This window comes from Azotobacter salinestris (assembly GCF_009363155.1).
In the GTDB taxonomy this organism is placed as follows: Bacteria; Pseudomonadota; Gammaproteobacteria; order Pseudomonadales; family Pseudomonadaceae; genus Azotobacter; species Azotobacter salinestris.
Window position 1 is genome coordinate 3,430,761 of the sequence record NZ_CP045302.1, and the last position, 54,717, is coordinate 3,485,477.

Sequence of the window (54,717 nt, forward strand, 5' to 3'; positions counted from 1 at the left end):
CCGCGGCAGTCGGGGCAAGGCTGGCTGCTGAGCAGCTTGGCAAGTTCCTCGCGGACGCTGGCGGATTCGGTTTCTCGATAGCGACGCTCGAGGTTGGAAATGATGCCCTCGAACGGATGGGCGCGGACCACGATGTCACCACGGTCGTTGAGATAGCGGAACTCGATGCTTTCGCGGCCGCTGCCGTGTAGCAGGGTCTTCTGTACAGTGGCAGGCAGGTCCGCGAACGGTTCCTCGAGGCTGAAGCCATAGTGTGCGGCCAGCGAGCCGAGCATCTGGAAGTAGTAGACGTTGCGCCGATCCCAGCCGCGGATCGCGCCTGCGGCGAGGGACAGCTTGCCATCGACCAGTCGGCGCGGATCGAAGTACTGCTTGACGCCCAGGCCGTCGCAGGAGGGGCAGGCCCCGGCCGGGTTGTTGAAGGAGAACAGCTTGGGTTCCAGCTCACCGATCGAGTGCCCGCAGTGGGGGCAGGCGAAGCGTGCGGAGAAGATCAGCTCTTCGCCGGCCTCGCCCTCCATCGGTACCGCCAGGGCGATGCCGTCGGCCAGTTTCAGCGCAGTCTCGAAGGATTCGGCCAGGCGCTGCTGCAGGTCGCCGCGCACCTTGAAGCGGTCCACCACCACGTCGATGCTGTGCTTCTTCTGCTTGTCCAGCTTGGGCAACTCGTCCAGCTCGAAGAGCCGGCCGTCGACTCGCGCGCGGACGAAGCCTTGGGCGCGCAACTCGTCGAACACCAAGAGGTGCTCGCCCTTGCGCTCGCGGACCACAGGAGCCAGCAGCATCAGCTTGCTGCCTTCCGGTAGCGCCAGCACCTGATCGACCATCTGGCTGACGGTCTGCGCCTCCAGCGGCACGTCGTGCTCTGGACAGCGCGGTGTGCCGACGCGGGCGTAGAGCAGGCGCAGGTAGTCGTAGATCTCGGTGATGGTGCCGACGGTGGAGCGCGGGTTGTGCGAGGTGGATTTCTGCTCGATGGAAATCGCCGGCGACAGGCCCTCGATGGCATCGACATCGGGCTTTTCCATCATCGACAGGAATTGCCGGGCGTAGGCCGAGAGGGATTCCACGTAGCGGCGCTGGCCTTCGGCATAGAGGGTGTCGAAGGCCAGCGAGGATTTGCCGGAGCCGGACAGGCCGGTGATGACGATCAGCTTGTCGCGGGGCAGGGTCAGGTCGATGTTCTTCAGGTTGTGGGTGCGCGCCCCACGGATCAGGATCTTGTCCAAAGCGGCCTCGCATGGCGGGCGGAAATCCGCGAGTATACGGCGCACCGCGGGAAGCCGGGAAACGCCCGGCCGGCTGGCATGTGCTGGCCGAACGGCGGCTGGTAGAATCGCGCATTTTCACGAGGACTGGAGCATGCACGATCGCGAGCGCATGAGTGGCAGCGAAATCCGGGCGGGCGGCGGACTGGCGCTGGTATTCGCCTTTCGCATGCTGGGCATGTTCATGGTGCTGCCGGTGCTTGCCACCTATGGCATGGACCTGACGGATGCCACGCCAACTCTGATCGGCCTGGCAATCGGCGCCTACGGCCTGACCCAGGCGGTGCTGCAGATCCCGTTCGGCATCCTTTCCGACCGCATCGGCCGGCGTCCGGTGATCTATGCCGGTCTGGTTATCTTCGCCGCCGGGGCGGTACTGGCGGCCAATGCCGACTCCATCTGGGGCATCGTCGCCGGCCGCGTGCTGCAGGGGGCCGGGGCCATCTCGGCAGCAGTGATGGCGCTGCTCTCCGACCTGACCCGCGAGCAGCATCGCACCAAGGCCATGGCCATGATCGGCATGAGCATCGGCCTGTCGTTCGCCGCCGCCATGGTGATCGGCCCGCTGCTGACCCGTGCCTTCGGCCTGTCCGGGCTGTTCTGGGCGACCGCCGGCATGGCCCTGCTCGGCATCCTGATCATCGCCATGTTGGTACCTGCGGCGCCGCAGGTCCTGCAGCACCGCGAGTCGGGCGTAGCGCGCCAGGCGCTGGGCATCACCCTGCGCCATCCCGACCTGCTGCGCCTGGATTTCGGCATCGGTGCGCTGCATGCGATTCTGATGGCCACCTTCGTCGCCCTGCCGCTGGCTCTGGTGGAGCAGGGCGGCCTGCCCCGGGAGGAGCACTGGTGGGTCTACCTGGTCGCGCTGCTGGTGGGCTTCTTCGGCATGGTTCCGTTCATCTTCTACGCTGAGAAGAAGCGTCGGATGAAGCAGGTGTTCTGCGCGGCAGTAGCGGTCCTGCTGTTCTGCGAGCTGTACTTCTGGCTGCTTGGCGGCAGCCTTATGGCGTTGGTGCTGGGGGCGGTGGCGTTTTTCACCGCCTTCAACCTGCTGGAGGCGTCCCTGCCGTCGCTGGTCAGCAAGGTCGCGCCGGCCGGGGGCAAGGGCACAGCGATGGGCGTGTATGCCACCAGCCAGTTCCTCGGCGCGGCGTTGGGCGGCATCTTCGGTGGCTGGCTGTACCAACAGGGTGGGCTCGGGGCGGTATTCGTCGGCTGTGCGCTGCTCTGCGCCCTGTGGCTGGCGATAGCTGTTACCATGCGCGAACCTCCCTACGTCACCAGCCTGCGCTTGCCGCTGTCGCCTGCGGCCCTGCGCGATGCGGCCCTGCGCGAACGCCTGTTGGCCGTGCCCGGAGTGGCGGATGCCATGGTGGTGGCCGAGGAGGCCGCCCTCTATATCAAAGTGGATAGTCAAAAACTGGACCGCACGTCCCTCGAGCGCCTGATCGATCCGGCGCCGGTACGTGCTGAAGCCTAGGAGAACGTTATGGCCCGTGGGGTTAACAAAGTCATTCTGATCGGCAACGTCGGCGGCGATCCGGAAACCCGGTATCTGCCCAACGGCAATGCGGTCACCAACATCACCCTGGCCACTACCGACAGCTGGAAGGACAAGCAGACCGGTCAGCAGCAGGAGCGTACCGAATGGCACCGCGTGGTGTTCTTCGGCAAGCTCGCCGAGATCGCCGGCGAGTATCTGCGCAAGGGCTCGCAGTGCTACGTCGAGGGCCGTCTGCAGACCCGCAAGTGGCAGGGGCAGGATGGCCAGGATCGCTATACCACCGAGATCGTCGTCGACATGAACGGAACCCTGCAACTGCTCGGCAGCCGCGGCGGCAACTCCGACGACGCGCCGCGCGCTCCGCGCGCCCCGCGCGAGCCGCAACAGCAGGCCCAGGCTCCGCAGTCGCGCCCTGCGCCGCAGCAGGACCGGCAGCCGCCGGCGCCGGACTACGATAGCTTCGACGACGACATTCCGTTCTGACCGGCTTTCCCGCCTGCCGCAGTGCAGGCGGGCCCCATCTCTCCTGGCCCCTGCAGTGGGGCCATGGCGCCCCAGTGGTGGAGCGACCGTGGCATCGAATACCCACTGCTGATGATGTTTCTATCGATCTACATTGCCTTCAGGGGAGCAGGCTGCTATTCGCTCGAGCTTCTCTTCAGAGCAGGGGACTGAAAGAGCGTGCGGCGGTGCGGGATACGTCCTCTGCTCCATCCGTCCTGGATGTATTCGTCGCTATGGATAGAATCATGCTCCGGCGCGCCAGACGGCCGGCGCCATGGCACGGGCAGTAGTGACGTGCACGGGCGAAAGCCGCACAATACCGCCCAATTGCCGGGGATGGCTTGGCCGCCTTGGCACCGATCAGTGCCGATGATGGACCGTTTTCACTCTCTCCATGCTTGCATTCCTTCCGCCAACCCAAGGTAGTCTCATTCCATGCATATGCGTCTGATGCTGCTGGGCGGTGGCAGCGCCTTGGGTCGGGCCCTGATACACCTGGGCGCCGAGGCCGATGTCAGCTTCCTGGCGCCCCGCCCCCCGGAGCAGGGCTGGGATTCGGCCAGCCTGACCCAGCTGCTCGACGAGACCCGTCCCGATGCGCTGTTCAATCTCGCCTACTACCATGACTGGTTCCAGGCCGAGACCCTCGATGCCGACCGCCTGGCCAGCCAGGAGCGCGCGACCGAGCGCCTTGCCGAACTCTGCCGGCATCACCAGATCATTCTGCTGCAACCCTCCAGTTACCGGGTCTTCGACGGTACCCGGGCCACGGCCTACAGCGAGAAGGACGAGCCGATGCCCCTCGGGCTGCGCGGGCAGTCCTTGCTGCGCATCGAGCAGAGTGTGCGGGCGATCTGTCCCCGGCATGTGCTGCTGCGCTTCGGCTGGCTGTATGACGAAAGTCCCGACGGAGTGCTCGGGCGTTTTCTCCTGCGTGCCGAACGGGAAAGCGTACTGGCTCTGGCCGATGACCGCCGCGGCAACCCGACGCTGGTGGACGATGCCGCACGGGTGATGCTCGCCGTGCTCAAGCAACTGGATTGCCGCGCGCCGCTGTGGGGCACCTATCATTACGGCGGCCATGAGGCGACCACCGCCTTGGCATTCGGCCAGGCGGTTCTCGGCGAAGCGCGCGTCTATCGCCGGCTGGCCGTCGAGGATATCCAGGCCCTGCCGCATGGCGCGAGTCCGGATGCGGGCGAGGAACCGCAGCATGCGGTGCTATCCTGCAAGAAGATACTCAACACCTTCGGCATCAAGCCGCGTGCCTGGCGTGCTGGTTTGCCGAGCCTGCTGGATCGTTATTATCGCCATGTCTGACCTGTCCGTTCTGGTAACCGGTGGAGCCGGCTTCATCGGCTCGCACCTGGTCGATACCTTGCTCGCCGGGGGATATTCCGTGCGCGTGCTGGACAACCTGTCCAGCGGCAAGCCGGACAATCTGCCGCTTGGCCATTCCCGACTCGAACTGATCGAAGGGGATGTCGCCGACGCAGCTCGGGTGCGGGAGGTTATGGCCGGTTGTGGAGCCGTGGTCCATCTGGCTGCCGTGGCATCGGTGCAGGCCTCGGTGATCGATCCGGTGGGCACCCACCGCAGCAATTTCATCGGCACCCTGAACGTCTGCGAAGCAATGCGCGAGCATGGCGTCAGGCGCGTGCTGTTCGCCTCCAGCGCGGCCGTCTACGGCAATAACGGTGAAGGCGAGGCGATCGACGAGGACACCCCGAAAGCACCGCTCACCCCTTATGCGGCGGACAAGCTGGCCAGCGAGCATTACCTCGAGTTCTATCGCCGTCAGCATGGGCTGGAGCCGGCGATCTTCCGCTTCTTCAACATCTACGGGCCGCGGCAGGATCCTTCATCACCCTATTCGGGGGTGATCAGCATCTTCACCGAGCGGGCCGCGAAGGGCCTGCCCATCACCCTGTTCGGCGATGGCGAGCAGACCCGCGATTTCGTCTATATCGCCGATCTCGTCGAGGTTCTGCTGCAGGCCCTGGAGGCGCCGCAGATCCTGCCGGGAGCGGTGAACGTCGGCTTGAGCCGCAGCCTCAGCCTGAACCGGCTGCTCGAAGAAATCTCGGCCTTGTTCGGCGGCTTGCCGGAGGTGCGTCGGGAGGCTGCGCGACCGGGCGACATCCGCCATTCGCGGGCGAACAACTGGCGCCTGCGGGAGCGCTATCGACTGTCCGAGCCGACGTCGATGGCTGCCGGCCTGGCGTGTCTGCTGGGGCAGGCGCGGCCCTGACGGCAGTGCGGCCGGAGCCATCCTTGCGCTGCTGCCGGAGGGCAGGCAAAAGAAAAAGGCGCCGAATCGGCTAATGCCAGTCAGTTAAGCTGACTGGCATTTTTATTTCTGGATTGATACTTGGACGGCTTTGGTCTGACCGCACGAGGGTAGCAACGATCTTCCCGCCGATGCGGCAGTACGTAGTGCATGGCTGACGCATGCAGCTCTGCCAGGTATTTGGGGATATTGCCCGGATGCCGCAGGGAAAGGCCATTCAGTAACCCCAAGATCGCCCAGGTGCAGGCGGTGAAGCTCATCTCGCAGGGGTAGATCCCCGGGCAGTGGCGACTCATCTCCAGCATCTGGTAGCGCAGCAGGTTGTAGCCCAGCAGTACTCCCCATCGCTTCTGCTCGATCATCTCCGGCGTCTTGCTACGCAGCGTGTAGCGGCTGGCCAGCATGCTCTGCTTCATCTCCCGGTAGCCCAGCTCGATTTCCCAGCGCTGACTGTACAAATCGACGATCTCCTCTGGAGGGAAGCGCAGGGGATCGGTCATCGAGGTCAGGATCTGGCGCACCTTGCCCTTGACCGTCTTGCTCAGGAGGCGCGCCTGCAGGGTTTCCGGCAGGCCCGGCCATTGCTTTCGCGCTTGCGGCGAGGTCGGCAGACTGACGATGGCATCCTGGCGCCCCAGTCGGTGAATGACTTCATGGCGGGCCCCCTTGCGCAGCGGAATCAGCCAGTGACGCTGGGTGCCGGCCTGCTGTCAATGGAGCAACAAGCCCTGTGAGTAGAAGCCACGGTCGAACAGGGTCAGCGAGTGATCGGGCGTAGTGACGACCAGTTGCTCGGCCAGTTCCATCTCATTGCTGTGGTAACCGGCGAAGCTGCTGCTGACCAATAGGTGACTGGTCAGCTCTATCTGGCACACCATGCGTATCTGTGGAAAACCGGTATCGCCATGCTGGTTGGTGGAGCTGCCGTAGCGCTCACGGTTCTCCTGCGTATCGGGCGTGCGCCAGCCCACCCCATCGACACTGAGCAGGCGTAGCCCCATCCAGGTCGGATGGTTGGCCAAGGCATGCCAGCGCTGCTGCGTCAGCGCGAAGACTTCACGTACAGCCTGGCTACCCAAGCGCTGACGCCCTTGAACCACAGCGCTGGGGGCCACCAGGGGGCGCTGCCCGGGCAGCATGATGTCCATCTGGTTGACGACATCCCAGGCCGACATTCGGCGAAACAGCGGCATGCCGATCACGCACCAGATCATGGACTCCAAAGGCAAGCGGCGCTTGCGCAGGGTAGCTACACCAGCGGTCCCGAAGGCAGATTTGACCAGGTCGGGGTCAAGCAACTCGCCCAGCCCATCGAGTGCATGGGACGTAGCAGCAATATCGTGAGTGATGGCCAGTGCACGCGAGAGCCGCATAAAAAATCCGATGCCTAAAACAGGCATCGGATTTTGCTTTCAGCCCATCAAAGGTCAAGGCGACGGCCTTACTAGCCTTTTTTAAAGTAATGTCATGCTGCTGCATATCGGCAGTCCGGGTGGCGAAAAAACGACTTCACCAACTCCGGTAACTTCTGGATTCTACGCAGCGCACCCAGTGCCAACCTCTTCATCTCTTCCCGGTTCTGCACAAGACGCCTGGACACACTGCGCTTGACGTGCCCCCAGACCTGCTCGTCCGGGTTCAACTGCGGCGAGTACGGCGGCAGATAGAAGAGTTTCAGGCGCCCCGCCTGTTCTTCGACGAACGCCCTGACCAGCCGGGCCTTGTGCGCCGGATGGCCATCGACGATCACGAAGACCGGCTGCTCGGCACCGATCAGCAGGCGCTTGAGAAACTCGCGGAACACGCTGGCCGTCACCGTCCCGTCGTGCAGCATGAAGCGGAACTCGCCGCGCGTCCCGACCGCCGACAGCATGTTCACCGAGAAGCGTCGGCCGGTCACCTCGACCACCGGCGTTTCCCCCTGCGGTGCCCAGGTCGTGCCGGCATGGTAGTCGGAGCGCAGGCCCGACTCGTCCGCGAAGTAGATCCTTGCCCCCGCTGCACGGGCCTCGGCCCGAATCGCCGGCCAGGTCTCGTTTTCCCACTGGCGCACCAGCGCCGCATCCTGCTGCCAGGCGCGATGCAAGGGTTTCTGCGCGGTGAAGCCGAGCAGCTTCATGATCCGGCTCACGGCGGACAGCGACAGCGTCTTGCCGAACTGGCGGCGGATCAATTCGGCGATCAGCGACAAGGTCCACAGGCCGAACTCGAAACGGTATTGCAGCGGCGAGTGGTCCCGAACGGCCTGTGCCAGCCAGCGCATTTCCTCGGCACCGATCCTGGGGGGACGTCCGGGAACCGGCTTGGCGAGCAGGGCGTTCTGTCCGCCATTGGCGAAGTCGGACAGCCAGCGAAAGACGCTGCGGATATTGACGCCGAAGGCGGCCGCCACGCTTTGGACGGTCTGCCCTTCGCGAACGGCCTTGATCGCCTGCTGACGCATGACCTGAAGGGAATGGTGGTCGATTGCTCGACCGTCGGAGTTTCGTTTGCATTTCATCGGAGTATTATCCCTCAATATGACAATACTTTCGATAAAATTAGTAACTGACCGGCATTAGCCGAATCGGCGCCTTTTTCGCTGGAGGGGGAGGCTCAGAACTTGTAGCCCAGGGCGACCATGTAGACCCAGGGGTTGACGTCCACGTCGACGGTGACCTTGCTGTCGTTCAGGTAGGTGGTGGCCTTGGTCTCGATGTCGATGTAGCGCACTTGGGCGTTGAGCATGAGGGTGTCGGTCAGCATGTAGTCGACACCAACCTGCGCGGCCAGGCCGATGGAGTTCTGCATGTCCAGGCCGCTGAAGCCCTTGCCCTCGGCCGCCTTGCCCAGTTTGGTCTCGAAGATGTAGGTGTAGTTGATGCCGACCCCGACGTAGGGCTGGATGGTGGCGTTGGGCGAGAACGGGTAGTAGACCAGGCTGACGGTCGGCGGCAGCTGCTTGAAGTCGCCCAGGCGGCCGTCCAAGTTGGCCGGAAGGCCCTTGCCCTTCACTTCATGGGTGAAGGGGGTGGCGGCCAGGTATTCGATGCCGACGTGGTCGGTCAGCATGTAGAGGTAGTTCAGACCGAGCTGGGTATCACTGTCGAGCGTGGCCTTGGTGCCGGACAGCTTGCCTGCGCCGGCGAGGCGGATGTCCTCGCTGTCCTCGCGCGGGTCGACGGTGACCGCGCCGGCCCGCAGGACGATGTCGCCGCGCTCGTGCGCGGTGGCGTAAGGGGCTGCGAGGGCCAGGGTGACCAGGGAGAGGGCGAACAGTGAGTTGCGCATGGTCTTGCTCCTAAAGGCCCGCGGGTGGTGTCGGCCTTTAATATGTTTGGTTCTTGGAGCTCATATTAGGCTGCTCGTGCCAGGCTGTTTTGATTCAACTCAATAAATAATGGCCATTATGTTCATGCCAACTTTTTGGGTATTGGAAGGGTTGTTTGAGGTTGCTTGATTCGCGTCAAGCGGATGGACTGGTTCTGTCGAGCGGTCTGTTTCGGGGGCTGTTTCTTGACGTGAATCAAGATGAGCCTCGGGCGGATTTCACTGTGCTCCCGGAAAGTTTCGGATGCGCTTGCGTGTAATATTCATCGGAAAACTTGCCTAAAGAGGCGTGTTCTTGATCTGTGTCAATGTGGGCGTGAAGCTGCTTGTTGTGAAGGAGGGTGCCGCAGGCGGCTTGTTGTTGTGCGGATGGGCAGCGCTGGCTGGAGTTGAAAAAGAAAAAGGCGCCGAATCGGCGCCTTTTTCGCTGGAGGGGGAGGCTCAGAACTTGTAGCCCAGGGCGACCATGTAGACCCAGGGGTTGACGTCCACGTCGACGGTGACCTTGCTGTCGTTCAGGTAGGTGGTGGCCTTGGTCTCGATGTCGATGTAGCGCACTTGGGCGTTGAGCATGAGGGTGTCGGTCAGCATGTAGTCGACACCAACCTGCGCGGCCAGGCCGATGGAGTTCTGCATGTCCAGGCCGCTGAAGCCCTTGCCCTCGGCCGCCTTGCCCAGTTTGGTCTCGAAGATGTAGGTGTAGTTGATGCCGACCCCGACGTAGGGCTGGATGGTGGCGTTGGGCGAGAACGGGTAGTAGACCAGGCTGACGGTCGGCGGCAGCTGCTTGAAGTCGCCCAGGCGGCCGTCCAAGTTGGCCGGAAGGCCCTTGCCCTTCACTTCATGGGTGAAGGGGGTGGCGGCCAGGTATTCGATGCCGACGTGGTCGGTCAGCATGTAGAGGTAGTTCAGACCGAGCTGGGTATCACTGTCGAGCGTGGCCTTGGTGCCGGACAGCTTGCCTGCGCCGGCGAGGCGGATGTCCTCGCTGTCCTCGCGCGGGTCGACGGTGACCGCGCCGGCCCGCAGGACGATGTCGCCGCGCTCGTGCGCGGTGGCGTAGGGGGCTGCCAGGGCCATGCCGATCAGGGAAAGGGCGAAAAGGGATTTGAACTTGGCCATGGCGAACTCCCGAAGAAGTATTTGCGTGTTGAGTCGATATTAGTAACTCGGAGGTGGCCGGCCTTGACTTGTCTCAATAAAACTATTGGATTCGGTTTTGCCTGGACGAGTGGATGAAAAGTCTTTGTCCACGACCCAGGGAGCAAGGACTCAAGTCTTGAAGTAAATAATTTTGATAGTCGAGAAAGTTTGCCTGGTAAATAATTCGGGCAACTTTTTGAGAGTGGTTGTCGGTATCGGGAAGTACCGGCAATCAACTGGCAGGAAAGTAGAGGAAGAGATGTGGCTTGCGGGATCGGGCAAGTCGGAGGTCGAGGCTCATATATTCTTTTAATGGTGAAGAAGCATAGTGCTTCCGGCTGCGCCCGTGATTGACTTGGCGCAAGAAAAGTTCCGTAGATTTTTTGTTTTCTGAGAAAATTGTGACGCAGGTCACGGGAGGGGGCGTCCCCCGTTCCAGGCTCAAAGAGCTGCGGCGGTCTGTCGCGGTTTCGGTCGGAGGCCCTTCCCAGAGCCTCGCCAGGGGGCTGCAATGGGTTGCTTTGGGCGGCTCTTTTGCGGATGATAATGTTTCTCTTTTGTGATGTGCCTTGTCGAGGACGCCCCGTATGAATCCCTATCCCCCCCGTCTGCTGATGGCTGCCTTGCTGCTGGCCAGCCTGCCGCTGTCGGCGGCGTCGCTGGAGGCTGCGCTGGATGAGAGCCAGCGTCTGGCCGAGGAGGCGAAGGCCTCGCAAAACCGTATCGAGGCGCTGGACGACGCCAGCCGGGACATGCTCAACGAGTACCGTACCGCCATCCAGCAGGCCGAGGCCTTGAAGGCCTACAACGCCCAGATGCGTGAAATGACTGCCGCCCAGAGCAAGGAGCTGTCCGGCTATCAACGGCAGTTGGACGGCATCGAGCACACCCAGCAGGCAATGGCGCCGCAGATGCAGCGCATGATTCAGGTGCTCGGCGAGTTCATCGCGGCCGATCTGCCGTTCCTCCCCGAGGAGCGCGGTGATCGTCTGGCGCAACTGCAGGAGCTGCTGCCGCAGCCGGATGTCTCCCTGGCCGAGAAATACCGGCGGATCCTCGAGGCCTACCAGATCGAGAGCGACTATGGCCGCACCCTGGAGGCATGGCGTGGCGAGCTGCAGGCGGAGGGCGGCCTGCGCAGCGTCGAATTCTTCCGCCTGGGCCGGGTGATGCTTTATTACCAGACCCTCGACGGCCATGAGAGCGGCTGGTGGAACCCGCAGGCGCGCCGCTGGGAAGTGCTCGATGGCAGTGCCCGTCGCCCGCTCGCCCAGGCCATCGCCATCGCCCGCCAGCAACAGGCCCCTGTTTACCTGCAACTGCCCGTCAAGACCCTGGCCCTGGAGGCCAAGCAATGATTCGTCGTCTCGCTTTCGTCCTTGCCCTGAGTCTGCCGGTCTTCGCCCTGGCGGCGAACACCCTGAGTCCCGATCAGTTGCTCGAGCGCATTCGCAGCGAGCGCGCCGCCGAAGTCAGCGCCATGGCCGAGCGGGAAAAGGCCTTCCTCGCCGGGCGTGGCGAGCAGGCCAGGCTGCTGGCTGCCGCCCGTGCCGAGCTGAATGCGCAGAAGGCCGAAGCCGAGCGCCTGAAGGTCGAATTCGACCGTCAGGCGGCCCAACTGGCCGAGCAGGAAAAACAACTGGCCCAGCGCGTCGGCAGTTTCGGCGAGCTGTTCGCCGTGGTTCGCCAGAGTGCCGGGGATGTCGCCGGGCACTGGCAGGACAGCCTGCTCAATGTGCAGTATCCGGAGCGTCTGGCGCGTCTCAAGGCACTGGCGGAAAGCCGCGCCCTGCCGTCCAGCGAGGATCTGGAGGGCTACTGGATGGCTCTGCTCGAGGATCTCGCGGCCAGCGGCCGGGTCGAGCGGGTGGAGCTGCCGGTGGTCGGCGGCGACGGCCGGCAGGTGACCCAGCCGGTGCTGCGCGTCGGTACCTTCTCCGCCTTCGGCGAAGGTGGCTTCCTGCGCTACGACGCCGATAGCGGCGAGCTGTTGGCGCCGCCACGCCAGCCTGCCGGCGACAGTCTGGTGAAAAGCTATCTGCAGAGTGGCGATGCCCTTGCCGCGTTACCCATCGATCCCTCGCGCGGCTCCCTGCTGGCTCAGCTGCAGCGCGAGCCGGGGCTCTGGGATCGCGTCCAGCACGGCGGTCTGGTCGGCTGGGTGATCCTCGGCCTCGGCGTGCTCGGCCTGTGTCTTGCCGCCTGGCGAATGATCTATCTCTCCGGTGTGTCGCGCAGCATCAAGGTGCAGCTGCAGGATCTGGGTACGCCGCGCGACGACAACCCGCTCGGCCGGGTGATCGGCGTGCTGGGGCCGAAGCCGCAGCTGGCCGATCTGGAAACCCTGGAGCTCAAGCTGGACGAGGCGATCCTTCAGGAGACGCCGCCGCTGGAGCGCGGCCAGGGCCTGCTCAAGCTGTTCAGTGCCGTGGCCCCGCTGCTCGGCCTGCTCGGTACCGTGACCGGCATGATCGTCACCTTCCAGGCCATTACCCAGAGCGGCGGCGGCGATTCGCGGCTGATGGCCGACGGCATCTCCCAAGCCCTGGTGACTACCGTACAGGGGCTGGTGGTGGCCATTCCGCTGCTGTTCCTGCATGCCCTGCTGGCCAGCCGCAGCAAGGCGCTGGTCCAGTTGCTGGAGCAGCAGAGCGCCGGCCTGGTCGCCCTGCACCTGTCGGGAGCGCCGCGCCGTGACTGATCTGCATGCCTACTGGCTGCGCCTGGTCGACAGCGGTCACGCGCTGCTCGACCTCATGGCTGCGGGCGGGATGGTGATGTGGGCCCTGGCCGGGCTCTGCGTGATCTACTGGACGCTGGTGTTCGAGCGCCTGTGGTTCATGCACCGGATCTTTCCCCGCTGGGTGGAGGCGCATCGCCAGGCCTGGGAGCAGTTTGATCATCTTTCCGGCACCTGGCAGCGCTCGGTGCGCACGGCCTGGCTGGCCCAGGCGCAGCATCGGCTGGGCGGTCCCCTGCGCCTGGGCAAGACCCTGGTGGCGCTGTATCCGCTGCTCGGCCTGCTCGGTACCGTCAGCGGCATGATTGCGGTATTCGACGTACTGGCCATGAGCGGCACCGGCAATCCGCGCGGCATGGCCGCCGGTGTCTGGCAGGCGACCCTGCCGACCATGGCCGGCATGGTACTGGCCATCACTGGACTGTTCAGCCTGGCGCGCCTCGAGCGCTCCGCCCGTTTGGCCCTCGAGCAACTGGCCGACCAGTTGCGACACGATTGAGCCCGTTCGTTCTATAGAGAGATTGACGATGAGAATGCGTCGCCATCATTACCAGCAGGATGAAGAAACCGGCATCGACCTGACGCCGATGCTTGATGTGGTCTTCATCATGCTGATCTTCTTCATCGTCACCAGCTCCTTCATCAAGGAGTCCGGCGTCGAGGTCCAGCGTCCGCAGGCGGATACCGCCAGCCCGCAGGACAAGGGCAACATCCTGATCGCGGTGACCGCCGACGGCCAGGTCTGGATCGACAAGAAGGCCGTGGACGTGCGCAGCGTGCGCGCCCATGTCGAGCGCCTGCGTGTCGACCAGCCGGAGGGCGTGGTGGTGGTCCAGGCCGATCGCGACGCACGGACCGGACTGGTCGTGCAGGTGATGGACCAGGCGCGCCAGGCCGGGGTGGCCGACGTGGCGCTGGCTGCCGGTACGGGAGTGCAGTGATGCGCCTGCCGCTGTCCTTTGCCGCAGCCTGCCTGGTAACCCTGGCGCTGTTCCTGCTGATGCTCAGCCTGATCGCTCCGCCGACCAACAAGGTGCCCGAGGATCCGCTTACCGTCGGCCACTTCGTGCGGATGGGGGCGACCGAGCAGAGCAGCGCGAGCGCCAGCCGGCAGCCGGCACCGGACATGCCGCAGCCCAAGACGCAGCCGCAGCCTCCGACCCCGGTGACGCCGACGACTGCCGCGCCTACGCCCAAGCTGCCCACCCTGGACCTGGAGATGCCGACCCTGTCCAGCAAGATCAGCGTCGCCAGTGCGCCTGCGCCGACCCTGGAGGGGCTCGCTGCCGCCCCGGCCGCCCCCAGCTCGGCATCGGCCGCCGCAGCGGCTTCCGGTGCGCCTGCCGGAGCCAGCGGGGCGACCAGCGGGGCCGAGGCCGGCGCCGGCAGTGCCGGCCCGGTCGGCGGTCCGGAGAGCGAGGTCATGCCGCTCAACGACGTCCGCCCGCGCTATCCCCAGATGGCCCTGCGGCGTGGTATCGAGGGGCACGTCAAGCTAGCCTTCACCATCAATCGCGCCGGCGCGGTGGAGAACATCCGCGTGCTGGAGGCTTCGCCGCGCAACGTCTTCGAGCGCGAGGCGCGCAGCGCTGCTGCCCGCTGGCGCTTTGCTCCACGTACCGAGAACGGCCTGGCAGTCAACCGCGAGGCAGTCAAGACCCTGTATTTCAAAATTCAGAAAGGAGATTGAGATGCGTCGCCTGTTCCTTTTGCTGCTCCTGCTGGCTGCTTCGGCGCAGGCTGCGCAGAACGTCGATCCCGCTGTGTTCCAGGCCCTGCAGGAGGCGCAGGCGGCGCAGCAGAAGGGCGACCACGCGGCTGCCCGACGAGCCCTGGAGGGTGTCAAGGCTGCCTCGGGCAGCCTCGAGGAGGCGCTGCTCTGGCGCAGCCGCGGCTATCTGGCCTGGGCCGAAGGCAACAACGGGCGGGCCATCGAACTGCTCTCCAAGGCCCTGGCCAGCGGCAAGCTCGACAAGGAGGTGGCGGCCAACGAGCGCCTCAACCTGGCCAAGCTGAGCGCCGTCGAAGGGCGCCATGCCAAGGTGGTCGAGCTGCTCGCGCCGATTTCCGCCAAGGCCGGCGAGGAGATCCTGCTGATGCTGGCGCAGGCCTATCAGGGGCTGGGGCAGCACGACAAGGCCCTGCCGCTGGCCGAGCGCTACGTACAGGCCAATCCGTCGGCGGCCGACAACTGGCTGCGCTTCCTGGTCGCCGCCAATGCCGATCTCAAGCGCTGGGCCGCCGCCGAGCGCTGGCAGCGCCGGTTGCTGCTGCGCCATCCCGACGAGGCTGGACAATGGCGCCAACTGGCCGCCCTGCAGCAGATGAGCGGTGCCCAGCACAAGGCGCTGGCAACCCTGCGCACGGCCTACGGCAAGGGCCTGCGCTTCAGCGAGAGCGAGCTGGACAACCTGGTGCTGCTGGCCAATGCTGCCGGGCAGCCCTGGCAGGGTGCCAAGCTGCTTGCCGCCCTGATGCAGGATGGCATCCTGGCGCACACCCCGGTCCGCGAGGAGCATCTCGGCCAGCTCTGGTGGCAGGCTCGAGACCGCCAGCGGGCGAGCGAGGTGTTCGGTCGTCTCGCCGCCAGTTCCGGCAATCCCAAGCACTGGCTGAGCCTGGCTCAGCTGGAACTGGAGCAGGGGCACTGGCGTCCGGGGCTGGAAGCATTGACACGCGCCGAGCAGGCCGGCGCGGAACGCAGCCAGGTCCGTGCCTGGCGCGAGTGGGCGGAAGGTGAGCTGGCGTTCGAGCGCGAACGCCAGCTCGCCAGAGTTGACTGAAGAGCAATAGTCTTTCAACCCTTTCGAAGGGGTGCCTCACAGGATGGGCGGGGCAGTCGGCGAACCAGATTCGCCGGCTGCCCCGCCCGTATTCATCTGATTTTGCGCGGGAAACCCCGGACTTCTAGTGCGGGGAGGGATAGCGCGGCGCTCGCAGAGCGCCCCTGTTCCCGCTTCCTCCGTTTCGGTGTGGCCATCTTCACATTGCGGATGGCAAAATGTGATGCATGAACCGTGCGTACAAATACCGTTTCTACCCGACACCTGAGCAGGCGCAATTGCTGGCTCAGACGTTCGGCTGTACGCGCTTTGTCTATAACCATGTCCTGCGCTGGCGAACCGATGCATTCTTCCAGCGGCAGGAGAAGGTCGGGTATCTGGAAGCCAATGCGGAACTCACCAGGCTCAAGCGCTCCGGTGAGTTGCCGTGGCTGAACGAGGTGTCGTGCGTCCCGCTGCAGCAGTGCCTTCGCCATCAGCAGACCGCGTTCAGGAACTTCTTTGCGGGCCGCACGAAGTACCCGGCATTCAAGAGCAAGAAGCATCGCCAGTCCGCCGAGTTCACCCGGTCGGCGTTCAGCTACCGGGACGGCAAGCTGTACCTGGCCAAGTCCAGGACGCCGCTGGATATCCGCTGGAGCCGGCCGCTTCCTGGCGAGCCGTCCACCGTCACCGTTTCCAAAGACTCTGCAGGCCGGTACTTCGTGTCCTGCCTGTGCGAGTTCGAACCTGAGGCCTTGCCCGTCACGCCGCAGATGATCGGCATCGACCTGGGCCTGAAAGACCTGTTCGTCACCAGCGAGGGCGAACGCATCGGCAATCCCCGCCATACGGCCAGATACGCCACCCGGTTGGCCCTGGCGCAGCGCCGGCTGAGCAGGAAAAAGCTCGGCTCGAAGAACCGCGCCAAGGCCCGGCTGAAGGTGGCCCGTATTCACGCCAGAATCTCCGATTGCCGCATGGACCGCTTGCACAAGCTGTCCCGCAGACTGATCAACGAGAACCAAGTGGTCTGCGTCGAATCCCTCGCCGTGAAGAACCTGATCCGCAACCCGAAGCTGAGCAAAGCCATCGCCGATGCCGGCTGGGGCGAGTTCGTTCGCCAGCTGGAGTACAAGGGTGGCTGGGCTGGGAGGCAGGTGGTCGGCATCGACCGCTGGTATCCCAGCTCAAAGCGTTGCTCGTGTTGCGGGCATATCCTTGAGCGGCTGCCTCTGCCGGTCCGCTCCTGGAGCTGCCCGGAGTGCGGAACCGAACACGACCGCGACGTGAATGCCGCGATCAACATTAAAGCCGCCGGGCTGGCGGTGTTAGCCCTTGGAGAGAATGTAAGTGGCATTGGTCAAGTACCGCTGTCCGGTTCTCGGTGAATTGGGAATCCCCTTCCTTCAGGGAGGGGAGCAGTCAATGCTCCAGCTGGTATGGATAGACCTTGCTGGTGGTTATCCGATAACCCGCCGCGGCCAGCTCGCTGCTGATGTGCTCGACCTGCAGCCTGCCCTCCACCCAGTACGGCTGGTACAACACCTCGAGCTGCACACCCGGTTCGTTGCGCACATGCACGATCTGGTTCGACGGCGGCGGCGGCACATGGATGCAGGCGCCGAAGTAGGGCACCAGCAGGAACTCGCGGACACGGCCGTCGCTGTCGGTCTCCAGCGGAACCAGGTAGCCGGGCAGACGAACCAACTGGCCGTCCAGCGCCTTGACGACCGGCGCTGCCGGCGACATCTGGGCTGCCGGGGGCCCGGACTCGTCACCCGGCCCGTCGTTCCCCTGGCTCTCGTGCATCGGCGCCTGGGATTCCGGTGCCGATGGCGCGCCCTCCGGAATCATCTCGGTCCAGGCCAGGTCGCGAGGCTCGGCCGCCCACAGCGGCGTGGCAAGAACGAGTAGCAGGAGAAGCAGAGGGCGTCGCATCGGAATTCCTCACAGACGAATGGACAGGCCGTCGGCCAGCGACTGGCGATAGGCGCGCCAGGCCGGCACACTGCCCAGCGGCAGGGCGGCGAGCAGAATGGCGCCGAGCAGCAGCCATTCGTAGGCGCTCGGCACAGCGAACGGCAGATGGAGCCCGTAGGCCGCCTGCAGTGGCCCCTGGGCCAGCAGGATGCCGAGATAGAGCAGGGCCAGGCCGAGCAGCACGCCGGCCAGGGTCAGTGCGAAGGCTTCCAGCACCAGCAGTCCGGCGATGTGCCAGGGCCGGGCGCCCAGCGAGCGGAGGATCGCCATCTCCCGGCGGCGCTCGTTGAGGCTGGCGAGGATCGCCGTGAGCATGCCGATCAGCCCGGTCAGCACGACGCACAGCGAGACCACGAACAGCGCCTGCTCCGCGGTGCCCATCAGGCTCCACAGCTCCTGCAGGGCGACCCCGGGGAGGATCGCCAGCAGCGGCTCGCCCGGATAGTCATTGATTTCCCGCTGCACGGCGAACGTGGCGATCCGGCTGTCGAGGCCGAGCAGGAAGGCGGTGATCGCCTTCGGCTGCAGATCCATCCGGCGCGCCTGCTCGGCGTCGATGCGCGCCTTGCCCTGGGCCGGCACACCGCCTCGCCAGTCGACGTGCAGCGTTTCCATGCCGGCCAGGTTGATGTGCAGGGTGCGGTCGACCGGCGTGCCGGTGCGGCCGAGGATGCCGACCACCCGGAACGGCTTGTCGTCATGGCGGGTCAGGCTGACCTTGGCCACGCCGTGGGCCAGCACGAGCTCGTCGCCCAGCTTGTAGTGCAGCGCCTCGGCCACCTCGGCGCCGAGCACCACCTCGAACGGATCGGCGGCGAAGGCGCGGCCCTCGATCAACTGCAGTGGTTGCTGGCGGCCGTAGCGGTAATGCTTGAAGTAGGCCGCCGTGGTGCCCAGCACCCGGTAGCCGCGGTGCGAGTCGCCGAGCGACAGCGGGATCGCCCATTTCACTCGTGGATGGTCGGCATAATGCCGAAAGCTCTCCCAGCGGATGTTGTTGGTGGCATTGCCGATGCGAAACACCGAATAGAGCAGCAGGTTCACCGGGCCGGAGCGGGCGCCGACGATCAGATCGGTGCCGCTCAGGGTGCTGGCGAAACTGGCACGGGCCTCGGTACGCACCCGCTCGACGGCGAGCAGCAGGCAGACCGAGACGGCGATGGCGAACACCGTGAGCAGGGCGGTGGAGCGGCGGTTGGCCAGACTGGCCAGGGCCAGTCGCAGCAGGTGCATGTCAGATCTCCTGGGGCCGGGCGGCGCGGTTCAGGTCGAGCAGCGACAGGCTGCGTCCGAACAGCCCGGCCAGACTCTGGTCGTGGCTGACGAACAGCAGGCTGGCCGAAGCCTCGCGGCACTCGGCGAAGAGCAGGTCGAGGAAGGCCTGGCGGGCATCGGCGTCCAGCGCCGAGGTGGGCTCGTCGGCGATCACCAGCTCCGGCTGGCCGATCAGCGCACGGGCTGCGGCGACCCGCTGCTGCTGGCCGATCGACAGTTCCGCGGCGCGCCGCTCCAGCAGCGCTGCGTTGAGACCCAGGTGTTCCAGCAGGCGGGCGGCCGCGCGATCGACGCTGCCGTGGCGCTGACGGGCGTGCTCGGCGCGCAGCCTGGAGAAATGGCAGGGCAGCTCGACGTTGGCGCGCACAGAGAGGAACGGCAGCAGGTTGAACTGCTGGAAGATGTAGCCGGTGTGATCGACCCGGAAGCGGTCGCGGGCCGTGGCGGAGAGCGCGCCGAGGTCGGTGCCGAGCAGGCGGATGTGGCCGCGGGCCGGCCTCTGCACGCCGCCGAGCAGGCCGAGCAGGGTGGTCTTGCCGCTGCCGGAGGGACCCTTGAGAAACAGGGTCTCGCCGCGTCGCAGGTGGAATTCGGGGATGTCCAGCAGCTCGGGCTGGCCCGGCCAGGCGAAGCCGAGGTCGGACAGTTCGATCAGGGGTGTGCTCATGATGTCGGCCGGAACGATCGATGGGGCGCCCGGCCTTGACCTCAGAACGTCAGGCCGCTGCGCTCGGGGCTGAGTTCCAGGCCCTGCTGGCCGCGGGGGCCGATCAACTGCACCTGGATCTTCTGCGTGGCCGGAAATGTGCCGAACAGCGCCGCGAGATTCAAGCCCTGCAGCGCGTCTGGCGTACTGCACTGCAGGCGGTAGCGGGCCTCGATTTCGCTGTGCTCCTGGCGGGCGGTTCCGGTTGCCTCGAAATGGGCGCCGTGCAGGCTGTGCTCGCGGACCTGGCAGCCGGCCGCGGCAGGCACGCCGAACAGGTCGAGCGGCTGTTCTAGGCGGGCGCGGGTCGCCTCGACCCTGGTCCGATCCTCGTCGCCACGCGCTGCGTGCTCGAAGCCGAGCAGGTTCATGGCCGGACTGGCAAACTCGATTTCCAGGACATCGCCGTCCAGCGCCAGGTTGAGCAGGGCGCTGCCGTGCTCGTGGGCGGCGAGGGCTGCCTCCTGTCCTGGCTCGTGGTGGCGGCCAGGTGAGTGATGGTGGGCATCCTCCGCCTGGGCGAAGGTGGTCAGCAGGGCGAGGGGCAGGGCGAGCAGCAGGCGGGGCATAAGAGTCTCCGGGCCGGGTTTTGTTACTTTATAACGAGTTTGCCCGGGGCTCGCCAGCCGCGCTTGGCGGAGCGCAGGCAGCGTGGGAGCATGGTGCCCTTCATCGCGAGGAGTTGTGCCCATGCTGAGAATACGCGGACAAATCGGCGACTGGCCGGTGGACTTGACTCTGGAACTGGACGACGAGGACTGGGCGCGCCTCGGCGCCCGGCTGGCCACCGGCAATGCCGGCGCACCTGCCGCTCCGGCGGCGGAGCCGGCCGACCGGCTCTGGCAGACCGCCCAGCAGTTGCTGCGCAGCACCGGGCAGATGGAAGGTCCCGCGCTGCTCAACCAGTTGCAGGCGCTGGCCGGAAGCGCCGAGGCCGGCAAGCGTCTGCTGGTGCGTCTGCGCCACTGCGCGCAGGTGCGCATCGAGAACGCTCCGGATGCGCCGATCTATCACTGGGTGGAGTGAAGAACGCCTCTCAGTAGAGGGCCTGATACAGCTTGCGGCGGTAGGTGGCGACCAGCGGGTGGTCGCTGCCCAGCAGGTCGAACACCTGCAGCAGGGTCTTGTGCGGCAGGCCGTCGGCATAGCTGCGGTTGCGCACGAACAGCCGCAGCAGGCCGTCCAGCGCCGCCTCGTACTGTTGCCGTGCCAGTTGCTGGATCGCCAGTTGGTAGGCCGCTTCGTCGTCATTGGGGTTCTGGGCCAGACGGCTTTTCAGGGCGGCCACTTCCGGCAGGTCGGCGGCCTGGCGCAGGAAGGTCAGCTGGGCGCGGGCGCCGGCCAGGGCCTGCTTGTGTTCGTCGCCCTTCACGGCCCCCAGCACCGCCTCGGCCTCGCTCAGCTCGCCGCGTTCGGCCAGGCAGCGGGCATAGAGGATCAGTGCGGCGCCGTTCTCGTTGTCCTCGCTCAGCAGTGCCTCGAGCAGGTTCTCGCTCTCGCCGATCTGGCCGGCGGCGAACAGCTCCAGGGCAACCTCCAGCGGGTCGGCCTCGGGGGCGGCGGGCATCTGCACATGGGGGTCGAGCATGGCGCGGATGGCCGACTCCGGCTGGGCGCCGGCGAAGCCGTCCACCGGCTGGCCGTTCTTGAACAGCACCACGGTCGGCAGGCTGCGGATGCCCATGCGCATCACGGTCTGCTGCTCGACGTCGCTGTTGACCTTGGCCAGCAGCAGTTCGCCCTGGTAGCTCTCGGCGATCTTCGCCAGAAGCGGCATCAGCGCCTTGCAGGGGGCACACCATTCGGCCCAGAAATCCACCAGCACCGGCTTGTGGAAGGAGTTTTCGAGGACCAGCTGGTCGAAGCTGGCGTCGGTGACGTCGAAGATGTAAGGGATTTCGCTCATCGGAACTCTCGGCAGTGGGCTGGAATGGAATCCTGCATGGTAAGTGGGGGCGCGCAGCGGGGGAAGCAAGACAGGCGCGGATAAGGTGCCCTCAGGCAGCGCGCCGGGCGTGGTACAGGCTGGCCTGGCGAAACTCCGCCGGCTCGGCCAGGTCCGGCCAGGTGCAGGCCTCGAGGGTGGCCAGGCGCCGATAGCGCGGATGGGCGAAGTCGCGCACCCGCGAGTCCGCCACCAGGGCTTCGCGGCCGCGGCCGAGGAACTGGTCGAGCAGCGGCAGGTTGGCGCGGTCGTAGAGCACGTCGGCGACCAGGATCAGGTCGAAGCGGTCGGCCTCGCCGAAGAAGTCCGCCGAATAGCCCAATTCGATGCCGTTCAGCTCGGCGTTCGCCCGGCAGGCCGCGAGCGCCAGCGGGTCGAGATCGCAGGCCACCACCTCGGCGGCGCCCAGCCGGGCTGCGGCGATGGCGGCGACGCCGCTGCCGGCGCCGAAGTCGAGGACGCGCCGGCCATGCACCCACTCCGGGCGCTCGGCCAGCCAGCGGGCGAGCGCCAGGCCACTGGCCCAGCAGAAGCTCCAGTAGGGCGGCTCCTCGAGGATGCGCCGGGTTTCCTCCGGGCTGAAGGCGCGATCCATGTTCGCCGGATCGATCAGCCAGAGGCGCAGGTCGCTGCCCGGCAGCTGCTGCGCGACCAACCGGGCGTCGCCGAGCAGCCCGGCGAGCGCCGCCTGCAGGGCGGGCGGTGCGCTCACGGTGCGGGCACCAGCTGCAGGGTGCCGAGCGTCTGGCTGTCCAGGCCGGAAAGGGTGCGTGGCGGCAGGCGCAGGATCAGCCGACCGGACTGGCTGGCCCGGCCGCGCAGTTCGACCCGCAGATCGGGAGCGAAGGGCTGCGGCACGAAGCGCAGGCTGAACGGCAGCGCCTGGCCGTTGCCGAGCAGGCGGGTGGTGCCGAGTTCCCCGCGCGGCCGGCCGCGCGCGTCGACCAGCAGCAGCGCCAGCTCCACCTCGCTGTTCGCCGGGGCGCCGAGCAGGTTGCCGCGCAGTTCGCGCTGGCCGGCCTGCAGCGGTTGGGAAGGGGCGGTGGCAGTGAGCTCCGACGGGGGCGAGGAGGCTTGTGGGGTGTCGTCCTCGGGCTGGCTGGAGCAGGCGGCGAGCAGGAGGCTCAGGCCGAGGAGGGCAAAAAGGCGCGGCGACATGGGGGCTCCTTGGCGGGGTTGCAGCTGGGCGTCTGTATAGCGCAAAGCCTGCAGCTTGTCTTGGGGGCGGGATGCGCTACCATGACCTTCTTTTTGTAATAGCCCCGCGCCCATGCATTGTCCTTTCTGCAGTGCCCACGACACCAAGGTCATCGATTCGCGGCTGGTCGCCGAGGGCGATCAGGTGCGCCGCCGTCGCGAGTGCCAGGCCTGCGGCGAACGCTTCACCACCTTCGAGACCGCCGAGCTGGTCATGCCCCGGGTCATCAAGCAGGACGGCAGCCGCCAGCCGTTCGACGAGGACAAGCTGCGCGCCGGCATGCAGCGGGCGCTGGAGAAACGACCGGTGAGCATCGAGCGGTTGGAGGCGGCGATCGGCCGGATCAAGCACGAGCTGCGCGCCACCGGCGAGCGGGAGGTCAAGTCGCGGGTGCTCGGCGAGCTGGTGATGGCCGAACTGCGCAAGCTCGACGAGGTCGCCTACATCCGCTTCGCTTCCGTCTACCGGCGCTTCCAGGACCTCAACGAGTTCCGCGAGGAAATCGAACGCCTGTCCCGCGAGCCGTCCAAGCCATGAACCACCATCTCTACATGGCCCGCGCCCTGGAACTGGCGCGTCGGGGGTTGTATTCCACCCATCCCAATCCGCGGGTCGGCTGCGTGATCGTCGCCGACGGCGTGCTGGTCGGTGAGGGCTGGCATGTGTGCGCCGGCGAGCCGCACGCCGAGGTCCACGCCCTGCGCGAGGCCGGCGAGCGGGCGCGTGGCGCCACCGCCTACGTCACCCTGGAGCCCTGCAGCCATCATGGGCGCACGCCGCCCTGTGCCGAGGCGCTGGTCGCCGCCGGCGTCGGCCGGGTGGTGGCGGCCATGCAGGACCCCAATCCGCAGGTGTCCGGGCGCGGTCTGGCGCGTCTGCGTCAGGCCGGCATCGAGGTCGAGGTCGGCGTGCTGGAGGCCGAGGCTCGCGCGCTCAACGCCGGCTTCGTCAAGCGCATGGAGCATGGCCTGCCGCTGGTGCGGGTCAAGCTGGCGATGAGTCTGGACGGCCGCACGGCGATGGCCAGCGGCGAGAGCCAGTGGATCACCGGGGCGCCGGCGCGCGGCGCGGTGCAGCGTCTGCGCGCCCGCTCCAGCGTGGTGCTGACCGGCGCGGACACGGTGCTCGCCGACCTGGCCCGGCTCACCGTGCGCGGCGAGGAGCTGGGGCTGGCGCCCGAGCAGGTCGCCCTGGCGTTGCAGCGCCCGCCGCTGCGCGTGCTGGTCGACGGCCGCCTGCGGGTACCGCTGGAGGCGCCCTTCTTCCAGGCCGGGCCGGCCCTGGTGGCGAGCTGCACCGCCGGGCGCGAGGCTGCCTACCGCGAGGCCGGCCACGAGCTGCTGGCCGTGCCGGACAAGGCCGGTCGGGCCGATCTGCCGGCGCTGCTGGCCGAGCTGGCCGCACGCGGCGCCAACGAGGTGCTGGTGGAGGCGGGGCCGCGCCTGGCCGGGGCCTTCGCCCGGCTGGGGCTGGTCGACGAGTACCGGATCTTCGTCGCGCCCAAGTTCCTCGGCTCAACTGCCCGGCCGTTGCTGGAGCTGCCCTTGGCGCGCATGGCCGAGGCGCGCGAGCTGAAGATCCGCGACATCCGCGCGGTGGGTGACGACTGGCAGATCGTCGCCGTGCCCGCTGCCTAGCCTGTCCCTCGCCACACCAGCGGAGCCAGACGCCGGTGGCCTGCGGCGCGCGCCTTGTGGTAAAAAGCGCCTCCGGGCCGCACGGCCCGACGTTCTCAGGGCGGGGTGGAATTCCCCACCGGCGGTGATGACGCCTGGCGTCCAGCCCGCGAGCGCTTGCCACGGGGCATCCCGCGCAAGGTCAGCAGATCCGGTGCGATTCCGGAGCCGACGGTCAGAGTCCGGATGAGAGAGAGCGGGATGTTCCGCCACGCGCAGTTCGCGCGCGCGATCCCTTTCGATCTGCATGCCCTGTTTTTTCGAAACAGGAGATCGTTCCATGCACCATTTTTCGCAGCGTTGCGCCAGGGGGACAGCATGTTCACCGGCATAATCGAGGCCATCGGCACCGTCCGCGCACTCACCCCCAAGGGCGGCGACGTGCGCGTCTACGTCCACACCGGCAAGCTGGACCTGTCTGACGTCAAGCTCGGCGACAGCATCGCCGTGAACGGCATCTGCCTGACCGCGGTGGAGCTGCCCGGCGACGGCTTCTGGGCCGACGTCAGCCGCGAGACCCTGGCACGCACCGCCTTCATCGATCTCAAGGCCGGCAGCCGGGTCAACCTGGAGAAGGCCCTGACCCCGACCAGCCGCCTCGGCGGCCATCTGGTCAGCGGGCACGTCGACGGGGTCGGCGAGGTCATCTCCCGCGAAGACAATGCCCGCGCCGTGCAGTTCCGCATCCGTGCACCGCGCGAGCTGGCCCGCTACATCGCCCTCAAGGGCTCGATCACCGTCGACGGTACCAGCCTGACGGTCAACGCGGTCAACGGCGCCGAATTCGAGCTGACCATCGTGCCCCATACCCTGGGCGAAACCATCATGGCCGACTACCAGCCGGGCCGGCAGGTGAATCTGGAGGTGGACCTCCTGGCACGCTACCTGGAGCGCCTGATGCTCGGCGACAAGGCCGCCGAGCCCAGCGCCTCCGGCCTCACCGCAAGCTTTCTGGCCGAGCACGGCTACCTGAAGTAATCGAGGAGTGGCCTGATGGCTCTCAACAGCATTGACGAACTGATCGAAGACATCCGCCAGGGCAAGATGGTCATCCTCATGGATGACGAGGATCGCGAGAACGAGGGTGATCTGATCATGGCCGCCGAATGCGTGCAGGCCGAGCATATCAACTTCATGGCCAAGCACGCCCGCGGGCTGATCTGCATGCCGATGACCCGCGAGCGCTGCGAGACCCTCAAGCTGCCGCTGATGGCGCCGCGCAACGGCTCCGGCTTCGGCACCAAGTTCACCGTCTCCATCGAGGCGGCCGAAGGCGTCACCACCGGCATTTCCGCCGCCGACCGGGCACGCACCGTGCAGGTCGCCGCGGCGAAGGGCGCCAGGGCCGACGACATCGTCAGCCCCGGACACATCTTCCCGCTGATGGCCCAGCCGGGCGGCGTGCTGGCCCGCGCCGGCCACACCGAGGCGGCCTGCGACCTGGCGCGGATGGCCGGCTTCGAGCCTTCCGGGGTGATCTGCGAGATCATGAACGACGACGGCAGCATGGCGCGCCGTCCCGAACTGGAAATCTTCGCCGAGCAGCACGGCATCAAGATCGGCACCATCGCCGACCTGATCCACTACCGGCTGATCCATGAGCGCACCATCGAGCGCATCGCCGAGCAGGAGCTGGACAGCGAGCTGGGCCGCTTCCACCTGGTGACCTACCGCGACGCGGTGGAGGGCGACGTGCACATGGCGCTGATCATGGGCGAGATCCGCGCCGACGAGCCTGCCCTGGTGCGGGTGCACAACATGGACCCGCTGCGCGACCTGCTGATGGTCCGCCAGCCGGGGCGTTGGAGCCTGCGCGCGGCGATGGCCGAGGTGGCCCGGGCCGGCAGCGGCGTGGTGCTGCTGCTCGGCCATCCGCTGGACGCCAACGAGGTGCTGACCCTGCTGCGCGAGGGGACGCCCAAGTCGCCGAGCACCTACAGCACCGTCGGCGCCGGCTCGCAGATCCTGCGCGACCTCGGCGTGCGCAAGATGCGCCTGATGAGCGCGCCGATGAAGTTCAACGCGATATCCGGGTTCGACCTGGAGGTTGTAGAATACCTGCCCGCCGAATGATCCCCACCGGAGCCGCCCGCCTTTCCCATGCCCTTGCCGGCAGGGGGCGGGCGGTTCCGTCTGGACGGTCGGGACCGACTGATTGCGGAGCCGCCTGTGGCGCTCCGGTTCTTTAACGAGACGAGATTCGCCATGACCCTGAAGACCATCGAAGGTACCTTTACCGCCGCCAAGGGCCGCTATGCCCTGGTGGTCGGCCGCTTCAACAGCTTCGTCGTGGAAAGCCTGGTGCAGGGCGCCATCGATACCCTGGTGCGCCATGGCGTCGACCAGAGCGAGCTGACCATCATTCGCGTGCCCGGCGCCTTCGAGATCCCGCTGGTGGCGCAGAAGGTCGCCCAGCGCGGCGAGTTCGACGCCATCATCGCCCTCGGCGCGGTGATCCGCGGAGGTACCCCGCATTTCGAGTACGTCGCCGGCGAGTGCACCAAGGGCCTGGCCCAGGTGTCCCTGCAGTTCGGCGTGCCGGTCGCCTTCGGCGTCCTTACCGTCGACTCCATCGAGCAGGCCATCGAGCGCTCCGGCACCAAGGCCGGCAACAAGGGCGCCGAAGCGGCCCTGTCCGCCCTGGAAATGGTCAGCCTGATGGCGGCCCTGGAGGCCAAGTGAGCGCGAATCGCGACGACGGCCAGAGCGGGCAGGGCGCCAAGCCGGCCAAGGGCAAGATAGCCGCGCGCCGACAGGCGCGCGTCCTGGCCATGCAGGCGCTCTACCAGTGGCACGTGGCGGGGCAGCCGCTCAACGAGATCGAGGCGCAGTTTCGCGTCGACAACGATTTCAGCACGGTCGACGGTGCCTACTTCCACGAGATCCTGCACGGCGTGCCGCGTCAGAAGACCGAGATCGACGAGGCCTTCGCGCCGCTGCTCGATCGTCCGCTGGCGGAGGTCGACCCGGTGGAGCTGGCCATCCTGCGGCTCTCCACCTACGAGCTGAGCAACCGTCTCGACGTACCCTACCGGGTGGTGATCAACGAAGGCATCGAGTTGGCCAAGGTGTTCGGCGCCACCGACGGGCACAAGTTCGTCAACGGCGTGCTGGACAAGTTGGCACCGCGCCTGCGCGCGGCCGAAGTCCGCGGCGGCAAGCGCTGAGCGGGCGCCGATGGGCGAGTTCGAGCTGATCCGCCGCTACTTCGCCGCCGCCGCCTGTGCGCAGGCGACGCCCGGCGTGGCCCTCGGCATCGGCGACGACTGCGCCCTGCTGGAGGTTCCCGCCGGCGAACAGTTGGCGATCTCCACCGATACCATGGTCGCCGGGGTGCATTTCCCCGATCCCTGCGATCCCTTCCTGCTCGGCCAGCGTGCGCTGGCCGCAGCTGCCAGCGATCTGGCGGCGATGGGCGCCACGCCCCTCGGCTTCACCCTCGCCCTGACCCTGCCGGCGGCCGATCTGGGGTGGCTGGCTTCCTTCGCCCGCGGTCTGGACTACAAGGCGCGCGAATGCGGTCTGGCGCTGATCGGCGGCGACACCACCCGCGGCTCCCTGTGCATCACCCTGACGGTGTTCGGCCGGGTGCCGGCCGGCCTGGCACTGCGCCGGGACGGTGCGCGGCCCGGCGACCTGCTCTGCGTCGGCGGTCCGCTCGGCGATGCCGCCGGCGCGCTGGAATTGGTGCTCGACCGGCGCCAGGCTCCCGTCGAGATCGCCAGTCCCCTGCTCGCGCGCTACTGGTCGCCGCGGCCGCAGCTATCCCTGGGGCTGGCGCTGCGCGGTCGGGCGAGCGCGGCGCTGGACATCTCCGATGGCCTGCTCGCCGACTGCGGGCACATTGCCGCGGCGTCCGGCGTGGCAATGTGCATCGAGCGCCGCCGCGTGCCGCTGTCGATGCCATTGCGCAGCCTGCTCGGCGAGGCGGTGGCGCTGGCCTGCGCCCTCGGCGGCGGCGACGACTACGTGCTGGCCTTCGCCCTGCCGCCGCGTTTCCTCGCCGCCCTGCAGGCCGACTGGCCGCTGCAGGTGATCGGCCGGGTCGAGGCCGGCTCGGGCGTACGCCTGCTGGACGACACCGGCCGCGAGGTCGAGCCGCCGGCCGGAGGTTATCAACATTTTGGGAGTCCGCGTGACTGAATCCGTGCGCGTGCCGCCGTCGGTGTGGCGCAATCCCTGGCACTTCCTGGCCTTCGGCTTCGGCTCCGGGACACTGCCGAAGGCCCCCGGTACCTGGGGCTCGCTGGTCGCGCTGCCATTCGTGCCGCTCTGGCAGACGCTGCCGGACTGGGGCTACTGGCTGCTGCTCGGGCTGACCATGCTGTTCGGCTTCTGGCTGTGCGGCAAGGTCGCCGCGGACCTCAGGGTGCATGATCACGAGGGTATCGTCTGGGACGAGATGGTCGGCATGTGGATCACCCTCTGGCTGGTGCCGGAAGGCTGGCAGTGGCTGCTGCTGGGCTTTGCGATGTTCCGGGTGATGGACATCCTCAAGCCCTGGCCGATCCACTGGATCGACCGCCACGTGCACGGCGGCGTCGGCATCATGCTGGACGACGTGCTGGCCGGGGTTTTCGCCTGGTTGGCGATGCAACTGCTCGTCTGGGGGCTGGCCTGGTTATGAGGCTGGCCTGGCTGAAGCTGGTGTTGTGCTGCTGCCTGCTGAGCGTCACCTCTGCACGGGCGGAGGAGGCGTCGTTGGCCGGGGTAGGGCAGAGCGAGGAAATCCTGCTGGTCGGCGTCGAGCGCAAGGGGCATACCGGCGCCGATGCCAGCGGCCTGGTCTGGGAAGTTTTGCGCCTGGTCTTCGAACCGGCCGGATTGCGGGTGCGCACCAGTACCGTGCCCTATACCAGGGCGGTCGGCCTGGTCGCCCGCGGCGACGCCGACGCCTGGGTCGGCGCCTATCCAGAGGAAACCACGGGGGCGCTGTTTCCCAGGTGGCACTATGCTGCCGAGGTGATCGGCGCGCTTGGCCTGGCCGAGGCGCCGGCACCACGCCTGCAGGATCTGGGCAAGTTCCGCCTGGCCTGGATGCGCGGCTATGCCTTCGACAAGTACCTGCCGCAGCTGCGCCGCTACCAGGAGATCCAGCGTTACAACGGCGCACTGGCGATGCTCCGGCTCGGCCATGCCGATTACCTGATCGCCGCCCGGGCCGAACTCGAGGGCGTGCTCACCTGGGCAGAGACGCCCGACGCCTACCGCATCACCGACCTGACCCTGCTGCCCCTGTACCCTGGCTTCGCCGATACGCCGCGCGGGCGCGAACTGGCCACGCTGTACGACCGGCGCATGGCCGAGCTGGTGCGCTCCGGCGAACTGCGGCCGATCTTCGCCCGCTGGCAACAGCCTTATCCATTCGATTGAAGCTTTCCGGAGGCAGGGATGCTGAGTTTTCGCTGGTTCACCGCCGTGCTGCCGCTGGCTTTGGCCCTGGCCGCCGGCCTGGCGGCTGCAGCCGAGGTCCGGGTGGTGGGGCTGTTTCCCGGTGCCGCGGTGATCAACCTGGAAGGCCGTCGCCAGATTCTCAGGATCGGCCAGGAGGGGCCCGGCGGCGTACGGCTGCTGGAAGCCGACAGCCGCGGCGCACTGTTGCAGGTGGATGGCGTGGCACGCCGCTACGAGCTGACCCGTGACTATGGCGCGGGTGAGGGTTTCGCGCCGCCGGGCAGGGCCTCCCTCGGCATCGCCCGTGGCGAGGGCGGCCACTACTGGGTCGCCGGCTCCATCGGCGGGCAGCCGGTGCAGTTCCTGGTGGACACCGGGGCGACCACGGTGGCGCTCAGCGAGAGCCAGGCCCGGCGCCTGGGCATCGACTATCGCAGAGGCGGGCGGCCAGTACGGGTGAGCACCGCCAACGGCATCGCCCAGGGCTGGCAGGTCAAGCTGGAGCGGGTCAAGGTCGGTGCCCTGGAAGTGCTCGGCGTCGAGTCGGTGGTCCTGCAGGGCGACTCGCCGGGCACCGCCCTGCTCGGCATGAGTTTCCTGAACCGCGTGCGCTGGCGGGAAGAGCAGGGGATGCTGATGCTGGAGTCGAAGCTGTAGCGACGGCGCTTCCGGTCGGTCATCGGCAATTCCGGCTGCGCCGCCGGGCGGCGTGGCTGTTACAATGACCGCTTGCCGCATCTTTCAGGAGTCTTCCGGTGTCCGTCGTCTTCGTCGCCGCATCCAAGCTGCCCACGCCGTTCGGCGTCTTCACCATGCATGGCTTTCTCGACGAAGCCACCGGCAAGGAGCATGTGGCTCTCACCCTGGGCAGGGTGGACGACGGCGCACCTGTGCTCGGCCGCCTGCATTCCGAGTGCCTGACCGGCGATGCGCTGTTCAGCCTGCGCTGCGACTGCGGCTTTCAGCTGGAAGCGGCGCTGCGCGCCATCGCCGCCGAGGGCCGCGGCGTGCTGCTCTACCTGCGTCAGGAAGGACGCGGCATCGGCCTGCTGAACAAGATCCGCGCCTACAAGCTGCAGGATGCCGGGGCCGATACCGTCGAGGCCAACGAGCGCCTGGGCTTTCGCGCCGACCAGCGCGACTACGGGATCTGCAAGCCGATGCTCGAGCACCTGGGCATCGCCGCGATCAAGCTGATGACCAACAACCCCCGCAAGGTCAAGGCGCTGGAGGGGGCTGGCATCCAGGTGACCGAGCGGGTGCCACTGCAGACCGGGCTCAATCCGCACAACCAGAAATACCTGGCCACCAAGGCCGGCAAGCTCGGCCATCTGCTCGGCAGCCTGCATCAGGGCGAGGTGGAGACTCCGGCCGAGAGCTGAGATGGAGCACGCCGCGCCGCCCGATGCCCGCCGCCGCTGGCGTGTACGCCTGTCGCTGAGCTGGTGGCTCCAGCCGGGGTTGTACCTGCTGCCGGCACTGTTGCTCGGCGTATCGCGCGGATCGTTCGGCACTCCGCCGGTACAGCTGGGCCTGCCCCTGTTCGGCCTTGGCCTGCTCTCGCTGTTCGTCAGCCTGGCGCTGTTCCGCACCTACAAGCATGCCCTGATCGCGACCGGAAACGCCCTCGGCAGTGCCGCCGAGCCGGATGCCTGGACGCGCCTGGCGGCCTGCCGGCGGCGCGCGCTGCTCGCGGCCGGGCTGCCGGCCTGGATCGGCGCACTGGGGTTGTGGTTCGGCCTGGAGGGCATCGCGGTACTGCTGCTGTGCGCTGCCAGCCTGACCCTGTGGCTGCTCTACCGCCTGCCCCGGCAGCTGGCCTGATGCGCCTCTGGCCTGTCTTGCTGCTGTGTCTCGCCCTGCCTCTGGCGGCGGCCGAGCGGGTGGTCAGCCTGGCGCCGTCGCTCACCGAATTGATGCTGGAGCTGGATGCCGGCGACCGTCTGGTCGGTGTGCTCGACGGCGGCGAGCGGCCGGCGGCAGTGGCCGGGCTGCCATCGCTGGGGCGCTGGGGACGGCTGGAAATGGAAACCCTGCTCGCCCTGCGTCCGGACCTGATCCTGCTCTGGCCGGACAGCATCGGCGCGGCTCAGCGCGAACAGTTGCGCAGTTTCGGCATTCCCCTGTTCGAGGCGCAGCCCCGACGCCTGGAGGACATCGCCGTGCAGCTCGAGGCACTCGGCGCCCAGGTCGGGCGTGCCGAGCGGGGACGTGAGCTGGCCGCGCAACTGCGTGGGCAGCTCGACGAGCTGCGTCGCCAGTATCGCCGCGAGGTGCCGCTGCGGGTCTTCTATCAGGTCTGGGACCGGCCACTGTACAGCATCGGCGGACCGCAGATCATCGGCGATGCCCTGCAGGTCTGCGGCGCGGTGAACGTCTTCGCCGACCTCGACCTGCCCGCCCCGCAGCTTTCCCTGGAGGCGGTGCTGGCACGCGATCCCGAGGTGATCCTGGTCAGTCAGCCCGAGCAGCGCGACGCCTGGCAGGCCTGGCCGCAGCTGGAGGCGGTGCAGCGTGGGCAAATCTGGGCCGTACCCGATCGCGGCCTCGAACGGCCCAGCCTGCAGATGCTGGAGGCCACCCGCCAGCTGTGCGAGCTGCTGCGTCGGGCCCGTTAGCTGAGCGCGGCGATCAGCTCGTCCTTGCGCATCCGCGAGCGGCCCCGTATGCCCTGTTCGGCGGCGCGCTCGAGCAGGTCGGCGCGGGTCATGGCGCTCAGCGAGGTGCTGCCCGACTGCTCGCGGGCACTGGCGGAGCCGCGGTTGGGCGACTGTCCGCGGCGGCTCGCCGCGGCGCGCCGTGCCGAGTCCTTGCGGTCGGCGCGCTTGGCGGTTTCGCTCTTGCGCCGCCCGGAGCCGCTCTTCTCGCCGCCGCCGGATTGCTTGTTGACGGTGGCCCAGGCGCGGGCTTCCGCCTCCTCTTCGGGAACGCCGCGGGCCTCGTAGCTTTCCTCGATATGTGCGGCCTTGCGCTTCTGCTTGTCGGTGTAGCTGGACTTGTCACCTTGGGGCATGACGGCTCTCCTGTGACGATGGATTACAGATGTTTCGACTGGCTCGTGGCGAAAGGTTTCCTTGCTCGCCAAGGACGATCGGCAATCGGTAATCGGGATAGTCTTGATGGACTGGCAGGTCGGTGACTGGGAGGAAAGCCCATGGGGACAGGCTGCAGGACCCGCTACCCCATCGTGCTGGTGCATGGTCTGCTCGGCTTCGTGTGCCTGCCCGGCCATTCCTACTGGAACGGCATCGATATGGCATTGTGCTAGCGTGGCGCGGAGGTCTATCCGGTACGGCTTTCCGGCGTGCACGACAACGAGGCGCTGGGCGCGCCCAGTGGCTCGAGCGCATCGTCGCGATCCGCACCGCCAGTGGCGCGCGTCGGGTCAATCTGCTCGGCCACAGCCAGGGCGGCTTGAGCGCCCGCTATGCGGCAGCGCTGCGTCCGGATTGGGTGGCTTCGGTGACACCGTGGCCACGCCCAATCAAGGCTCCGAGGTGGCCGATCGGCTGCGCGACCTCTTGCCGCCCAGCGGCCGTCGCGAGCGTCTGCTGGTGCGCGGCTTCGAAGGTCTGGCACGATTGATGGAGCGGCTGGAGTGTGCCGAGCGGGGACTCTGCCGGCCCCTCGACGGAGCGGCCTCGCTGCTGGCGCTGACCTGCGAAGGCATGGCCGGCTTCAATGCCCGCTACCCACAGGGGCTGCTCGGGCGCTGGGGCGGAGAGGGCGCCGGAGAGGTCGACGGGGTGCGCTACTATTCTTGGAGCGGCATCCTGCAGACCCGCATCGATGCCGCGCCGGGCCTCGACCCCGGGCATGTCCTGTGCCACCAGTTGGCCCGCTGCTTCGCCCGCGAGGCCGGGCAGAACGACGGTCTGGCGGGACGTTTCAGCTCGCATCTGGGCATGGTGATCCGCTCCGACTATCCCTTCGACCACCTGGATGTCATCAACCGCTGCCGGGGACGCCGAGTGGGCGCGGTCAGGCCGCTCGGCGTGTTCTTCGAACACCTGGTGCGACTGGCCGAGGCCGGGCTCTAGCTAGCGCAGCTCCAGCGTGCGTCCGTCGAGGATGAGCCGCTCGGCACGCATCTCGGCGCTGCCATCCTTGCGCGGGTAACCGACCAGGATCACCGGCCTTCCCGGGCGCAGATCGTTCCTGATCACGCCGCGCGACAACAGGCGCGAGGAGGAGCCCAGAACCACGTTCCATTCCGCGCCCCGGTAATCGACCCGCACCTCGGTCTGGGGACGGCGATACAGCACCTGTTTCAGGGGGGCCTCGATGGTCAATCTCTGCCCGGTGTCGTAGGCGTCCCACCCCTGGCTCGCCAATCCCAGGGAGGCGCCGAACAGCAAGGAGGCAAGGAGCAGCAGCGCAAGGAGGAGGACCAGCAGGAGGCGGTTGTTGTGCATGATGGGCACCCTGGTTCGAAGCATCGGTGACCCCAAAACCATAGGCCAGAATCCTGCGGCCGGTATCCGGCTCGACCGGACGTGCAGGCCTGCAGTCGACGGGGCGGGTCCGGGCGAAACCTGGAGACCGCTCCGCCGCCCGGCTCCTTTCAGCTGTAGCGCCGGCGTGCCTCGATGGCCAGGCCGCTGCCGATGCTGCCGAAGCGGTCGCCCTCGACCAGCCGGGCGTTCGGCAGCAGCGCGGAGACACACCGGCGCAGCGCCGGCACGCCGCTGGAGCCGCCGGTGAAAAACAGCGTGTCGATCCGCTCCCGGTCGACTCCGGCACCGGCCAGCAGATTCTCCAGGCTGGCGCGCACGCGCTCCAGCAGCGGCTCGATGGCCCGCTCGAGGAGTGTCCGGTCGAGGTCGGCGGCCAGTTCCGCCTCGATGCGTGCCAGGTCGATGCGGTGCCGTTCGCTGTCGCCGAGGGCAATCTTGGCGTCCTCCACCTGCATCGCCAGCCAGTGCCCGGCGCGCTGTTCGATCAGGCGGAACAGGCGGTCGATGCCGGTGGGATCGAGGATGTCGTAGCGCATGCTCGCCAGGGCCCGCTGCGAGGCCTGGGCGTAGACGGCATTGATGGTGTGCCAGGTGGCCAGGTTGAGGTGAACGCCGGTCGGCATCGGCGCGTCGCTCTTCATCCGGCTGCCGTAGCCGAACAGCGGCATCACCCCCTGCAGGTTGAGCTGCCTGTCGAAGTCGGTGCCGCCGATGTGCACGCCGCCGGTGGCGAGGATGTCGTCCTGCCGTTCGGCCAGAGCACGGCGTTCGGGGGCCAGGCGCACCAGGGAGAAGTCCGAGGTGCCGCCGCCGATGTCGACGATCAACACCAGTTCCTCCTGCACGATGACCGACTCGTAGTCGAAGGCCGCGGCGATGGGCTCGTACTGGAAGGACACCTCCTTCAGGCCGAGGCCCTTCGCCACCTCGATCAGGGTGTCCGCGGCTTCCCGGTCGGCCTGCGGGTCCTCGTCGACGAAGAACACCGGGCGGCCGAGCACCGCCTCCTCGAAGGGCCGTCCGGCCTCCGCCTCGGCGCGCCGCTTCAGTTCGCCGAGAAACAGCTTGAGGATCTCCTTGAACGGCAGCGCACTGCCGAGCACCGTGGTCTCGCTCTTCAGCAGCCTGGAGCCCAGCAGGCTCTTCAGCGAGCGCATCAGGCGCCCCTCGTAGCCCTCCAGGTATTCGTGCAGGGCGTGCCGCCCGAATACCGGGCGGCGCTCTTCGAAGTTGAAGAACAGTACCGAGGGCAGGGTGGTCCGGCCGTCCTCCAGAGGAATCAGCGTCTCCCTGCCGGGACGCTGCCAGCCGACGGTGGAGTTGGAGGTGCCGAAGTCGATGCCGCAGGCGCGGGCGGGCAGGGCGGTGGTCATGGCGCGGGCTCGGGCGAAAAAGGGGCGCGCATTCTAGCAGGCCGCCCGGCCGGCGGGCGCCGCTCAGGGATGAAGCGCGTGGCGGTACGCTTCTTCCTTGTGCTCGACCCAGTGTTCGATCAGGGCGCGCAGTTGCGAAAGCTCCACCGGCTTGGCCAGGTGGCCGTCCATGCCGACTCGCAGGGCATGCTCGCGGTGCTCGCTGAGGATATGCGCGGTGAGAGCGACGATCGGCGTGTGCGGGCGAAGCTCGCGGGCCTCCCAGGCACGCAGCTGCTCGGTGGCGGCGAAGCCGTCGAGGACCGGCATTTCGCAGTCCATGAGCACCAGGTCGTACTGCTTGGCCTTCATCGCCTGCAGGGCTTCCTCGCCGTTGCTGGCAGTGTCCGGTTGCAGGTTGAGCTTGCGCAGCATGCCGCGGATGACCTTGGTGGAGATGCTGTTGTCCTCGGCGACCAGAATGCGGAAGTCGCTCGGCACTTCCAGGGGAGCGTTCTCCTCCAGGCCGGTGGCCGGCGGGCGGGCCTCGCGGCGCTTGCCGAGCTCCTCGGCGAGGGTGGTCTTCAGCGTGTAGCCGGCCACCGGCTTGGCCAGGTTGCAGGTGATGCCGGCGTTGCGCGCATAGATCCGTCCCGGTGCATCGCTGAGGCCGGTCAGCATGATCAGCAGGATGTCGTGATTCAGGCCGGGGTCTTCCTTGATCCGCTGTGCCAGCTGCAGGCCGCTCATGCCGGGCATGTTCTGGTCGAGCAGCGCCGCGTCGAAGTATTCGCCCAGATGGGCCTTGGTGCGCAGCAGGGCCAGGGCCTCCTTGCCGGAGGACACCGCACTGACCTTCATGCCCCAGGCGCTGCACTGCTGCAGCAGGACCTTGCGGCAGGTGTCGTTGTCATCCACCACCAGCAGGCGGGCATCCTGCAGCGGGCTGTCCAGGTCGACGACCGGATGCTCCAGGCGGGCCGGGTCGAGGGGCAGCGACAGCCACAGTGTGGTGCCGCGACTCGGACCGGCATCGATGCCGCAGACGCCGTGCATCAGGGTGACCAGCTGGCGGGCGATGATCAGGTTGAGGCTGCCGTCGATCTGTGCGGCGGAGAGCAGGTCGCTGCTCTGCACGCGGCTGTTCAGCAGCGCTTCGCGCCTGGGCTCCGGCATCGGTTCTCCGCTGTCCTGCACGGCGATGAGCAGGCGCGGCTGGGGGCCGTCGGTGTCCAGCGATACCTTGAGCAGGATCTCGCCTTCGTCGGTCTGCCGGAAGGCGTTCTCGATCAGGGTCAGCAGGATCTGGCGCAGCCGCGTCGGGTCGCCGCTGATCACCCGCGGCACCTGCGGCTGGATGAAGCTGATCAGCTCGACGCGGCGCCTTTCCGCCTTGGCGCGGAAGATGCCCAGGCAGTCCTCGATCAGGCCGTTGAGGTCGAACTGCACGTCGTCCAGCTCGATCTGGCCGGACTCCAGGCGAGAAATGTCGAGGATGTCGTTGATCAGGCTGAGCAGCTCGTTGCCCGAGCTGTTGATCGTCTGCACATAGTCGTACTGCTTGGCGGTCAGCGGCGTGCCGAGCAGCAGTTCGGTCATGCCCAGGACGCCGTTCATCGGGGTGCGGATCTCATGGCTGAGCTTGGCCAGGAACTCGCTCTTGGCACGCAGCTCCGCGCTGCTTGCCGCCTCGCTGGTGCGCCAGGCGGCGCGGTCCTGCTCGATCTTGCGTTGCCGTTCGGCCAGGGCGAAGCCGAGCACCAGGCCGCTGGCGGCACTGAAGGCGAAGAGCGCGAAGACCTGCCAGCAGGGGCCGAACTGGCCGAAGTCCAGCAGCATCGACAGATAGGCGCTGAAACCCAGGTGGAACAGCAGCATCCCGACCAGTACCAGGCGCGCCGGGCGATAGCCGCGCAGCCAGTGATAGAACGTGCAGCCGGTTGCGGTCAGGCTGGCGACCAGGATCAGCCCGCTGCGCAGCCCGTCGTGGGGCGAGGGGCCGTCGAGCACGGCGGCCAGCGCCAGCACGGCGATCTCGCCGCGCAGCAGCCAGTCGAGCAGGCGCGGGCGCTCCACCTGGTCGAAGAAGCTGCTGGTGAACTGCAGGAGGAAGAGGAAGCTGAGCAGGGCGGCGATGTCCGCCACCGGGATCTGGTAATGCCCGAGTTGCGGCAGCCAGGAGCCGAGCAGGCCGAAGTGCGCGATGGCGCTGATCAGGAGCGCGCCCTGCATGGCCGCCAGCCAGAGGTTGCAGAGCGCCTTGTTGTAGCCGAAGCGGATCAGGTTGTAGAGCATCCCCAGGACCAGGGCGCTGAGCAGGGCGCCCAGGGCGTAGGCCAGCTTGTCCTTGTCCTGCAGCCCGGCCGTATCGATGTAGTCGAACCAGGCCGGCGCGGCTTGCCGCGGTGCCAGCCGAAGCCAGACCTCACGTGCTGTCTGATCCGTCGGCAGGGCGAACAGGTAGGCCTGCCCGGACGTGGAAAGGCCGTCCGGGAGCGTGGCTCCGGTTTCGATCCTGCGCTCCGGCACGCCCCGATTGGTCAGGAAGAAGTCGACCCGATCCACGCGTGGGGCGAGCACCCAGATCCAGCGCGGGGTGTCGTGGCCGGCGATGGGGAGGTGCAGCCAGGCGGCCTGATCGGCCGGCAGGCTGAGGGAGTGGTGGTTGAGCGGGGCGAAGTGGTCGCGACGCTCGATGACATCCTTCAGCGTCAGGCTGGCTGATTCGTCGAGAAGAATGCGCCAGTCGCCGTTCGGCGTACCGTAACCGAGCGGGCCGGGCTGTCCGTCCGGGTGCAGCAGGCTGCCTGCCAGGGTCGGCAGGGCCGCGAGTACGACCAGCAGCAGACTGACAATGAGCGTTGTGGCATTCCAAAGCCGGCGCACGACGAAGTCCCTTCCTGAGTGAGTGGCTAAATTATAACCAATGGCCTGAAGATAAGGTAATGGGCAAAAGGCTACCATCCGATAGCCTTTTCGAGCGATCTGCTGTTTTCCCGACGATTATCGCAGGCTTTCAGCCTTCCCGGGCGATGGCGCGGTAGCCGATGTCCTTGCGGTAGAAGCAGCCGTTCCAGCGAATCTTCTCCGCCAGACGGTAGGCCTGCTGCTGGGCTTCGGACACGCTCGCGCCGATGGCGGTGGCGCACAGCACGCGGCCGCCGGCAGTGACGATCCGGCCGTCCTGCAACGCGGTGCCGGCGTGGAACACCTTGCCGTCCAGCATGGCGGCCTCGTCCAGGCCCTCGATCGTCTCGCCCTTGGCATAGTCGCCGGGGTAGCCACCGGCAGCCAGCACCACGCCCACGGTCGGACGCGGATCCCAGGTTGCCTCGACCTTGTCCAGCGCCCTGGCCTGCGCGGCCTCGACCAGCAGCACCAGCGAGGACTGCAGACGCAGCATCACCGGCTGGGTTTCCGGATCGCCGAAGCGGCAGTTGAATTCGATGACCTTGGGCGTGCCCGACTTGTCGATCATCAGGCCGGCATACAGGAAGCCGGTGTAGACGTTGCCCTCGGCGGCCATGCCGCGCACGGTCGGATAGATGATCTCGTCCATCACCCGCTGATGCACCGCCGGGGTGACCACCGGGGCCGGGGAGTAGGCGCCCATGCCACCGGTGTTGGGGCCGGTGTCGCCGTCGCCGACGCGCTTGTGGTCCTGGCTGGTGGCCATCGGCAGCACGTGCTCGCCGTCGACCATGACGATGAAGGAGGCCTCCTCGCCGTCGAGGAACTCCTCGATCACCACGCGCGCGCCGGCGTCGCCGAAGGCGTTGCCGGAGAGCATGTCGCGCACCGCGGCCTCGGCTTCCTCGAGGGTCATGGCGACGATCACGCCCTTGCCGGCGGCCAGGCCGTCGGCCTTGATCACGATCGGGGCGCCCTTCTCGCGCAGATAGGCCAGTGCGGGCTCGACCTCGGTGAAGTTCCGGTAGGCGGCGGTGGGGATGTCGTGACGGGCCAGGAAGTCCTTGGTGAAGGCCTTGGAGCCTTCCAGCTGGGCGGCGCCGGCGGTCGGGCCGAAGATGGCGAGATTGCGCGAGCGGAACAGGTCGACCACGCCCTTTACCAGCGGGGCCTCGGGACCGACGATGGTCAGCTGCACATTCTTTTCGGCGAAGTCGGCCAGTTGCTCGAGGGCCAGCACGTCGATGGCCACGTTCTCGCACTTGGCTTCCCGGGCGGTACCGGCATTGCCCGGAGCGACGAAGACCTTCTCGACGCGCGCATCCTGCGCCACTTTCCAGGCCAGGGCGTGCTCGCGGCCGCCGCTGCCGATGATCAGTACGTTCATTGCGTTCTCCTTGGGGAGTCGGGCCTGTGGCCCGATTGGTGGACAGCTGCGGCTGTCCACCCTACGAAAAAAGGCGCCTCGGCACGAGGTCGCAATGGAGCCGGTAGTAGATGCAAGGCGCCCCGGGTTTCGACAAGCGCAGTTGCCTGATGGCAATGAGCATTGGCGGAATCCGGGGCAACGCCGCAGATGCCGGCTACAGTGCGGCCGGAATCAATGCCTGAAGTGGCGCATGCCGGTGAACACCATGGCGATGCCCGCTTCGTCGGCCGCGGCGATCACTTCGGCGTCGCGCATCGAGCCGCCCGGCTGGATCACCGCGGTGATGCCGGCCTGGGCCGCGTTGTCGATGCCGTCGCGGAAGGGGAAGAAGGCGTCCGAGGCCATCACCGCGCCCGGCACCGGCAGGCCGGCGTGCTCGGCCTTGATCGCGGCGATGCGCGCGGAGTTGACGCGGCTCATCTGGCCGGCGCCGACGCCGACGGTCTGGCGGTTCCTGGCGTAGACGATGGCGTTGGACTTGACGAACTTGGTCACCTTCCAGGCGAAGATCAGGTCGTGGAGCTCCCGCTCGGTGGGCGCGCGCTGAGTGACGACCTTGAGGTCGGCCTCGGTGATCATGCCGATGTCGCGGCTCTGCACCAGCAGGCCGCCGTTGACGCGCTTGAAGTCCAGGCCGGCACTCCGCTCGGCTGGCCACTGGCCGCACTCGAGCAGGCGCACGTTGGCCTTGGCGGCCACCGCCTCACGCGCTTCGGCGCTGACGCTGGGGGCGATGATCACCTCGACGAACTGGCGCTCGACGATGGCCCTGGCCGTGTCGCCGTCCAGTTCGCGGTTGAAGGCGATGATGCCGCCGAAGGCGGATTCGCTGTCGGTGGCGTAGGCCAGGTCGTAGGCCTTGCGGATGCCGCCCTCGTCCTCCGGCACCACGGCGACGCCGCAGGGGTTGGCGTGCTTGACGATCACGCAGGCCGGTTTGACGAAGCTCTTCACGCATTCCAGCGCGGCATCGGTGTCGGCCACGTTGTTGTAGGACAGCTCCTTGCCCTGCAGCTGGCGTGCGGTGGCGACGGAAGCCTCAGCCGGGTTGGCCTCGACGTAGAATGCCGCCTGCTGGTGCGGATTCTCGCCGTAGCGCATGTCCTGGGCCTTGATGAACTGGCTGTTGAAGGTGCGCGGGAACTCGGCGCGGCCTGCGGTGGACAGGGTCTCTGCCTGCTGGTCGATGGTGCCCAGGTAGTTGGCGATCATGCCGTCGTAGGCGGCGGTGTGTTCGAAGGCCTTGAGGGCCAGGTCGAAGCGCTGGGCGTAGGTGAGGCCGCCGTTCTTCAGGCCCTCGACCACGCCGGTGTAGTCGGAGGCGTTGACCACGATGGCGACGTCCTTGTGGTTCTTCGCCGCCGAGCGGACCATGGTCGGCCCGCCGATGTCGATGTTCTCGATGGCCTCGGGCAGGGTGCAGCCGGGTTTGGCCACGGTGGCGGCGAAGGGGTAGAGGTTGACCGCGACCAGATCGATCGGCTGGATGCCGTGCTCGGCCATGACCGCACCGTCGAGATCGCGGCGGCCGAGGATGCCGCCGTGGATCTTCGGATGCAGGGTCTTCACCCGACCGTCCATCATTTCCGGGAAGCCGGTGTAGTCGGCCACTTCCACGGCGTTGACGCCGTTGTCGCGCAGCAGCTTGAAGGTGCCGCCGGTGGAGAGGATCTCGACGCCGAGGGCGGCGAGCTCGCGGGCGAAGTCGACGACGCCGGTCTTGTCGGACACGCTGATCAGCGCGCGGCGGACGGGAAGGCGGGTAGTCTGGTCGGTCATCTCGGGTTCCATCAGGGCAGGATTGAATGGAAACGGGAGCAGCCGGGCCGCTCCCGTTTCAGACAGATAGGGTTACAGCAGGTCGTACTGCTTGAGCTTCTTGCGCAGGGTGCCGCGATTCAGGCCGAGCAGTTCGGAGGCCTTGGTCTGGTTGCCCTTGACGTACTGCATCACGGTTTCCAGCAGGGGGGCCTCCACTTCGGAGAGCACCAGGTTGTAGACATCCGTGACGGCAGCACCCTCGAGATGGGCGAAGTAGTTGCGCAGCGCCTTCTCCACGCTGTCGCGCAGCGTCTGGCCCGCCTCGCTCGGCGTGTTCAGGTGCTGTTTCAGATTGGCGTTGTCGCTCACGGGTGTCGTTCCACTCTCTAAGGTCTCGGTCATCGTCGTCATGCGGCCACCCCTTCTCCATCTTCATGACGTTCGGCAAAGAATCGTCGAACGTGGGCGCTCTGCGCGTCCGTGGTATCCAAGCGGTTGAACTGGGCTCGAAACTCCTGCGCGCCGGGCAGGGTCGCCAGGTACCAGCCGACGTGCTTGCGGGCGATGCGCACGCCCTGCTCCTCCCCGTAGAAACGGTGCAGCGCAGCCAGGTGCTCGAGCAGGATGGGCTCCACCTCGGCTGCCGTCACGGCCGGCAGGTGCTCGCCGGTTCGCAGGTAGTGTTCGATCTCGCGGAAGATCCATGGTCGCCCCTGGGCCGCGCGGCCGATCAGCAGGCCGTCGGCACCGGTGGCCTCGAGCACCCGACGGGCCTTCTCCGGCGAGTCGATGTCGCCATTGGCGAACACGGGAATGGACACTGCCCGCTTGATGGCGGCGATGGTTTCGTATTCGGCCTCGCCCCGGTACTGGTCGGCGCGGGTCCGTCCGTGCACGGCGAGGGCGGCGATACCGGCCTGCTCGGCGAGCCGGGCGACGTTGACGCCGTTGCGATTGGCCTGGTCCCAGCCGGTGCGGATCTTCAGGGTCACCGGCACCTCGACGGCGGCCACCACCGCCTGGAGGATTTCGGCGACCAGGGCTTCGTCCTTCATCAGCGCCGAGCCGGCGGCCTTGTTGCAGACCTTCTTCGCCGGGCAGCCCATGTTGATGTCGATGATCTGCGCGCCCAGCTCGACGTTGCGCCGAGCCGCCTCGGCGAGCATCTGCGGGTCGCCGCCGGCGATCTGCACCGAGCGCGGCTCCGGCTCGTCGCCGTGTGGCAGGCGCAGGCGGGACTTGCGGCTGTTCCACAGGCGAACGTCGCTGGTGAGCATTTCCGAGACCGTCATGCCGGCGCCGAGCCGGCGGCACAGCGCACGAAACGGTCGATCGGTGACGCCGGCCATGGGCGCCAGGATCAATCGGTTGGGCAAAGTGTAGGGGCCGATACGTACCGCCGACATAGGTCTTCCCTGCTGGAGACTGGTTTCAGGTCGAACGGGGACCGCAAAAAAAGGGTGGGCATGATACCTGCTCTCCATGAATGGATAAAGGCTATCCTGCACAAAATATGAGCAGCAGACAGGCAGGCAACCGCAGCCGGAGGGCAGCCAGGCGGCTGCCCTCCAGGCAGCAGCGTCACTCCGGAGAGTGAAAGCTTAGGCTGTAATTCACCGCCTGTGTGCCGGGGTCGAGAATCTCCAGCGAGATGTGGATCGGCGTCTGTGGCGGCATTTCCTGCTGCCCGGCCAGTTCGCCGCTCAGGTATTCGCCGGGCTTGAAGCGCCGGGTGGCGACGGTCTGGCCGTTGATGTCGGCGAAGCGCAGCTGGAGCAGGGGGAAGGGCTGGGCGAAGGTGGCGCGGTTGTAGAGGATCGCGTCGACCACCAGGGCGCCGGCGAATTCGGGGTGATCGCGCACCACCAGGTTGCTGCTCTTGATCTGGCCGATGTCGACCAGCGGCGGCAGGCTGCAGCCGAGGACAGGGCACAGCCGCTCGAACCAGGGCCGGTAGCTGTCCTGGCGGACCAGCTCGTCATAGTGGAACCAGACGTACTGTCCGGCCAGGACACCGATTGCCAGCAGGTTGAGGGCGATCCAGCCGAGGCGGCGGCCCCAGGGTTGGCGCGGTTTCCGCCAGTCGAGGCGGAGGGGTTCGTCGGCCAGCTCGAGCAGTCCTTCCTCGGGGCGCTCCGGCGTGTTGCGCGGTGGTGGACTGGTGGGGGCGGGCTGGTGCGGCTCCGCCCGGGATTCGGGCGGCGGCGAGCGGCGCGGCTCGTCCTGCGCGACGTGCGGTTTCAGGGTCAGAGGCGGCTCGGGGCGTTCGCCCTGGCCGCTCGGCGTGACGAGCAGACGGCTGGCGGGCGGCAGCTGCGGTTCGACGGGTCCCGGACGGGGGCAGGCGGCGGGGCGTGGTGTCGGGGGCGGCGCGTCGGCGCTCTGCAGGCGCGCCATCAGCTGGCGCTCCTGGCTTTCCAGCTTGGCCAGCTCCTCGTCCAGGTCAAGGGTGTCCAGGTCCAGATCGCCCAGGTCGAGTTCGTCGTAGTCCCAGTGGGAGGGGGGCGCCGGCGGATGATCGTCGGCCGGCGGCGCTGCCGGAGGCGCGGCGGCCGGTGCCGCGGCGATCGTGGCCTGGGGCGGGGCCGGTCGCTCGATCAGGTGCTTGGCGGCGTTGAATACCTGCAGGCAGGAGCCGCAGCGCACCGCACCGCGGGCGGCATCGAGCTGCGCGCGGTTGATGCGGAAGCGGGTCTGGCAGTGCGGGCACTGGGTGGCGAAGGTATCTGTCATGCGGCGAGCCGGCAGTCGGCGGTCTGGACTGAACGGGGCGCTAGTCTAGCGCAGCCGTAGGCCCGGGGGCAGGGCGTCAGCGACGCACGCCGCTGATGCGTACCCAGCCGTCCTTCTCCGCGCTGGGATCGAGGGCGAAGGCGCCCTGGTAGGCCGCGCGCACCTCCTCGGCCTGCTCGGCGAGGATGCCGGACAGCGCCAGGCGGCCGCCCGGCTTGATCTGCGAGGTGATGGTCGGCGCCAACTGCACCAGCGGACCGGCGAGGAGGTTGGCCACCACCACGTCGGCCGGCTGCTGCGGCAGGTCGGCCGGCAGATAGAGTGGAAAGCGTGCCGGATCGATGCCGTTGCGCGTGGCGTTGTCGCGCGAGGCCTCCAGCGCCTGCGGATCGATGTCGGTGCCGACTGCCCGCTCGGCGCCGAGCAGCAGCGCGGCGATGGCGAGGATGCCCGAGCCGCAGCCGAAGTCCAGCACGCTGCAGCCGGCGAGATCCTGGTCGTCCAGCCATTCCAGGCACAGCGCGGTGGTCGGGTGGGTGCCGGTGCCGAAGGCCAGGCCCGGGTCGAGCAGCAGATTGACCGCTTCGGGCTCCGGCGCCTGGTGCCAGCTCGGCACGATCCACAGGCGGCGGCCGAAGCGCATCGGCTGGAAGTTGTCCATCCAGCTGCGCTCCCAGTCCTGATCCTCGATGCGCTCGATCTGGTGCTCGGGCAGCTCGCCGCCGCGCAGCAGGCGCAGATGGGCGAGCAGGGCGTCTGCGTCGGTATCGGCCTCGAACAGCGCCAGCAGGTGGGTGTGCGACCAGAGCGGGGTGGTGCCGAGATCCGGCTCGAAGATCGGCTGGTCCTCGGCGTCCATGAAGGTCACCGAGACCGCGCCCAGCTCGAGCAGCTGATCCTCCAGTGCGCCGGCCTGGTCGGGGGTGATGGCGAGACGGATTTGCAGCCAGGACATGGGGAGGCCTCTTCGGGAATGGGCGGAAAGGCGCGCAAGCTTACTGGAGGGGCGGAGGCTCTGCCAGCATGCGCCTCTGGTAGGGAAGGAAACGGCCGCAGGCCTTTCCCACCGGAAGAGGTGGAAGATCCCTGCGCGAGTTTTCCGCCCTGCGATAATAATCGATGCAGCGGAAACGACAGGGGTCGCCCGAAGGCGACCCTGTCATGCGGCGCTGGCGCGTGGCTCAGTGCTTGTCCAGACCCAGTTTCTTTTCCAGGTAGTGGATGTTCACGCCGCCCTGGCAGAAGCCGGGATCGCGGGTGAGCTCGCGGTGCAGGGGCACGTTGGTCTTGATGCCGTCGACGACGATCTCGTCCAGGGCGTTGCGCATGCGCGCCATGGCCTCGTCGCGATCCTTGCCGTAGGCAATCAGCTTGCCGATCAGCGAGTCGTAGTTCGGCGGTACCGCATAGCCGCTGTAGAGGTGCGAGTCGACGCGGATGCCGTTGCCGCCCGGGGCGTGGAAGTGATTGACCTTGCCCGGGCTGGGCATGAAGGTCGCCGGGTCTTCGGCGTTGATCCGGCACTCCAGCGCATGGCCGCGGATCACCACGTCCTCCTGGCGGATCGACAGCGGCTCGCCGCCGGCGATGAGCAGCATCTCCTTGACGATGTCGACGCCGGTGACCATCTCGGTGACCGGGTGCTCCACCTGCACGCGGGTGTTCATCTCGATGAAGTAGAAGCGGCCGTCCTCGTAGAGGAACTCGAAGGTGCCGGCGCCGCGGTAGCCGATCTCGATGCAGGCGCGCACGCAGCGGTCCAGCACTTCGGCGCGGGCCTGCGGATCGATGCCCGGCGCGGGAGCCTCTTCCAGGACCTTCTGGTGGCGGCGCTGCAGCGAGCAGTCGCGGTCGCCCAGGTGGATGGCGTTGCCCTTGCCGTCGGACAACACCTGCACTTCCACATGGCGGGGGTTCTCCAGGAACTTCTCGAGGTAGACCATGCCGTTGCCGAAGGCCGCCTCGGCCTCGGTGCGGGTCAGTCGCGCCGACTTGATCAGGTCCTCTTCCCTGCGCACTACGCGCATGCCACGTCCGCCACCGCCGCCGGCGGCCTTGATGATCACCGGATAGCCGACCTCGCGGGCGATCGCCAGGGCGGTTTCCTCATCTTCCGGCAGCGGACCGTCGGAGCCGGGCACGGTGGGCACGCCGGCCCGCTTCATGGCGTCCTTGGCCGAGACCTTGTCGCCCATCAGGCGGATCACCTCGGCGGTCGGGCCGATGAAGGCGAAGCCGGATTTCTCCACCTGCTCGGCGAAGTCGGCATTCTCGGCGAGAAAGCCGTAGCCCGGGTGGATCCCGGTCGCGCCGGTAACTTCGGCGGCGGCGATGATGGCCGGGATGTGCAGATAGGATTTGGCCGCCGGGGCCGGGCCGATGCACACGCTCTCGTCGGCGAGGCCCAGGTGCATCAGTTCGCGGTCCGCCGTCGAGTACACAGCCACCGTCTTGATGCCCAGCTCCTTGCAGGCGCGCAGGATGCGCAGGGCGATCTCGCCACGGTTGGCGATCAGGACTTTTTCCAACATCGCAGGATCTCCGCGGTTCAGACGATGGTGAACAGCGGCTGGTCATACTCCACCGGCTGGCCGTTTTCCACCAGGATGGCTTCGATGACGCCGCCGACTTCAGCCTCGATGTGGTTCATCATCTTCATGGCTTCGACAATGCACAGGATATCGCCCTTCTTCACGCTCTGGCCGACCTGGACGAAGGAGGGAGCGCTCGGCGACGGCGAGCGGTAGAAGGTGCCGACCATCGGCGAGCGGACCACATGGCCGCTCAGCTTGGGCGCGGCCGGTGCAGCGGCTTCGGCCGGTGCGGCAGCCGGGGCGGCGATGGCCGGCGCAGGCATGGCGGCCATTGCCGGTGCGGCGGCATAGATCGTCTGGGGAGCGTTTTTGGAGTGGCGGCTGATGCGAACCGATTCTTCGCCTTCGCGAATCTCCAGCTCGTCGATACCGGACTCTTCCAGCAGTTCGATCAGTTTCTTGACTTTGCGGATATCCATTCGAAATAACTCCGGTTGCGAATCAGGGACGTTCAAGTTGTTCGAGGGCGGCTTCCAGGGCCAGCCGGTAGCCGCTGGCGCCCAGACCGCAGATCACCCCTACGGCGATGTCGGAAAAGTAGGAGTGATGGCGGAAGGGCTCGCGTTTGTGCACGTTGGACAAGTGCACTTCGGTGAATGGGATGCTCACCGCCAGCAGCGCGTCACGTAGGGCGACACTTGTATGGGTGAAAGCCGCCGGATTGAAGATGATGTGGTCCACGCCTTCCTGACGGGCGGCATGGATGCGCTCGATCAGCACATGCTCGGCATTGCTCTGCAGGTGGAGCAGGCGATGGCCGGCCTCGCTGGCGCGGCGCTCCAGGTCCTGGTTGATCTGCGCGAGGGTGGTGGCGCCATATACGCCGGGCTCGCGGGTGCCCAAAAGATTGAGGTTGGGGCCGTGCAGCACCAGTAGGGTGGCCATGTCGGTTGTTGTCCTTGCGTACTGAGTAAGGGGCACGGCAACGAGCCGGCCCATCCCGCAGGCTGCGGGCTGGCTGGGGCTCCGTTCCGTCGAGACCTTCAGCCGGGCATTTTAACCGGAATTTCCTGCATATTACCTGCGATTCCTCGCAGATGTCTTGCAAGATCAGTGTTGGGATTGACTTTCCCGCAGGCGTTGCGCAAAAGCGGCGGCGTCGATCTCACCGACCACCCGCAGCGCCTCGTGCTCGGTGCCGTCGGCAGCGAAGAACTGGATGGCCGGCGGGCCGAACAGCCGGTAGCGATCCAGCAGCGCGCGCTGTGCCGGGGTGCCGGCGGTGATATCGAAGCGGATCAGCCGGTAGCCGCCGAGCTGCGCGGCGACCTGCGGGGCGGCAAACACCTCGCGCTCGATCACCTTGCAGCTGATGCACCAGTCAGCATACCAGTCGAGCAACAGCGGCTGGGCGGCATTCTTCGCTTCGGCCAGGACGGCGTCCAGTGCCTCCGGCGTGCTGAGGGTCTGCCAGGCGCCGGCGGCCCGGGCCGCGGGTGCGGCGGACAGGGATGTGCCGCCCAGCGGGCGCAGTGGGTCGGACTCGCCGCGCAGCGCGCCGGTCCAACTGGCCAGGGCGTAGACCAGCAGGACCAGCCCGGCCAGCTGGCCAAGCTTCTGCCGGTGGCTCTTCGCGGTAAGTTCCAGCGCGCCGAGAAACAGCGCCACCCCGCCTGCCAGCAGCCCCCACAGGGCCAGCGCCAGCGGGCCAGGCAGCACCCGCTCGAGCAGCCACACGGCGACCGCCAGCAGCAGCACGCCGAAGGCGTTGCGCACCATGAGCATCCATGGGCCGCTCTTGGGCAGCAGGGCGCCGCCGCCGGTGGCGAACAACACCAGCGGCGCGCCCATGCCGAGCCCCAGGGCAAAGAGCTTCAGACCGCCGCCCAGGGCATCGCCGCTCGAGCTGATGTACAAGAGCGCGCCGGCCAGCGGAGCGGAGACGCAGGGCGAGACCAAAAGGCTGGACAGCACGCCGAGGACGGCGGCGCCCCACAGCGAGCCACCGCGCGTGTTGCCGGCCAGGCGCTCCAGCGGCGCGGCGAGCGCCTGCGGCAGGCGCAGCTCGAAGACTCCGAACATGGCCAGGGCGAAGAGGCCGAAGAAGGCGGCGAAGGGCACCAGCACCCAGGACGATTGCAGGCGCGCCTGCAGGTTCAGCTCGGCGCCGAACAGTCCCATCAGCGCGCCGAGCACGGCGAAGCAGGCGGCCATCGGCAGCACGTAGGCCAGCGACAGGGCGAAGCCGCGCGCGCCGCCGATCTCCCCGCGCAGCACCACGCCGGAGAGGATCGGCAGCATCGGCAGCACGCACGGGGTGAAGGTCAGGCCGAGGCCGGCGAGGAAGAACAGGGCCAGCTCCCGCCAGCTCCAGCCCGGCGCGCCGGCGGGCAGGGCGGCCCCGGCTGTGGGGGCTGCGGCGGGAGCGCCAGCGGCGCCGATCTGCAGCCGCTCGGTCTCCGGCGGATAGCAGAGGCCCTTGTCGGCACAGCCCTGGTAGCCGACCTGCAGAGTGAAGGGGCGCCCGTCAGGGTTGTCCAGCGGCAGCTCGACGTCGAGCACGCCGTAATAAACCTCCGTCTCCCCGAAGTACTCGTCGGTCTTGCGCACGCCGTCCGGCAGGCGCGACTCGCCCAGTGCGACCCCGGTCGTCTCGCTGCGGAACTGCAGGCGCTGGCGGTACAGGTAGTAGCCCTCGGCGGCGACGAAGCGCAGCGTCACCGCCTGCGGCGTGCTGTCCACCAGGCTCAGGCGGAAGGCCTCGCGGACCGGCAGGAAGTCGCCGCGGTTGTCCAGGCCGCCCAGTGTGGAGCTGGGCCGGCTGTCGAACAGGCCGGCGGCGGCGGGCAGGGCGAGCAGCAGCAGGAGCAGGGGCAGCAGGCGGCGCATGGCGTTCTCGCAGAAACGTGCAGAAATACAAAGAGGCGGATGATACCGGAGGCGGCGAAGCGCTGCAGGCTGCGGCCGGCGTGCGACAGGCGCGGTGTCGGTGTCCGGCCCGCATCGAGGCCGGGCGCCGCTCTGTCCCGGTGTGCTTTCCATTAATGCTAGGCTTGCGCGGCTGGCCCTGTGGGCCGGTCGACTTTTCGAATCACGAAGGATTTTGCCATGCTGGACTGGAAAGAAAGCGCAAGCCGTGCGTACGGTGGGGCCGACAGCGCCCTGCGGCGTGTCGTCGGCAACCACTGGCTGGGCCGTGCCCTGGCGCTGCTGCTCGCCCTCTACCTGCTGGTGACCGGGCTGCTGGGCTGGTACTGGAGCCAGGAGCCGGACGCCTTCCCGGTACGAGAGAACGCCCAGGCCGCAGCCGAACAGGCGCAGCGCAAGTTCGTCAAGGGTTACACCACCGTCGAGACCCTGAAGACCGTGGCCGGCACCCTGCTCGACAAGCCGGGCGGCTACCTGACCAACGATCTCTCCCCGCCCGGCATCTGGCTGGATAACATGCCCAGCTGGGAGTTCGGCGCGCTGGTCCAGGTGCGCGATCTGGCACGCTCGCTGCGCAAGGAAATGGCCCGCTCACAGTCGCAGTCCACCGAGGACCCAGACCTGGCCAAGGCCGAGCCGCGCTTCAATTTCGACAACCGCAGCTGGGCGCTGCCGGCTTCCGAAACCGAATACCGCGCCGGTCTCAAGCTGCTCGACAGCTACCTGGCCCGCCTGGCCGACCCGGTCAAGCCCAGCGCGCAGTTCTTCTCCCGCGCCGACAACCTGAACGGCTGGCTGGGCGACGTCTCCACCCGTCTCGGCTCGCTCTCCCAGCGGCTCTCGGCGAGCATCGGCCAGGAGCGCCTGGATGCCGACCTGGTGCCTGACGAAACGACCGGTCAGGTGCAGCAGGGAGAGATCGTCGAGACGCCCTGGCTGCAGATCGACAACGTGTTCTACGAGGCGCGCGGCCAGGCCTGGGCGCTGGCGCACTTCCTGCGCGCCATCGAGGTGGACTTCGGCGACGTGCTGGCGCGCAAGAACGCCACCGTCAGCCTCCAGCAGATCATCCGCGAACTGGAGGCGGCGCAGGAGCCGCTGTGGAGCCCCATGGTGCTGAACGGCGGCGGCTACGGCGTCCTGGCCAACCACTCGCTGGTGATGGCCAACTTCATCTCCCGGGCCAATGCCGCGCTGATCGACCTGCGCGCGCTGCTCTCCCAGGGCTGATGGAAATCTCCGCACGGGAAGCGGCCCACCGGGCCGCTTCCGATGCCGAGCTGATCGTCTGGGTCGACGCCGACGACCGCCCGCTCGGCGCATTGCCCCGCGCCGAGCTGCGCGAGCGTGGACTGATCGGTCGCGGCACCTTCATCCTGTTGTTCGACGGCGCCGGGCAGCTCTGCGTGCACCGGCGCACCCTGAGCAAGGCGATCTATCCCGGCTACTGGGATGTGGCCGCCGGCGGCATGGTGCAGGCCGGGGAGGAATACGGCGAGTCCGCCGCCCGCGAACTGGAGGAGGAACTCGGCATCGCCGGCGTGGCGCTGCACGAGCACGGGCGTTTCTTCTTCGAGCAGCCGGACAACCGCCTGTGGTGCGCGGTATTCTCGGCGGTCTCCGACGCCCCTCTGGTGCTGCAGCCCGAAGAAGTGCTGGAGGCCCGCTTCATCCCGCCCCACGCGGCCCTGCGCGAGGCCCTGGAACGCTCCTATTGCCCGGACTCCCTGCAGGCCCTGCGCCTCTGGCTCGGGATGCGCTGAGGCTTCGGCGACCGACCGCCGTTCATTTCGTCCGATTCCGCCCTGCAGGGTGAGGCCTGCCGGGCAGCCTTCGTCTGTTCGTCTACGATCTTGTGGGGCCGGGTCTGGTGCTTGCCTGGCTGCCGCCCTCCAGGAGGGTGACGGTTGCCGGCGCCGTTCTCGGTCGGTGCATGTCGTGCTCTGCAAGCCCATGTGCGAGGGAAGGGATGACTACTGGAAAACGGCCGGATGCCGAAGAAGTGCATGCTCGTCCAGGCGTTTCGTGCCGGCTCGAGGAGGGTTCGACGTGAGCACCGCTCCTCTCGTCATCGATCTGGATGGCACGCTGCTGCGTTCGGATCTTCTGCTGGAGACCGGGCTGTGCTTTTTCCGTCGCCAGCCGTTGAGTCTGCACAAGCCGCTGGGCTGGCTGGGCAAGGGCAGGGCCATGCTGAAGGAGAAGCTGGCGCAGGGCGCACAGATCGAGGTCGGCAGCCTGCCCTACGATCCGCAGGTGATCGCCCTGATCGAGGCCGCGCGGCGCAATGGACGGACGGTGGTGCTGGCCACCGCCAGCCACCAGAGCCTGGCCGAGCGCATCGCCGGTCATCTGCAGCTGTTCGACCGGGTGCTGGCCACCTCGGCCGGACACAACCTTTCCGCCCAGCGCAAGCGCGACGTTCTGGTCGAGCAGTACGGGGAGGGCGGCTTCGACTATGTCGGCAACTCCCGGGACGACATTCCCGTCTGGGCGGTGGCGCGCAAGGCCTACGTGGTCAACCCCGAGCGGGGTGTGGAGCGCCGGGCCAGGGCGCTGGGCAATGTCGAGCAGGTCATCCGCTCGACCCCTTCCACCCTGAAGGAGTGGCGCAGGGCCCTGCGCCTGCACCAGTGGCTGAAGAACCTGCTGATCTTCGTGCCGCTGCTGGCCGCGCACCGGCTGACCGATCCCGTGCTGCTCGGGCAGGCCATCCTGGCTTTCCTGCTCTTCGGGCTGTGCGCCTCCAGCGTCTACCTGCTCAACGACCTGCTGGACCTGCCGGACGACCGGCTCCATCACACCAAGCGGCATCGGCCCTTCGCCTCCGGCCGGTTGTCGCTGCGCAGCGGCCTGCTCGCCTGTCCACTGTTGCTGGCGGCGGCCTTCGCCGGCGCCCTGTGGCTGCTGCCCTGGACGTTCGCCCTGACCCTGGCCGCCTACTACGCCCTGACCCTGGCCTATTCGCTGGCCCTCAAGCGCTGCATGGCGGTCGACATCATCGCCCTGGCACTGCTCTACACCCTGCGCATCGTCGCCGGAGCCGCCGCGTTCGACCTGCCGTTGACCTTCTGGATCCTGGCCTTCTCGATGTTCATCTTTCTCAGTCTGGCGCTGGTCAAGCGCTATGCCGAGTTGCGCGAGGCGCGCAGCCGGGGGCGGACCGAGAAGACCCGCGGGCGCGGCTACTACCCCGACGATCTGCCAATGATCGCGTCGCTCGGCGCGGCCTCCGGCTACCTGGCGGTGATGGTGCTGGCCCTGTACATCCACGATCAGGCCACCGTCTCCCTGTACCGCTATCCGCAGGCGATCTGGCTGGCCTGCCCGCTGCTGCTGTTCTGGATCAGCCGTGTGTGGATGCTCACCCATCGCGGACAGATGAACGAGGACCCGGTGGTGTTCGCCGTCCGCGATCGCGTCAGCCTGCTGGTCGGCGTCCTGTTCGGTCTGGTGTTCTGGGGGGCGGCATGAGCGCACCGCTGCGCTCCTGGGGGGGCTATCCAAATGCGCCGCAGGGCGCGCTGGCCTGCCACTGGCGCGAGCGGCTGGCCGCCGATCTGGAGGCGGTCGTCCGCGCCCGGGGCGGCACGCTGCCCTACGGCAACGGGCGCAGCTACGGCGACAGCTGCCTGGCGGCCAGCGACCGGGTCCTGCACATGCGCACGCTGGACCGCTTCATCCAGGCCGACTGGCAGCAGGGAACCATGGTGGCCGAGGCTGGCGTCACCCTGGCCGAGATCCTGGCGCTGGCGATTCCCCGCGGCTGGTTCCTGCCGGTTACCCCGGGCACCCAGTACGTGACTCTGGGCGGCGCCATCGGCAACGACGTGCACGGCAAGAATCATCACCGACGCGGCACCTTCGGCAACCATGTGCTGCGTTTCGGCCTGCTGCGCCAGGGCGAGCTGCTGGCCTGCTCGCCCGCCGATCATCCCGAACTGTTCGCCGCCACCATCGGCGGGCTGGGGCTGACCGGGGTGATCGCCTGGGCGGAGATCCGCCTGATGCCGATCCGCTCCAGCCAGGTCGACAGCACCCGGGTGCGTTTCGAAAGCCTGGGCGAGTTCTTCGCCCTGTCCGCCGAGCTGGACCCGCGCCACGAATACAGCGTGGCCTGGATCGACTGCCTGGCCCGGGGGCGCCAGGCCGGCCGGGGGGTGTTCAGTGTCGGTGACCATGCCCGCTACGGGCGGCTGGAGGTGGACGGGCGGAGCAAGCGGCAGGTGCCCCTGACGCCGCCGTTGTCGCTGGTCAACCGCCTGTCCCTGCACGCCTTCAACGCGCTCTATTGGCGGATGCACCCGAGCCGGCGCATGGACAGGCGCGTCGACTACGAGCCCTTCTTCTACCCGCTGGACCGCCTCCTGCACTGGAACCGCATCTACGGGCGCCGGGGATTCCAGCAGTACCAGTGCGTGATTCCCGAGGCCGTGGCCGAGCCGGCCCTGCACGAGCTGCTGGGTACCATCGCCGCCTCCGGCCAGGGCTCCTTCCTCGCCGTGCTCAAGCGCTGCGGCGCCATCGCCTCGCCCGGTCTGCTGTCCTTCCCGCTGCCGGGCACCTCGCTGGCCCTGGACTTCCCGCACAGGGCCGAACTGGCGCCCCTGTTCGCCCGGCTGGACGCCATCCTGCGCGAGGCCGGCGGACGCCTGTATCCGGCCAAGGACGCGCACATGAGCGGCAGCGACTTCCGCCGGGCCTATCCCGCCTGGGCGCAGCTCGAAGCCCTGCGCGATCCGGCCCTGAACTCCCGCTTCTGGAGGCGAGTCACCGCATGAGACGCATACTGATCATCGGCGCCACCTCGGCCATCGCCGGCGCCTGCGCCCGCCTGTGGGCAGAGCAGGGCAGCGAGCTGTTCCTGGTCGCCCGCAACTCCGAGAAACTGGAGCAGGCCGCCGCCGACCTGC

At 67.6% G+C, this 54,717-nt stretch carries 56 protein-coding genes, 2 pseudogenes and 1 riboswitch (2 of these 59 running past the window's edge); of the genes and pseudogenes, 32 read left to right on the forward strand and 26 right to left on the reverse strand.

Annotated elements, in window-relative coordinates; translation table 11 throughout:
• Positions 1-1,229, reverse strand: partial view of an excinuclease ABC subunit UvrA gene (uvrA, locus tag GCU53_RS16000; protein WP_152388477.1) — the beginning only. It extends 1,606 nt beyond the left edge of the window; 1,229 of the gene's 2,835 nt are visible here — the first part of the coding sequence; its start codon is at positions 1,227-1,229; its stop codon lies off the left edge, out of view.
• 133 nt (positions 1,230-1,362) lie between these two features.
• On the opposite strand from uvrA, the gene GCU53_RS16005 reads away from it, so the two are divergent.
• The 4 genes from GCU53_RS16005 to GCU53_RS16020 all read left to right on the forward strand — a co-directional run bounded on the left by GCU53_RS16005 (position 1,363) and on the right by GCU53_RS16020 (position 5,530).
• Positions 1,363-2,751, forward strand: a complete 1,389-nt coding sequence (locus GCU53_RS16005; protein WP_152388478.1) for an MFS transporter — start codon at positions 1,363-1,365, stop codon at positions 2,749-2,751.
• A 9-nt stretch (positions 2,752-2,760) separates the two neighbouring features.
• The gene (locus GCU53_RS16010; RefSeq protein WP_152388479.1) at positions 2,761-3,258 is read left to right on the forward strand and encodes a single-stranded DNA-binding protein; all 498 of its coding nucleotides are present in this window, start codon (positions 2,761-2,763) and stop codon (positions 3,256-3,258) included.
• A 456-nt stretch (positions 3,259-3,714) separates the two neighbouring features.
• The gene (locus GCU53_RS16015) at positions 3,715-4,599 is read left to right on the forward strand and encodes a sugar nucleotide-binding protein (protein ID WP_152388480.1); all 885 of its coding nucleotides are present in this window, start codon (positions 3,715-3,717) and stop codon (positions 4,597-4,599) included.
• On the forward strand, positions 4,592-5,530 hold the full coding sequence (locus GCU53_RS16020; RefSeq protein WP_152388481.1) for an NAD-dependent epimerase/dehydratase family protein: 939 nt from the start codon (positions 4,592-4,594) through the stop codon (positions 5,528-5,530). The genes GCU53_RS16015 and GCU53_RS16020 overlap by 8 nt, the downstream gene beginning before the upstream one ends.
• An 80-nt stretch (positions 5,531-5,610) precedes the next feature.
• Here GCU53_RS16020 and GCU53_RS16025 read toward each other — a convergent pair.
• From GCU53_RS16025 to GCU53_RS16035, 3 genes and pseudogenes are all read right to left on the reverse strand, one after another.
• Positions 5,611-6,942 (reverse strand): annotated as a pseudogene (locus tag GCU53_RS16025) (IS4 family transposase).
• A gap of 92 nt (positions 6,943-7,034) precedes the next feature.
• Positions 7,035-8,069 carry an IS630 family transposase gene (locus tag GCU53_RS16030; protein ID WP_152388482.1) on the reverse strand — a complete coding sequence of 345 codons (1,035 nt, stop codon included), beginning with the start codon at positions 8,067-8,069 and terminating at the stop codon, positions 7,035-7,037.
• A 95-nt stretch (positions 8,070-8,164) separates the two neighbouring features.
• The gene (locus tag GCU53_RS16035) at positions 8,165-8,839 is read right to left on the reverse strand and encodes an OmpW/AlkL family protein (RefSeq protein WP_152388483.1); all 675 of its coding nucleotides are present in this window, start codon (positions 8,837-8,839) and stop codon (positions 8,165-8,167) included.
• Positions 8,840-9,173: 334 nt separating this feature from the next.
• On the opposite strand from GCU53_RS16035, the gene GCU53_RS25545 reads away from it, so the two are divergent.
• Positions 9,174-9,332, forward strand: a complete 159-nt coding sequence (locus GCU53_RS25545; RefSeq protein ID WP_167520081.1) for a hypothetical protein — start codon at positions 9,174-9,176, stop codon at positions 9,330-9,332.
• On the opposite strand, the gene GCU53_RS16040 is transcribed toward GCU53_RS25545, so the two are convergent.
• Positions 9,320-10,000 carry an OmpW/AlkL family protein gene (locus GCU53_RS16040; RefSeq protein ID WP_152388484.1) on the reverse strand — a complete coding sequence of 227 codons (681 nt, stop codon included), beginning with the start codon at positions 9,998-10,000 and terminating at the stop codon, positions 9,320-9,322. The genes GCU53_RS25545 and GCU53_RS16040 overlap by 13 nt on opposite strands.
• Before the next feature lie 608 nt (positions 10,001-10,608).
• Between GCU53_RS16040 and GCU53_RS16045 the strand changes: the two genes are divergently transcribed.
• From GCU53_RS16045 to GCU53_RS16075, 7 genes are all read left to right on the forward strand, one after another.
• Complete coding sequence (locus GCU53_RS16045; protein WP_152388485.1) at positions 10,609-11,379, forward strand: DUF3450 domain-containing protein; 771 nt, start codon at positions 10,609-10,611, stop codon at positions 11,377-11,379.
• A complete protein-coding gene (locus tag GCU53_RS16050; protein ID WP_152388486.1) occupies positions 11,376-12,722 on the forward strand; it encodes a MotA/TolQ/ExbB proton channel family protein in 1,347 nt (448 codons plus the stop codon). The genes GCU53_RS16045 and GCU53_RS16050 overlap by 4 nt, the downstream gene beginning before the upstream one ends.
• A complete protein-coding gene (locus GCU53_RS16055; protein WP_152388487.1) occupies positions 12,715-13,260 on the forward strand; it encodes a MotA/TolQ/ExbB proton channel family protein in 546 nt (181 codons plus the stop codon). The genes GCU53_RS16050 and GCU53_RS16055 overlap by 8 nt, the downstream gene beginning before the upstream one ends.
• A gap of 28 nt (positions 13,261-13,288) precedes the next feature.
• A complete protein-coding gene (locus GCU53_RS16060; RefSeq protein ID WP_152388488.1) occupies positions 13,289-13,702 on the forward strand; it encodes an ExbD/TolR family protein in 414 nt (137 codons plus the stop codon).
• Positions 13,702-14,451 (forward strand): energy transducer TonB, encoded by a 750-nt coding sequence (locus tag GCU53_RS16065; RefSeq protein WP_152388489.1) that lies wholly within the window; start codon positions 13,702-13,704, stop codon positions 14,449-14,451. Before GCU53_RS16060 ends, GCU53_RS16065 begins: the two co-directional genes overlap by 1 nt.
• 1 nt (position 14,452) lies before the next feature.
• Positions 14,453-15,544: a tetratricopeptide repeat protein gene (locus GCU53_RS16070; RefSeq protein WP_152388490.1), complete on the forward strand. Its 1,092-nt coding sequence runs from the start codon at positions 14,453-14,455 to the stop codon at positions 15,542-15,544.
• Positions 15,545-15,771: 227 nt separating this feature from the next.
• Positions 15,772-16,914 (forward strand): RNA-guided endonuclease InsQ/TnpB family protein, encoded by a 1,143-nt coding sequence (locus tag GCU53_RS16075; RefSeq protein ID WP_152385995.1) that lies wholly within the window; start codon positions 15,772-15,774, stop codon positions 16,912-16,914.
• A gap of 34 nt (positions 16,915-16,948) precedes the next feature.
• On the opposite strand, the gene GCU53_RS16080 is transcribed toward GCU53_RS16075, so the two are convergent.
• Genes GCU53_RS16080 through GCU53_RS16095 form a run of 4 tightly spaced genes read right to left on the reverse strand, consistent with a single transcriptional unit; the run spans position 16,949 to position 20,056 of the window.
• Positions 16,949-17,464: a DUF3299 domain-containing protein gene (locus GCU53_RS16080; protein WP_152388491.1), complete on the reverse strand. Its 516-nt coding sequence runs from the start codon at positions 17,462-17,464 to the stop codon at positions 16,949-16,951.
• A gap of 9 nt (positions 17,465-17,473) precedes the next feature.
• Positions 17,474-18,739: an ABC transporter permease gene (locus GCU53_RS16085; RefSeq protein WP_152388492.1), complete on the reverse strand. Its 1,266-nt coding sequence runs from the start codon at positions 18,737-18,739 to the stop codon at positions 17,474-17,476.
• Between the two features lies 1 nt (position 18,740).
• A complete protein-coding gene (locus GCU53_RS16090; protein WP_208845277.1) occupies positions 18,741-19,448 on the reverse strand; it encodes an ABC transporter ATP-binding protein in 708 nt (235 codons plus the stop codon).
• 41 nt (positions 19,449-19,489) lie between these two features.
• On the reverse strand, positions 19,490-20,056 hold the full coding sequence (locus tag GCU53_RS16095; RefSeq protein WP_152388493.1) for a DUF2796 domain-containing protein: 567 nt from the start codon (positions 20,054-20,056) through the stop codon (positions 19,490-19,492).
• A 121-nt stretch (positions 20,057-20,177) separates the two neighbouring features.
• Here GCU53_RS16095 and GCU53_RS16100 point away from each other — a divergent pair, with 121 nt between their 5' ends.
• Positions 20,178-20,513, forward strand: coding sequence for a hypothetical protein (locus GCU53_RS16100; RefSeq protein ID WP_152388494.1), 336 nt, complete (start codon positions 20,178-20,180; stop codon positions 20,511-20,513).
• 10 nt (positions 20,514-20,523) lie between these two features.
• Here the strand turns inward: GCU53_RS16100 and trxA are convergent, their stop codons facing one another.
• The 3 genes from trxA to GCU53_RS16115 form a co-directional block, all read right to left on the reverse strand.
• Positions 20,524-21,393, reverse strand: a complete 870-nt coding sequence (gene trxA / locus GCU53_RS16105) for a thioredoxin (RefSeq protein WP_152388495.1) — start codon at positions 21,391-21,393, stop codon at positions 20,524-20,526.
• Positions 21,394-21,484: 91 nt separating this feature from the next.
• Entirely contained in the window at positions 21,485-22,144 is a 660-nt protein-coding gene (locus GCU53_RS16110) for a class I SAM-dependent methyltransferase (protein WP_152388496.1), read from the reverse strand.
• Positions 22,141-22,590: a hypothetical protein gene (locus GCU53_RS16115; protein ID WP_152388497.1), complete on the reverse strand. Its 450-nt coding sequence runs from the start codon at positions 22,588-22,590 to the stop codon at positions 22,141-22,143. Before GCU53_RS16115 ends, GCU53_RS16110 begins: the two co-directional genes overlap by 4 nt.
• Positions 22,591-22,702: 112 nt before the next feature.
• Here GCU53_RS16115 and nrdR point away from each other — a divergent pair, with 112 nt between their 5' ends.
• The 13 genes from nrdR to GCU53_RS16180 all read left to right on the forward strand — a co-directional run bounded on the left by nrdR (position 22,703) and on the right by GCU53_RS16180 (position 32,318).
• Positions 22,703-23,167 carry a transcriptional regulator NrdR gene (gene nrdR / locus GCU53_RS16120; protein ID WP_152388498.1) on the forward strand — a complete coding sequence of 155 codons (465 nt, stop codon included), beginning with the start codon at positions 22,703-22,705 and terminating at the stop codon, positions 23,165-23,167.
• The gene (gene ribD, locus GCU53_RS16125) at positions 23,164-24,267 is read left to right on the forward strand and encodes a bifunctional diaminohydroxyphosphoribosylaminopyrimidine deaminase/5-amino-6-(5-phosphoribosylamino)uracil reductase RibD (RefSeq protein ID WP_244306803.1); all 1,104 of its coding nucleotides are present in this window, start codon (positions 23,164-23,166) and stop codon (positions 24,265-24,267) included. The genes nrdR and ribD overlap by 4 nt, the downstream gene beginning before the upstream one ends.
• An 87-nt stretch (positions 24,268-24,354) precedes the next feature.
• Positions 24,355-24,508, forward strand: a riboswitch (FMN riboswitch).
• A 116-nt stretch (positions 24,509-24,624) separates the two neighbouring features.
• On the forward strand, positions 24,625-25,284 hold the full coding sequence (locus GCU53_RS16130; protein WP_152388499.1) for a riboflavin synthase: 660 nt from the start codon (positions 24,625-24,627) through the stop codon (positions 25,282-25,284).
• Positions 25,285-25,299: 15 nt separating this feature from the next.
• Positions 25,300-26,379: a bifunctional 3,4-dihydroxy-2-butanone-4-phosphate synthase/GTP cyclohydrolase II gene (gene ribBA, locus GCU53_RS16135; protein WP_152388500.1), complete on the forward strand. Its 1,080-nt coding sequence runs from the start codon at positions 25,300-25,302 to the stop codon at positions 26,377-26,379.
• A gap of 132 nt (positions 26,380-26,511) precedes the next feature.
• Positions 26,512-26,988 (forward strand): 6,7-dimethyl-8-ribityllumazine synthase, encoded by a 477-nt coding sequence (gene ribH / locus GCU53_RS16140; RefSeq protein ID WP_152388501.1) that lies wholly within the window; start codon positions 26,512-26,514, stop codon positions 26,986-26,988.
• Entirely contained in the window at positions 26,985-27,473 is a 489-nt protein-coding gene (gene nusB / locus GCU53_RS16145; protein WP_152388502.1) for a transcription antitermination factor NusB, read from the forward strand. Before ribH ends, nusB begins: the two co-directional genes overlap by 4 nt.
• Positions 27,474-27,483: 10 nt before the next feature.
• The gene (thiL, locus tag GCU53_RS16150; protein ID WP_152388503.1) at positions 27,484-28,449 is read left to right on the forward strand and encodes a thiamine-phosphate kinase; all 966 of its coding nucleotides are present in this window, start codon (positions 27,484-27,486) and stop codon (positions 28,447-28,449) included.
• Positions 28,450-28,453: 4 nt separating this feature from the next.
• Positions 28,454-28,933: a phosphatidylglycerophosphatase A family protein gene (locus tag GCU53_RS16155; protein ID WP_152389928.1), complete on the forward strand. Its 480-nt coding sequence runs from the start codon at positions 28,454-28,456 to the stop codon at positions 28,931-28,933.
• Positions 28,930-29,679 carry a substrate-binding periplasmic protein gene (locus tag GCU53_RS16160; RefSeq protein ID WP_152388504.1) on the forward strand — a complete coding sequence of 250 codons (750 nt, stop codon included), beginning with the start codon at positions 28,930-28,932 and terminating at the stop codon, positions 29,677-29,679. Before GCU53_RS16155 ends, GCU53_RS16160 begins: the two co-directional genes overlap by 4 nt.
• A gap of 18 nt (positions 29,680-29,697) precedes the next feature.
• Complete coding sequence (locus GCU53_RS16165) at positions 29,698-30,357, forward strand: retropepsin-like aspartic protease family protein (protein WP_152388505.1); 660 nt, start codon at positions 29,698-29,700, stop codon at positions 30,355-30,357.
• A 98-nt stretch (positions 30,358-30,455) separates the two neighbouring features.
• A complete protein-coding gene (gene ribA, locus GCU53_RS16170) occupies positions 30,456-31,082 on the forward strand; it encodes a GTP cyclohydrolase II (protein WP_152388506.1) in 627 nt (208 codons plus the stop codon).
• Between the two features lies 1 nt (position 31,083).
• Positions 31,084-31,524: an MFS transporter gene (locus GCU53_RS16175; protein WP_152388507.1), complete on the forward strand. Its 441-nt coding sequence runs from the start codon at positions 31,084-31,086 to the stop codon at positions 31,522-31,524.
• Positions 31,524-32,318, forward strand: a complete 795-nt coding sequence (locus GCU53_RS16180; RefSeq protein WP_152388508.1) for a cobalamin-binding protein — start codon at positions 31,524-31,526, stop codon at positions 32,316-32,318. The genes GCU53_RS16175 and GCU53_RS16180 overlap by 1 nt, the downstream gene beginning before the upstream one ends.
• Here GCU53_RS16180 and GCU53_RS16185 read toward each other — a convergent pair.
• Entirely contained in the window at positions 32,315-32,713 is a 399-nt protein-coding gene (locus tag GCU53_RS16185) for a Rho termination factor N-terminal domain-containing protein (protein WP_152388509.1), read from the reverse strand. The two genes, GCU53_RS16180 and GCU53_RS16185, sit on opposite strands and share 4 nt — an antisense overlap.
• 141 nt (positions 32,714-32,854) lie before the next feature.
• Here GCU53_RS16185 and GCU53_RS16190 point away from each other — a divergent pair.
• A pseudogene (locus tag GCU53_RS16190) lies at positions 32,855-33,740 on the forward strand (esterase/lipase family protein).
• Here the strand turns inward: GCU53_RS16190 and GCU53_RS16195 are convergent.
• The 13 genes from GCU53_RS16195 to GCU53_RS16260 form a co-directional block, all read right to left on the reverse strand.
• Positions 33,741-34,139, reverse strand: a complete 399-nt coding sequence (locus GCU53_RS16195; protein WP_244306805.1) for a DUF6152 family protein — start codon at positions 34,137-34,139, stop codon at positions 33,741-33,743. It abuts the pseudogene before it with no gap.
• Positions 34,140-34,264: 125 nt separating this feature from the next.
• Positions 34,265-35,530: an Hsp70 family protein gene (locus GCU53_RS16200; protein ID WP_152388510.1), complete on the reverse strand. Its 1,266-nt coding sequence runs from the start codon at positions 35,528-35,530 to the stop codon at positions 34,265-34,267.
• Between the two features lie 63 nt (positions 35,531-35,593).
• Positions 35,594-38,395 (reverse strand): hybrid sensor histidine kinase/response regulator, encoded by a 2,802-nt coding sequence (locus GCU53_RS16205; protein WP_152388511.1) that lies wholly within the window; start codon positions 38,393-38,395, stop codon positions 35,594-35,596.
• Positions 38,396-38,525: 130 nt separating this feature from the next.
• Positions 38,526-39,806, reverse strand: a complete 1,281-nt coding sequence (gene purD / locus GCU53_RS16210; RefSeq protein ID WP_152388512.1) for a phosphoribosylamine--glycine ligase — start codon at positions 39,804-39,806, stop codon at positions 38,526-38,528.
• A 213-nt stretch (positions 39,807-40,019) separates the two neighbouring features.
• On the reverse strand, positions 40,020-41,627 hold the full coding sequence (gene purH, locus GCU53_RS16215) for a bifunctional phosphoribosylaminoimidazolecarboxamide formyltransferase/IMP cyclohydrolase (protein WP_152388513.1): 1,608 nt from the start codon (positions 41,625-41,627) through the stop codon (positions 40,020-40,022).
• A gap of 72 nt (positions 41,628-41,699) precedes the next feature.
• Positions 41,700-42,020 (reverse strand): DNA-binding transcriptional regulator Fis, encoded by a 321-nt coding sequence (fis, locus tag GCU53_RS16220; protein ID WP_152388514.1) that lies wholly within the window; start codon positions 42,018-42,020, stop codon positions 41,700-41,702.
• Positions 42,017-43,015 (reverse strand): tRNA dihydrouridine synthase DusB, encoded by a 999-nt coding sequence (dusB, locus tag GCU53_RS16225; RefSeq protein WP_152388515.1) that lies wholly within the window; start codon positions 43,013-43,015, stop codon positions 42,017-42,019. Before dusB ends, fis begins: the two co-directional genes overlap by 4 nt.
• A gap of 175 nt (positions 43,016-43,190) precedes the next feature.
• Entirely contained in the window at positions 43,191-44,342 is a 1,152-nt protein-coding gene (locus GCU53_RS16235; RefSeq protein WP_152388516.1) for a DUF3426 domain-containing protein, read from the reverse strand.
• Positions 44,343-44,418: 76 nt separating this feature from the next.
• Positions 44,419-45,297 carry a 50S ribosomal protein L11 methyltransferase gene (prmA, locus tag GCU53_RS16240; protein WP_152388517.1) on the reverse strand — a complete coding sequence of 293 codons (879 nt, stop codon included), beginning with the start codon at positions 45,295-45,297 and terminating at the stop codon, positions 44,419-44,421.
• Positions 45,298-45,523: 226 nt separating this feature from the next.
• The gene (gene accC / locus GCU53_RS16245) at positions 45,524-46,873 is read right to left on the reverse strand and encodes an acetyl-CoA carboxylase biotin carboxylase subunit (protein ID WP_152388518.1); all 1,350 of its coding nucleotides are present in this window, start codon (positions 46,871-46,873) and stop codon (positions 45,524-45,526) included.
• A 17-nt stretch (positions 46,874-46,890) separates the two neighbouring features.
• Positions 46,891-47,355, reverse strand: a complete 465-nt coding sequence (gene accB, locus GCU53_RS16250) for an acetyl-CoA carboxylase biotin carboxyl carrier protein (RefSeq protein ID WP_152388519.1) — start codon at positions 47,353-47,355, stop codon at positions 46,891-46,893.
• 22 nt (positions 47,356-47,377) lie between these two features.
• Positions 47,378-47,821, reverse strand: a complete 444-nt coding sequence (gene aroQ, locus GCU53_RS16255; RefSeq protein WP_152388520.1) for a type II 3-dehydroquinate dehydratase — start codon at positions 47,819-47,821, stop codon at positions 47,378-47,380.
• 165 nt (positions 47,822-47,986) lie between these two features.
• Entirely contained in the window at positions 47,987-49,765 is a 1,779-nt protein-coding gene (locus GCU53_RS16260; protein ID WP_152388521.1) for a protein-disulfide reductase DsbD, read from the reverse strand.
• A gap of 219 nt (positions 49,766-49,984) precedes the next feature.
• Here GCU53_RS16260 and GCU53_RS16265 point away from each other — a divergent pair, with 219 nt between their 5' ends.
• From GCU53_RS16265 to GCU53_RS16285, 5 genes are all read left to right on the forward strand, one after another.
• A complete protein-coding gene (locus GCU53_RS16265; RefSeq protein ID WP_152388522.1) occupies positions 49,985-51,034 on the forward strand; it encodes a DUF2333 family protein in 1,050 nt (349 codons plus the stop codon).
• Positions 51,034-51,567 carry an NUDIX hydrolase gene (locus GCU53_RS16270; protein WP_152388523.1) on the forward strand — a complete coding sequence of 178 codons (534 nt, stop codon included), beginning with the start codon at positions 51,034-51,036 and terminating at the stop codon, positions 51,565-51,567. Before GCU53_RS16265 ends, GCU53_RS16270 begins: the two co-directional genes overlap by 1 nt.
• Positions 51,568-51,853: 286 nt before the next feature.
• Positions 51,854-53,278 carry a UbiA family prenyltransferase gene (locus tag GCU53_RS16275; RefSeq protein WP_244306807.1) on the forward strand — a complete coding sequence of 475 codons (1,425 nt, stop codon included), beginning with the start codon at positions 51,854-51,856 and terminating at the stop codon, positions 53,276-53,278.
• Positions 53,275-54,585 (forward strand): FAD-binding oxidoreductase, encoded by a 1,311-nt coding sequence (locus GCU53_RS16280; RefSeq protein ID WP_152388524.1) that lies wholly within the window; start codon positions 53,275-53,277, stop codon positions 54,583-54,585. Before GCU53_RS16275 ends, GCU53_RS16280 begins: the two co-directional genes overlap by 4 nt.
• Positions 54,582-54,717, forward strand: the beginning of a protein-coding gene (locus GCU53_RS16285) for an SDR family oxidoreductase (RefSeq protein ID WP_152388525.1). 605 nt of this gene lie beyond the right edge of the window; 136 of the gene's 741 nt are visible here — the first part of the coding sequence; its start codon is at positions 54,582-54,584; its stop codon lies beyond the right edge, outside the window. The genes GCU53_RS16280 and GCU53_RS16285 overlap by 4 nt, the downstream gene beginning before the upstream one ends.

Coding starts and splice junctions, on each gene's coding strand:
- GCU53_RS16040 (WP_152388484.1), bottom strand. CDS start 10,000: ATGGCCAAGTTCAAATCCCTTTTCGCCCTTTCCCTGATCGGCATGGCC.
- accB (WP_152388519.1), bottom strand. CDS start 47,355: ATGGATATCCGCAAAGTCAAGAAACTGATCGAACTGCTGGAAGAGTCC.
- prmA (WP_152388517.1), bottom strand. CDS start 45,297: ATGTCCTGGCTGCAAATCCGTCTCGCCATCACCCCCGACCAGGCCGGC.
- GCU53_RS16195 (WP_244306805.1), bottom strand. CDS start 34,139: ATGCTTCGAACCAGGGTGCCCATCATGCACAACAACCGCCTCCTGCTG.
- GCU53_RS16010 (WP_152388479.1), top strand. CDS start 2,761: ATGGCCCGTGGGGTTAACAAAGTCATTCTGATCGGCAACGTCGGCGGC.
- ribBA (WP_152388500.1), top strand. CDS start 25,300: ATGGCTCTCAACAGCATTGACGAACTGATCGAAGACATCCGCCAGGGC.
- GCU53_RS16060 (WP_152388488.1), top strand. CDS start 13,289: ATGAGAATGCGTCGCCATCATTACCAGCAGGATGAAGAAACCGGCATC.
- aroQ (WP_152388520.1), bottom strand. CDS start 47,821: ATGGCCACCCTACTGGTGCTGCACGGCCCCAACCTCAATCTTTTGGGC.
- purD (WP_152388512.1), bottom strand. CDS start 39,806: ATGAACGTACTGATCATCGGCAGCGGCGGCCGCGAGCACGCCCTGGCC.
- GCU53_RS16015 (WP_152388480.1), top strand. CDS start 3,715: ATGCATATGCGTCTGATGCTGCTGGGCGGTGGCAGCGCCTTGGGTCGG.
- trxA (WP_152388495.1), bottom strand. CDS start 21,393: ATGAGCGAAATCCCTTACATCTTCGACGTCACCGACGCCAGCTTCGAC.
- fis (WP_152388514.1), bottom strand. CDS start 42,020: ATGACGACGATGACCGAGACCTTAGAGAGTGGAACGACACCCGTGAGC.
- GCU53_RS16080 (WP_152388491.1), bottom strand. CDS start 17,464: ATGCGACGCCCTCTGCTTCTCCTGCTACTCGTTCTTGCCACGCCGCTG.
- GCU53_RS16260 (WP_152388521.1), bottom strand. CDS start 49,765: ATGCGCCGCCTGCTGCCCCTGCTCCTGCTGCTGCTCGCCCTGCCCGCC.
- GCU53_RS16270 (WP_152388523.1), top strand. CDS start 51,034: ATGGAAATCTCCGCACGGGAAGCGGCCCACCGGGCCGCTTCCGATGCC.
- GCU53_RS16100 (WP_152388494.1), top strand. CDS start 20,178: ATGCTGAGAATACGCGGACAAATCGGCGACTGGCCGGTGGACTTGACT.
- GCU53_RS16185 (WP_152388509.1), bottom strand. CDS start 32,713: ATGCCCCAAGGTGACAAGTCCAGCTACACCGACAAGCAGAAGCGCAAG.
- ribD (WP_244306803.1), top strand. CDS start 23,164: ATGAACCACCATCTCTACATGGCCCGCGCCCTGGAACTGGCGCGTCGG.
- GCU53_RS16020 (WP_152388481.1), top strand. CDS start 4,592: ATGTCTGACCTGTCCGTTCTGGTAACCGGTGGAGCCGGCTTCATCGGC.
- dusB (WP_152388515.1), bottom strand. CDS start 43,015: ATGTCGGCGGTACGTATCGGCCCCTACACTTTGCCCAACCGATTGATC.
- GCU53_RS16070 (WP_152388490.1), top strand. CDS start 14,453: ATGCGTCGCCTGTTCCTTTTGCTGCTCCTGCTGGCTGCTTCGGCGCAG.
- GCU53_RS16045 (WP_152388485.1), top strand. CDS start 10,609: ATGAATCCCTATCCCCCCCGTCTGCTGATGGCTGCCTTGCTGCTGGCC.
- GCU53_RS16090 (WP_208845277.1), bottom strand. CDS start 19,448: ATGAGCACACCCCTGATCGAACTGTCCGACCTCGGCTTCGCCTGGCCG.
- GCU53_RS16180 (WP_152388508.1), top strand. CDS start 31,524: ATGCGCCTCTGGCCTGTCTTGCTGCTGTGTCTCGCCCTGCCTCTGGCG.
- GCU53_RS16115 (WP_152388497.1), bottom strand. CDS start 22,590: ATGTCGCCGCGCCTTTTTGCCCTCCTCGGCCTGAGCCTCCTGCTCGCC.
- accC (WP_152388518.1), bottom strand. CDS start 46,873: ATGTTGGAAAAAGTCCTGATCGCCAACCGTGGCGAGATCGCCCTGCGC.
- purH (WP_152388513.1), bottom strand. CDS start 41,627: ATGACCGACCAGACTACCCGCCTTCCCGTCCGCCGCGCGCTGATCAGC.
- GCU53_RS16005 (WP_152388478.1), top strand. CDS start 1,363: ATGCACGATCGCGAGCGCATGAGTGGCAGCGAAATCCGGGCGGGCGGC.
- ribH (WP_152388501.1), top strand. CDS start 26,512: ATGACCCTGAAGACCATCGAAGGTACCTTTACCGCCGCCAAGGGCCGC.
- GCU53_RS16030 (WP_152388482.1), bottom strand. CDS start 8,069: ATGAAATGCAAACGAAACTCCGACGGTCGAGCAATCGACCACCATTCC.
- GCU53_RS16085 (WP_152388492.1), bottom strand. CDS start 18,739: ATGCACCTGCTGCGACTGGCCCTGGCCAGTCTGGCCAACCGCCGCTCC.
- nrdR (WP_152388498.1), top strand. CDS start 22,703: ATGCATTGTCCTTTCTGCAGTGCCCACGACACCAAGGTCATCGATTCG.
- GCU53_RS16280 (WP_152388524.1), top strand. CDS start 53,275: ATGAGCGCACCGCTGCGCTCCTGGGGGGGCTATCCAAATGCGCCGCAG.
- GCU53_RS16165 (WP_152388505.1), top strand. CDS start 29,698: ATGCTGAGTTTTCGCTGGTTCACCGCCGTGCTGCCGCTGGCTTTGGCC.
- GCU53_RS16035 (WP_152388483.1), bottom strand. CDS start 8,839: ATGCGCAACTCACTGTTCGCCCTCTCCCTGGTCACCCTGGCCCTCGCA.
- GCU53_RS16175 (WP_152388507.1), top strand. CDS start 31,084: ATGGAGCACGCCGCGCCGCCCGATGCCCGCCGCCGCTGGCGTGTACGC.
- GCU53_RS16160 (WP_152388504.1), top strand. CDS start 28,930: ATGAGGCTGGCCTGGCTGAAGCTGGTGTTGTGCTGCTGCCTGCTGAGC.
- GCU53_RS16095 (WP_152388493.1), bottom strand. CDS start 20,056: ATGCCCCGCCTGCTGCTCGCCCTGCCCCTCGCCCTGCTGACCACCTTC.
- GCU53_RS16235 (WP_152388516.1), bottom strand. CDS start 44,342: ATGACAGATACCTTCGCCACCCAGTGCCCGCACTGCCAGACCCGCTTC.
- GCU53_RS16130 (WP_152388499.1), top strand. CDS start 24,625: ATGTTCACCGGCATAATCGAGGCCATCGGCACCGTCCGCGCACTCACC.
- GCU53_RS16050 (WP_152388486.1), top strand. CDS start 11,376: ATGATTCGTCGTCTCGCTTTCGTCCTTGCCCTGAGTCTGCCGGTCTTC.
- GCU53_RS16200 (WP_152388510.1), bottom strand. CDS start 35,530: ATGACCACCGCCCTGCCCGCCCGCGCCTGCGGCATCGACTTCGGCACC.
- GCU53_RS16265 (WP_152388522.1), top strand. CDS start 49,985: ATGCTGGACTGGAAAGAAAGCGCAAGCCGTGCGTACGGTGGGGCCGAC.
- GCU53_RS16065 (WP_152388489.1), top strand. CDS start 13,702: ATGCGCCTGCCGCTGTCCTTTGCCGCAGCCTGCCTGGTAACCCTGGCG.
- GCU53_RS16075 (WP_152385995.1), top strand. CDS start 15,772: ATGAACCGTGCGTACAAATACCGTTTCTACCCGACACCTGAGCAGGCG.
- thiL (WP_152388503.1), top strand. CDS start 27,484: ATGGGCGAGTTCGAGCTGATCCGCCGCTACTTCGCCGCCGCCGCCTGT.